This window comes from Streptomyces sp. NPDC048171, assembly GCF_043202655.1.
Lineage (GTDB): Bacteria > Actinomycetota > Actinomycetes > Streptomycetales > Streptomycetaceae > Streptomyces.
The window spans coordinates 55919-112833 of record NZ_JBIDAU010000012.1; the positions used below are offsets into that span (position 1 = coordinate 55919).

A 56915-nucleotide genomic window follows, 5' to 3' on the forward strand; every position below is an offset into this window, starting at 1 on the left:
CCCCGAGCGTTCCATCGACATGGCGGGCCGGATCGCCCCGGTCGAGTCCGCAACCGGCACCGGGAAGGTGACGGCGTATGTCTATCGCAACGACCACATCCCGGCCGCAGAGACCGGCAGCATCAACGTCAAGGCCGCCCGCCTCGATCTCCTGGACACCGTCGGCGGCTCTCTCGCCCGCGGCAACTGGCTCAACGCCGCCACTGCCAAGTACCCGGCCGTCGTACTCGGCAGCGGCGCAGCCGACCGCCTGGGAATCGGGGAAGTAGGCCCGGACACCCCGGTCTGGCTCGGCGGTCAGTGGTTCAGTGTGGTCGGCATCCTCAACGAGGCGCTCCTGGCACCCGAGCTGAACGACAGCGCGCTCGTCGGCTGGGACGCCGCCAAGCGGTACCTGGGCTTCGACGGACACCCCACGACAATTTACGTCCGGACGGCAGACAGCGCGGTCACGTCCGTACGCGAGGTCCTCGCCGCCACCGTCAACCCCGAGGCTCCCACCGAAGTGACCATCAGTCGCCCCTCGGACGCCCTCGCCGCCAAGGGCGCCACCGACAAAGCCTTCACAGGCCTGATGCTCGGCCTCGGCGGCGTTGCGCTCCTTGTCGGCGGGGTCGGCGTGGCCAACACCATGGTCATCTCCGTCCTGGAACGCCGCGCCGAGATCGGCCTGCGCCGTGCCCTCGGCGCACGGCGAGGCCACATCCGCACCCAATTCCTCGCGGAATCCCAGTTGTTGGCAGGACTCGGCGGGATCGCCGGAGTCGTCATCGGGGTGGGCGTCACCACCGCGTACGCCGTCGCGCAGGGCTGGCCGGCAGTCGTCCCGGCCTGGGCAATGGCGGGCGGCCTGCTCGCCACCCTCGCCATCGGGGCCCTGGCCGGCCTGTACCCCGCCGTACGGGCATCTCGGCTGCCCCCGACGGAGGCGCTGTCCGGGGCCTGATCCCAGGTGGGCGCCTCCAAGGTCTGGATGCCCGATCGCCTCGTGCCCGTCCCACTGCGGAGTTGCTCGTTGATCCTGCTCGAGACGACTGAGGGCCGCGTGCCGCGGCACGAGCTGCGGCACCCGGGTGGGGTCATGATCGTGCACCCGAAAGCGCCCCTCACCCCGGAAGGGCGTCACCGGTTGTGTCTATGCGTCGACGCCGGACGCCCCATCCGCGCACATTGCGGCGGAAGCCGGGATCTCGCGTCGCTGCCTGGCGAAGTGGTATGCCCGATGGCGGACACAGGGCGAGGACGGTCTGCTCGGCCACTCCTCCCGACCGTCTGCCAGCCCTACGGGCACCAGCGAGGGCATCGCCGACCTGGTGGAAGCGCTGCGGCGACAGATCACGTACGGGCCTGCCCGGCTCGCCGCAGAACGTGAGCGGCTGCACGAGGTCACCGTGGCGCCGGCCACCCCATCCTCGTGTGTCGCGGCCTGAACGGGCTGCGCGACCTCGACCTGCGGGGCACACCCCTTCTCGTCGAGGGCGTAGAGGGCGGGGAGCGCGGCAGTCGGGATCGCTGTAGCACAAGGTGCCACTGTAATGAGGACAGCCGTGAATGCACCCAACTCCGCACCTCTCGCGGCGCCGTCGCCGCCCCCTAGGGCCCGGCTCGCACAGCGCCTCACCGCTCTCGCTTCGCACTGCGACGACCTGACACTCGACACTGCGGCTCCGGCTCGCTGGTCGACCTCGTCGCGATCACGGGCGACCCGGCGTGTGTCGCGACGGTCGCCGACCAAGCAGGCGGGTTGTGCCTGGGCACCCTCGACTGCCTTTCGCCGACGCCTCTGCGAGGTCGGCACGGGGTGTGTCGGTGGAGGGCGGGAGGGCGCGGCCGCCAGCGGCGAGGGCGCTCTCCTCGGCGATTCGCTCCGTGCTGGTGGTCGTCTTGAGCGGCTTCTCCTTCCGGGCATGGTGTCCCCGACGTGATGCCCCTGCCCGCCCCCTTGCGCGCGCTCGTGGAGAACGCCTACGGCATCGCCACTGCAGAACTCTTCTTCTGGGCCACCCCGTTCGCCCTGCTGGCGCTGATCGCCGTGCAGTTCATCAGGGTACCGAGCGCCACCTGACAGGAATGCTTCGAGGGATCGGGAACGGGCGGTACCAGACCCGGCGCCGGTGGATCGACCTGCCCCGGGCCTGAGTCACACACGGCGAACAGCGCGGGCAGCTCGCTCGGGGCGCATGCCGAACGGGACACCCAATGCCGGTGTTTGTGTGACCTGACGGGGGCGTCGCGTACGGGTCTCAGGTCTTAGTCGCGTCCTCCACGGCGCCTCCCGTGGCAGGGCGGATCGCCTGGGCCAGGAGCTGGTGAGCATGTGCGAACTGGCGCACGTCGGCATCGCCGAGCAGGGCATTGCCGATCTCTTCGTTGACGACTCGTAGGGCGCCCGAGGCGGCCGCCGCGTGTACCTGCACCCTGATGTCGTCGCTCGGCAGGTCAAGTCGGTCGGCGATACTCCCTGACAGCTCGCGTTCTACCTGGTCACAGGCCATCAGCCAGACCGTGCGGAGCGCGGGCTCCCTGCTGCTGAGCGCGATCATCTTCATCGCGAGCGCGTCGTCGGCGCGCTCCGTTCTGTCGGCGTCGCGGCCATGCCTGCTCATCTCATCGGCGAGATGGTCATAGAGGGAGAGTTCGGGTTTCCACCGGCGCAGGACGGCCATCACCCACGCGACGCGATGCAAGATGATCGGCTCAGCGCAGCTCTCCTTGCTCCGGAAGTGCCGCCAGATGGTACGCGTCGACAGGCCCACTGCTTCGCCGATCTGATCGCCGCTGGTCGCGGCAACGCCCTGCTTCCAGAAGAGATGCGACGCCTCTCGAGAGATCTCCAACCGGATTCGGTAGCGACGCTGCTCGCTCATCCCGGGTCCGACGCGATTGCTCACCTGCATGGGGTCACCTCGTCATTCAGCCGGGGGACAAAGGCGTTGTTCAGTTGTCGCGATGCCGGCGAAGGCCAGGAAGCACCCGGCGGCGGTGTGGAGGTCGGCAACCCCACAAGAGATGACGCCCAAATCGGCCGTGGCTGCTCCGCGGTGCGGACGCGTGTGCCGGACGGGCCGTGGAGGACCGTCCGGCACGAACGGGGAGCGGGGGAGGGCGTCGGTCAGCTGCGCTTGGCGGGCAACAGTCCTACGGCCTTCAGTCGATTGTCGGAAGCCCGGGCTGCCCAGGCGATGGCCAGGAAGCCGACGGCGAGCAGTGGGTAGCCCATGGCGATCTTGGCGAAGCCCAGCGAGCCGACCTCGTCGGCCTGGTAGAGGTACTGCTGGACGGCGAACCGGGCGCCGAAGATCGCGGCCAGCACCAGCGTGGCGATGTCGTAGTAGATCCGCGAGCGCTTGTCCGCCCGCCAGACGGTGCCCTTGCCGGTCGCCGAGTTCCAGATCAGACCGGCCAAGGGCCAGCGCAGCATGACGGAGAGGACGAAGGCGACGGCGCCGGCCAGGCTCAGCCAGATGCCGATGAGAAAGAAGTCCTTGGCGGATCCCGTGTACCAGGAGATGCCGGCGGCGATCGCCACGCCGAACACGCCGCCGAGCGCGGGCTGTATCGATTCCTTGCGCATCAGCCGCTGCGCCGCGATGCCCAAGGCGACGAGTAGAGCGGCGAGGATGCCCACCTTGAGTCCACTGGCGTTGTTGGCGACGACGAACACCAGGGCGGGTAGCGCTGAGTAGATGACCCCCTTCGTGCCGCCTGCCTGTTCGAGCGCCGACTTCTTCTTCCGTTGGTCTGCCGCCTGCATGTCGATCGCCGCCTCCTGGGGGCTGGTGGTCTGCATGGTGATCAGCTCTTCCGGATTCGTCGTGGGGGCGAAATCTTGTGTCGTCACTAAGTGACATCTTGACGTCAAGTGACGAATGAAACCACTTCGTGGTACGTGATCTGAGTCACACCCCAGCGAGACCGCTGCTCAGCGAGTCGCCCATCATCATGTGGCGATCGGACTCCTTACGACGATGGAGCGATCGCCGCCACGCGGCTGGCGGAGAAGGGCACGGGCACAACTGCTCCGCGCCCGCCTCTCGCTCAGTCCGTTGCCCGGACGCCTTGGACGGCTGGGGTGAAGACGCGCCGACGTAAGGGGGCACGAGGTCTTGGCGGATGTCCTCGCTTGCGTCAGCGGGCAGTTCGCCGAACTCCCGGTTGATCGGGTGGGCAGGCAGATTGCGCACCAGTGCCCCGTAGGCTTGCAGCTGCTCCCGGCTCATCAGCCGGGTCATGACCAGCAGCAGCGAGCGGTCGGTCTCGGACAGCACCGTTGCTTCGCCGGGCGTGAGTTCCGCAGGCAGGTCGGCCGGGGCGCGCAGGTCGATCATTGCCGCGAGCTCAAGGCGGGCCCGCTGCAGCCGCTCGATGGTCGCGGCCAGCTCCGCGTCGAGCGTGCGCAGTGCCCGCCCGGGATGCTCACCCTCGTCCACCGTCTCCGCGATCTGATTCAGCGAGAACCCGAGATCAACCAGACGCTTGAGAGGAGCGTGGCGACCGCTTCGGTGCGCAGGCCGGCCTGCTTCTCGCTGATGGTCCGTGTGAAGAGGCGGCGCGGCGCTCGCGCGGCAGGTCGGCGAGAGCAGCGCCGGGGGCGACCTCCGCGAATCGTCAACTCGCCACGCTCGTAGATCTATCCCCACTGAGGAGGGTGCATAGCCGGCGAGCTACGTCGGTGGTGCTGTGCCCGTCCCACAAGCGCACCGTCTCCACCTCCCGTCGCAGACGCTGTCGGGGACGGTCACAACTGGCTCCAGACAGCCTGCAGCGCGCGGCTTCCCCGCTAACACGCGGTGGGTCTTGTCCACTTTGCCGGGCAGCCCGACAGCCTGGCCGGGCTGAAATGGTCAGCCCGAAAACAGTGAAAGTGTCCGCAGCGATGACGGGCGCAGCCCCTCATCCGAGGACCCAACAGCGCTCTGTCCCGCCTCAGGGCCTGTTGGTTCGCGCGCCGCACTCCATGCCGCTGAGCAAGGGCAACTGTGCCCGGCCCGAACATGTCGCGCTGCACGTAGAATCGACCTTTCCCGGGTCGAGCAGGAACGTGTCGCCGCTCTCGGCGCGACGACCCGCCGAGCCCGCGTGACGACGGCGAGGCTCGACGAAGCCGCCAACCGCAGCCCCCGACGATCGAGGTGGTGGACCGGCGCAAGACATGAAGGATGTGTTGGTGATGAACAACAGCAAACCTCGTCGGCCGGACGTCACGACGGTCGAGATCATCGGTGGTCCGGAAGCGCTCGAGATCGGCCTGAGCAGCTATGACGCCCGGTGGGCGGAGGTCTACCTGTATCACCGGCGTCGGATCCTTGACGCGTTGGCGGCAGTGGATGTCGATGTCGAGCACATTGGATCGACTTCGGTTCCAGGCCTTGCCGCCAAGCCGATCGTTGACATCGTCGTCGCGGTGGCCGACATCACAGCAGAGGAGGACTACCTCGACGGGCTGTTGGCCGCAGGTTACGAACTGCGGGTTCGCGAGCCAGGACATCGGCTCGTGCGTACGCCGACGCGCGACGTTCACGTACACGTATATGAACGAGGGGACGTGGCGGTTCACGAGTACCTTCTCTTCCGTGACCACTTGCGCACCCATGCAGACGATCGCGCCCTGTACGAGAGTGTTAAACGAGATCTGCTCAGCCAGCAGTGGAACGACATGAACGACTACGCCGACGCCAAGAACGACGTCATCCTCGCGATCAAGACCCGAGCCAGGTCAGCTCGCCCATGAGATGTTTTCCAACCTCCTGCTGATGCGTGGTGAGGGACGAGGACGGCCTCCCGGCGTCGCTGATCGTTGGGGTGCTGCGGCGGAGCGCCGTGGCCTTCGTGTTTCCCGGAGTAGAACGGGGTGTCGGCGGTGGTGGGGTCGATCGGCAGCGGGGTGCCGCCGAGGATGACGAACGCCTTCGCTCGAATCGCTCTCATCGCCTCACCCAGGGACGAGGCGGGGGCGGACAGAGATGGCGCGCGTCAGCCGCAGCCCACTGACGGCGTCAATTCGGCATAGCAGGAAGGCGGACAGGTCCACGCCGGCCTGCCCTGTAGTCGGACACTCTTCTGCCTCCGGTCAGCCCAACTTTCATTGCGTGCCCGCGTCTGGTGCTGCGCCCAGAACTCGGCATCGGCTGACCTCGCTAACCATGAGCTTGAGTGTGCCGTCGCGGCACAGTGTTGACTCAGACCCTCGCTGATCAACATCGCTACGCGGTGTCTGAGGCGGTCGTGACCGACCGAGACTTGCGCGAGGTCGTGGCCGGGACGCCGATGGCCCGAGGTGTCGTGACGTTGGACGTGGCTCGGACCGGGCCCCTTATCGCCTAATGGGAGCACTCGTATGGGTATCACTTGGGATGAGTACCGGGAGCACGACGCTGTCGGCCTGGCCGAGCTGGTGAAGTCCGGGGCGGTGAGCCCGGTTGAACTGCTGGAGGCGGCGATTGCGCGTGCCGACGCCGTCGAACCGACGATCAACGCGATCCGCCACCGACTTGACGACGATGCCCGTGCCCGCGCTCGCAGCCCGCTGCCCGGGCCGTTCGGCGGCGTCCCATTCCTGATCAAAGACCTGGGTCAGCACCTCGCCGGGGTTCCGACGGGCAGTGGAAATCGATCGCTGGCACGCTTCCAGCGCCCGGAGACGTCCACAGTGGTACAGCGTTGGCTCGATGCCGGTCTGGTCGTGTTCGGCCGGACAACGACCCCCGAATTCGGCGCCCGCGCGATAACCGAGCCGGTCGCGGGGGGCCCGACCCGCAACCCCTGGGACCCGTCGCGGACGCCCGGTGGCAGCTCCGGCGGGTCCGCGGCGGCCATTGCGGCCGGAGTCGTCCCGGTCGCAGGCGGGAACGACGGCGGGGGCTCCATCCGGATCCCGGCTGCAGCCTGCGGGCTGTTCGGACTCAAGCCGGGGCGGGGCGTCGTACCGTCCGGGCCGGAGGTCGACGAGGTCTTCCACGGCGCCGCCGTGCAGGGCGTGCTGTCGCGGACGGTCCGTGACTCCGCCGCGATGCTCGACGTGCTGGCCGGCTCCGCACCGGAGGACCCGTACCGGGTGGAACTGCCTGAGCGTCCTTACGCCGAGGCCGTCGTCGTCGACCCGCGCCCGCTGCGGATCGGGCTGAGCACGGTGTCCCCGCTTGGCGGACCGGTTGATCCGCAGGCCGCCGCCGCGGTTCGGGACGCGGGGGAGCTGCTCACCGGACTCGGACACGTCGTGGAGGAATCAGCCCCGGCCATCGACGGCGGGCGCCTGGCCACCGACTTCCTCACGGCCTGGTTCGCGATGGTCGCCGCCGAGGTCACGGCCGCACGGGAGTTCACCGGCTGTGCCGAGAGCGACTTCGAGATCGAGACCCGGATGATGGCTGCGATCGGCCGGAGCCTTCCGGCGCCAAAGTATCTGGCCACGCAGTCTCGCTGGCACCAGCACACCCGGGCACTGGCCGCGTTCCACGAGCGCTACGACATGCTGCTCACCCCGACCACCGCCCGGCCGGCGGGGCCGATCGGCGAGTTCGATCTCGCCTTGCCGGTCCGGCTCGCCGCACGGGGGCTGCTGGCTGCCCGGATCGGCGGTGTGCTGGGCCGGATGAACCTCGTCGAGAAACTGGCCGTCGCGAACCTCGAGCCCGCGCCCTTCACTCAGCTGGCGAACGTGACCGGGCGCCCGGCGTCGTCGGTGCCGCTCTCTCGGACGTCGGGTGGGCTGCCGCTGGGCATCCAGTTCGTCGGGCGCCCGGGTTCGGAACCCGACCTGCTGGCACTGGCCGCGCAGTTGGAGCGGGCGCGGCCGTGGGCGCATCTCTGGCCGTCGTTGCCCGATTCATCGTCCGCGGCCTGACGTCTCTGAGGACAATGTCACGTATGACTACTGTATTCTCACGCATTATCTCCGGCGAGCTGCCCGGACACTTCGTCTGGCAGGATCCGGAAATCGTCGCTTTTCTGTCCATCGCTCCGTTGCGGCCTGGTCACACTCTTGTCGTGCCGCGGCGTGAGGTCGACCGGTGGACGGACGCTGACGGGACCCTTCTGGCGCGTTGCTTCGAGGTGGCCCAGGCCGTGGGGCAAGGGGTGCAGCGCGCGTGGAACGCTCCGCGTGCCGGCCTCGTCATCGCAGGCTTTGAGGTGCCGCACTTGCATATACATGTCGCGCCGGTCTGGGACATGGGCGACTTTGATTTCAGCAAGGCCAAGCAGGAGGAGAATCAGTCAGCTTTGGCTGAAGCAGCAGAAAAGCTCCGTGCCGCCCTGCTGGAACTCGGTTATGAACAGGCACGGGACTCTGCCCCGGAGCGGAGTTGACTGTGCCGTAGCGGCACAGTGTTGGCTGAGAGTCATGAGCTGGAGTACCCGGGAGATCGCCGAGCTTGCCGGCACCAGCCTGCGGGCGGTACGGCACTACCACGAGGTCGGGCTGCTGACGGAGCCCGAGCGGCGCGCCAACGGCTACAAGCAGTACGGCGTGCTGCACCTGGTCCGCCTGCTGCGGGTCAAGCGTTTGGCTGATCTCGGGTTCTCGCTGAATCAGATCGCGGAGACGGTGGACGAGGGCGAGCATCCCGGGCGGGCACTGCGCACGCTCGACGCGGAGCTGGCCGCGACCATCGAGCGGCTGCAGCGGGCCCGCCTTGAGCTCGCGGCAATGATCGACCTGCGCGCCCCGGCCGACCTGCCTGCGGAACTCACGCCCGGCGAAGCAACGGTGCTGTCCGAGACCGACCGCTCGCTGCTGCTGGTCATGACCCGGCTGATGAGCGGGGAGCAGTTGCAAGCCTACGGGGCACTGGTGCGCAATCTGCCTGCTCACCCGATCAACCGGGAGTTCGGCGAACTGCCCGCTGACGCAGGCGAGCACCTCCGCCAAGACCTCGTGGAGCGGATGGTGCCCTACCTGCGCCGGCTGCGGCATGACCACCCGGACCTGCCGGACCTGTACACGGACTCCCCAAGGGGGGAGAAGTTCGCTCGAGAGACGATGGAGACGGTCCTGCGTGAGCTGTACAACCCGGCGCAGCTCGACGTCTTGCACCGGACCCACATGATCGTGGACGAGTCCACCCAGCCTTGACCGGGGCGGAACACTACCGAACTTCGCTGACCGCGCCGGTCTCCGGCTCCATTCCGCCGCCGGCGACGGCCGCACCGCACCCGTGAGCAACAGGCAGGAGTGACAATGCAGTCCCATGCCCATGCAGATGCCCGCCACGCAGTCAACACTGCCTTGCTGGCTGAGCTGCGGTCCAGAATCCCTGCGGGCCGTGTGCTCACCAACGGACCGGAGTACGCGAAAGCAATAGCGTTGTTCAACGCAGCCGTCGACGTCCGTCCGTCTGTCGTCGTGCGGTGCGCGACCACCACTGACGTGCAGGCCGCGATACGCGCGTCGCGCAGCCACGGGTTGCCACTCTCGGTGCGCGGCGGAGGGCATGACTTCTGGGGGCGGGCGTTCCGTCCCGGCGGACTGGTCATCGATCTGACTGACATGCGGGGCGTTCAGGTCGACGTCGGCCGCCGTTTCGCCACGGTAGGCGGCGGGGCGCTCTCGTCCGACGTCGTATCCGCTGCCGAGCGGGCGGGCCCGACGGCGGTCACCGGTACGGCGGGTGCCGTCGGCATGGTCGGCCTCACGCTCGGCGGCGGATACGGCCCCCTGATCGGGAAATTCGGGCTCGCGGCCGACAACCTGCTCGGCGCCGAAGTCGTCCTGGCCGATGGTTCACGAGTGGTCACCGATGCCGAACATCATCCGGACCTCTTCTGGGCACTACGGGGCGGCGGCGGCAACTTCGGTGTCGTGACCTCGGCGCGGATCCGTCTGCACCCAATGCCGACAGTGGTGTCGGGCACCATCCTGTACCCGATCGTCCAGAGCGCCGACATTCTCGCCGACCTCGGCGGGATCCTTCAGGACTGTCCGGATGAGCTGACGGTGGACGTGGGGTTCCTTCCCGGCCCGGACGGGAAGCCGACGGTGTACGTTGCGCCGACCTGGTCGGGGGACATCGAGGTAGGGAACGCGGAGAACGGGCCGGTGCGTGCCCTGGCCAGACTAGGTACAAACCGTGCTGGCTGAGGTTGGACCGGTCGCCCGTTCCGCGGCGTTGGCCGCGACGGACGTCATGTTCCCACCCGGGCGGATGGGCGCGATTCGCACGCGCCCTGTCCAGAGCATCTCCGGCTCCATCGCGACCGTCCTGGACCGGGTTGCCCGGGAGTTCACCTCCGTTCTCCGCGATCGTGTGGCATCCGTTTCAGGGTGCCGCCGCCCGTATTCCCCTCGGCTCGACGGCTTTCGGCCGACGCGAACCGCACCTGATGATCGAGCTGATCTCAATGTGGGAGGGCGAAAGCAACGGCAACGCAGGACCCGGCGATGGTAGGTCCCCGCACCTGCGCTGGCTGGAAGCCGTGCACGGGGCGCTCGAGCCCTTCTCGTTGCCGGGTGGCTACGTGAACTCCCTGGGGCCGGAGACTCCCGACCAGGTCGCGGAGTCCTACGTGCCGAACACCGAACGTTTGCTCGCCGTGAAGTCCGCAGTCGACCCGGACTCCGTCTTCGCCGCCACGCCGCTCCCCAGCGGCAGTGCCAACGCCGGTTCCAGGCCCGTGTCAGGCGTGGAACCAGAGAACCCGGGGGTGCCGGCGATCCCGCCAGAGAACGGCATCGGGTCGTCGGACATTGGCCACGTTGGCCTCGGGCCTTCACCAAAGGGGCCGTCCGACGGGTGATCAAACAGCGGGGGAGCGCCTCTGAACTGGGACGGTAGGGCCGTCGAAGGTCCTGTCCGACGCCCAGGGAGAAGCGCTCCCCCGGGCCAGGGCCACGGGCAGGGGAAGGCGCCACCGGCTGCTTTGTCCGGGATGGAGCCGGGAGGCTTGGCCTTGTCGTGCCCTGGGAGCGGCGGTTGAGCGGCGTACACAGTACGTGCAGCAGCGGCCATGTCCCCTCCTGCCTCCGTGGGTGAGCCCATCGGAGTGTGCCGCGCAGGAGGACCGCTTACGCCTGTTGACCGGCGGTGCCCCCGTCCGGCGCCTTGTCGACCTGGACCGGGTCGCCCACGGCGCCCCCGGTGGCCGTGCGGACAGCGTCCGCAATGAAAGCGAAATTCTCGTCGCCGAGCTCCCGCGGATCGGTGCCGTCCAGAAGGCCAGCTCCGACGTACTCGTTGATGACTCGCAGTGCGGCAGAGGCGGCCGCAGCGTGCAGACGTACCTCTAGGTCGTCGGGCTTGAGTCCGAGGCGAGTCGCGATGACCGCTGCCAGTTCGTGTTCCACCTGGTCGCAGGCCATCAGCCAGGCCGTCCGCAGGGCCGGTTCGGTCTCGGCCAATCGAATCATCTTGACGCCCAGCCCGGCATCGGCCTGCTCCGAAGGGCTGATCTCGCTGACCAACCGCCTCGCCTCCGTGGCGAAGTGCTCCTCCAAAGAGCGGTGCAGCGGCCAACTGCGCAGAGTGGCCAGTTCCCACTCCACGCTCTGCGCAACGATCGGCTCCGCGCAGCTCTCTTTGCTTCGGAAATGACGCCAGATGGTGCGGGTCGACAGGCCCACCGCTTCGGCGATCTGGTCACCGCTCGTTCCGTCGACGCCCTGCGCCCAGAACAGGCGTGCCGCCTCCCGCGAGATCTCCAGACGCACACGGCGGCGGCGCTGTTCACTCATCCCGCCGCGGCTGCGTTCGGTCGATACCACGTCGTCGGCCATCTTTTTTCGCACCCTTTCACCATCCTGCTCACTCAGTGCCATATTGACATTAAGTGACGCTGTGCGCCAGCTCGCGCGCACCTGGGTCCGGACCCGGCGCACCCGCTTGCAATACCTGTCACTTAGTGTCAATGTCACTAAGTGACAGATGGTTCAGCCGTGCGATGGCCTTGCCGCTCGCTGTGCGAGGCCGCCTGCGCAGCGACTGATCCCCTTCCGAGTCCACCCCTACCCGAGCTCCGGAGTACCGCATGAGGAAACGACCAGCCTCCACCACCGCAGCTCTGCTCACGGCCTGTGCTCTGACATGCGGCCTCATAGGGGCAGCGGTCGCCGCGCCAGACCAGGCAGCCGACGGCGGCCGAGCCGGGGAGACCACCGTCGCCACTGCTACTGATTCGGTCACGCACGAGGAGAACGAGCGAGTGCCGGAGGGGGCGCGCTGGACCCAGCACTACTTCCCGTCCTCGGACGCCTCCAAGACCGAGCTGCACGCCGACGTTCTGCTTCCTGAGAAGCTCCCCGAGGGCGCGAAGGTGCCCGTCATCATGTCGGCCGGTACGTACTTCGGTCACTCGGGCGAGATGGAGGTCGAGGAGGAGCACGCCGGCCCCTCAGAGCGCTTTCAGGACCTCCTGGAGGGGGCCGACCTGTTCGACAAGGGGTACGCCTTCGTCATGGTGGACACACGAGGCTTCGGCGGCTCCACCGGATGTCTCGACCTCGGCGGGCCCGGAGACCAGGCCGACGTCAGGGCCGCGATCGACTGGAGCGCTGAACAGCCCTGGTCCACAGGCGCGGTGGGAATGTACGGGAAATCCTTCGACGCTTACACGGGTCTCCTCGGCAACAACGTCAAACACGATGCGCTGAAAGCCGTCGTCGCCCAGGAACCCATCTGGGATCTGTATCAGCAGCTCCACTCCAACGGTGTGCCCCGCCCGAACAGTGTCCAGTTGCCCACCAGCTACAACCGCATTGCCGGCCTGGCCCAGTTGCCGGACGAGGACAAGCGGTACCGTGCCAACGCCGCGTACGAGAAGAAGCACCCCGAGTGCCTGATGCTCAACTCCTTCGGCCCCTCCATCGGCGACCCGGACGACCCGTACTGGAAGGATCGCAGCCCGGCCAGGAAGGCGAAGGACACCACTACCCCCCTTCTCTTCACCCAGGGCACCGCCGAGCCCAACACCCTGCCCGTGGGGATGGAGGAGTTCCTCGCCAACCACCGCGGCCCTCAGCGGGCCTGGATCGGCCCCTGGGACCACGTGCGCGGCAATGAGCGCACACAGGACGGGAGGCTCGCCATGGGCCGCGCGACCTGGTTCGAGGAGACCTTGTCCTTCTTCGACGAACACCTCAAGGGCATCGACCCGAAGACCCAGTACCCGAACTATGCCGTCCAGGACAACCTGGGCAACTGGCGCGCGGAGAAGTCCTGGCCCGCAGCGAACCGCTCCGCGAACCTCCGTCTCGCCAACGGCTCGTACGTGGACAGCGGAGCAGGTTCGCAGCCTACGTCCCCAGAAGGAGAATCCGGTCGTGACGCTGGAAGCTTCCTCGTCTGGTCAGGGCCTCTCGAGGCGGCCACCCGGGTCACCGGCACACCCCGAATCACCATGACGGCCAAAGGTGAGGGGAACGTCATGGTCAAGCTGTACGACGTGGACGAGGACGGCAACGCTGTCGCATTCGATGAGCGAGTGTCCCGGCTGGACCGGGACCGGCTGGACATCGGCCTGAAGTCGACCGACTGGACTCTGCGGGCCGGCCACCGCCTCGCCGTGGAGATCGGCTCGGTGCGGACCGGCGACTGGCTCGACACCCCCTCCAAGCAAGAGATCCGGATCAGCAACGCCCGTCTCCAGCTGCCCTTGGACAACCCGGCTGAAGACATTGCGACTGGTGGCGACCAGGCGCCGTGGCTCGACACCTTCATGCAGATCAACGCGGCGCAGCTGAAGCCCGGCCCGGCCACGTTCACGGTGCCCCCGGCCCGCGCGCGGAGCTGAGGAACGCCACACGCCAGACATCCTCGGCGCGTTGGCCCACGGGGCGGAGCACCGCCACTGACAGCCCACCGACCAGAGCGAACGACAGACGCCTCGAGGCAACCGTCGCAGGGCAGACACGCTTCGTGTACTTGGATGATCTGCCCCACGGGCCGGCCACCGAGCTGATCGAAACCACCGGCGAAGACACCTGACCGCGACATGGTTCCGGACGGACGCGACAACGCAGCGGGATCTCACATCCTGCGGGTCGCGTCCGCCAACGTTCACGAACGTCGCCATCTTCTCCGCTCGGGCGTGCGGACAACGGTCCGTGCGCCAAACCGTGACTGACGACCGGCGGACATCCCGGAAAGCCCGCCGTGCTCCGAAGCGCCTGCGTGTCCACGCCAAGGAGTGCTGCCTGACGTCCGAGTCCGAGCCCAGCCCGTGCCCAGATCCCCAGCCGTCAGGGGGTGGGCGCGATGCCGACGCGGAGGATGTCGAGGTAGTTGTCGATCGCCTCCCCCTGCCGCTCCGCCGGGTGCTCACTGACGGCGTGAATCAAGCCACACAGGAGCTTGAGCAGGTTTTCGCCGGTGAGGGCAGAGGTGGGGCGGATGCGTGCGAGCAGGTGGGAGGTGACTTCGACCAGCTCTCCCTTGGCCCGGTGCAGGGAGTCCGTCTCGTCGGACCCGGTGATCAGGATGTCGGTGAGGCCCGGCTGCGCCAGGGCCGTCAGGAGCGCCGTGCGGAGGAAGTCGATGAGCGCCTTGGCAGGATCGGGGTGTCCGCATGCCGCGGCCGCCGCGTCGGCAAGCTCTCGGACAGCCTCCTCCAGGACGGACTCCAGCATGGCCCGCTGCGTAGGGAAGACCCGGTAGACCGTCCCGACCCCCACGCCCGCCCTGCGCGCAAGCTCGTTGAGGGTGAGCACTGTCTCCCCGCCGATGACGGCCCTGCGGGCCTCATCGAAGATCCTCTGCCTGTTGCGTACGGCGTCCGACCTCATGAACCCTCCTTCACATACCTATATGGATAACCTATCAGGTTGGTGTTACGGTTAAGTCGATAAGCAATCCACTTCACTTTGCCGGGAGCGGTCATGACCGTTGTGTTCATCCATGGAGTACCGGAGACGCCCTCTGTCTGGAACGACCTCCGAGGCCGGATCGACCGCCCCACCACGGCCCTGCGGCTGCCCGGATTCGGCAGCCCTCGTCCGGCTCACCTGGAGGGCAAGGAGGCGTACGCCGACTGGCTGGCGAACGAACTGCGCGCCTTCGGTGAGCCTGTCGACCTCGTGGGCCACGACTGGGGTGCACACCTGGTGATGCGGATCGTCTCCGCCTACGACGTTCCGGTACGCAGCTGGGTGTCCGACGTCGCACATGGCTGGCACCCCGACTATCAGTGGCACGAGGCGGCCACCCTCTTCCAGAAGATCCCGGAGGGCGAGGAGATGCTCGCGTCCTTGCGCGCACAGACCCCCGGCAGCCCGACCTTCGGGGACTTCCTCCGCCCCCGGGGGATGACCGCCGAACTGGCCGCGGAAGTCGACACCGTGCACGACGAGGAGATGAGCACGGCCATCCTGGCGCTTTACCGCTCGGCCTGGCCCAACTTCTACACCGACTGGGGGAAGGACTTCGACCGCCCCGCTCAGGTTCCGGGGCTCATCCTGATCCCGACCGGCGATCCCATGGCGCAGCCCGCGATGGACCTGGATATGTCCACGCGAATCGGGGCACAGGCAGTGGAAATGGACAACCTCACCCACTACTGGATGCTCCAGGATCCTGATCGAGGCGCGGAGGTACTCAACCGATTCTGGGACTCCCGGCCCGCATGACATCCGCTACCGGCGGGCGACGTCCTCGCGGGTGATGAGGGCCGCTTGCACGTGAGCGCTCCGTAGCCATCGTTGACAGTTATTCTTGTCACGCAAGATATCGACAGGTAAACTTGTCGCATGAACGATGTGATCCCGACCCCTGGCAGGAACGACGAGAACTTCTGGACCACCGTGATGACTCTGGTGGAGCCCGCCTGGTGTGAGCCCACCGAGGGCGACTCCTTCGCCATGGACGACAAGGTGCTGGAAGCGGTCCGAGTGCTGGCCGAGGGGATCTCGACCCGTGCTCTCGCCTATCGCGCCGCCGACAAGCCCTTCGATACCGCGCTCATGGCCGCTCCCGATGTGCAGCTGGCCATGCTGAGGTCGCTGTACGAAGCCAAGCTGTCCGTCGACCGACTGGCCGAGAGTGCCGCCACCGTCGCCGGCCGCAGTGGAGCCAACTACGCGCAGCTGGGCGCGGCCTGGGGCGGCATCAAGCGCCAGTCGGCCCGCCTCAAGTGGCCGCACGCAGTGACCAAGAAGGCTGCCGGCGAGTCCGTCCCGCTTCAGTACGCGGGGGGCGGCGCCGTCATCCACCATGACCCGGATGCCGACGCCTGGTGGTTCACCGCCACCGCCGCGGATCAGCAGGAGAAGGAGTCCGAGGCCGTCCACGCCTCCTCCGCCGAGGCCATCGCCGGAGCGACCGAGTTCCTCTTGTCGCACGCCCTTCCCGCCCGGCAGACGCAGGCCTGACCTCGCTGCCGCAGCTACGCGAAGCGTGGGAGCCGACTCCCTGAGCCGGCGAGCGGACCATGATCGTTTTCACTGGGATTTCTTGTACGCCACTACGCACACCCACTATCAGGCGGCCCCTCACGTGTGGCGCCCGGCCGCAGATCAGCGCCCCGAGGGTGGGGAATCAAGGTGAGCCGGTCCGGGGAACTGGTGAGCACAGGGTGGGGAAGTTCAACGAGCCTCATCCTCCCCGCGGGTGCAGGGAGGTGAACGTATCCATCGACGTGCCGACCGGCTCCGTGGACCATCCCCGCGGGTGCGGGGAGCAGGCCGGACGTCCCCCCCGGCACGCCTGGCTATATTCACCAGTAGTGCCGTCAGTTGTTCACGGGTTTGGGAGGCACCCAGATCCACGGTCGGGTGATGTTCACGAGCTTCGACAGCACTGGGGGCTTGCCAGGGCAGCATCGCGATGTTCTCTGGGAAAGTTCTGATCATGCCCAGAGCCGAAGGTCGCGCCCCCGCGAGCCAGCTCGGGCGCCCCCGCGCTGCTCGCCTCTGTTGCAGCCGTCCGCGGCCTTGGCGCCGCGGCACGGCGGCGCTTGCGTGACCCTCTGAGCGCGCCCGAGCCCGGCCTCCACAAGCGCCGCTCGTCCGGAGCGTTCAGCTGCCGACGCGCGTGTACGTGAGGAACACCGCGCCGCTCTTGAGGGCGGTGTGGTCTGCGAGTGTCCAGGTGCGCGGGTCGAAGGCAGCCTTGCGGGAGAACAGCGGGATCCCGTCGCCGATGGTCAGCGGGCCGAGTTTGAGGATGAGCGTGTCGATCTCGGCGTACAGGGAGCCCGCGAGTTCGGCGCCGCCCAGGAGCCAGATGTCCTTGCCGTCCTGCTGCTTGAGTTCGCGCACGGTCGCCACCGGGTCGTCGGCGACCAATTCGACGGCCGGGTCCGGGCTCTCGGTCAGGGTCCGGGAAAACACCAGGTGACGCAGGTGGGGGTAGGCGTCGGTGATGCCGGCCGCAAGACCGATCTCGTAGCTGCGCCGCCCCTCCAGCACGGTGTCGAAGTGCGTGCCCTCCGTCGTGACGGACAAAGCCTGCCGGGCCTGGACGGGCAGCGTCTCCGGGTACTCAGCCACGAGGTGCTGTATGTAGTCCTCCGGTATGGGCCAGAAGCCGTTGGGACCGGTGGGGTCCCCGCCGTCCGGGCCCGCGATGAAGCCATCGAGGGTGGTGGCGATGTAGTGGACGAGTCTGCGCATGCCGGGTCCCTTCCGTTGGTCACGCTCTCGCACTACGACCCGGCACTGCCGGATGGCATCCCGAGGTGCGAGGCCGCTAAGCGATCATGGCATCCGTCCACCTGGCGCGGGCACCGTGCCGTCAAGTCTCGTGAACATTCGCCCGCGCGCCAGGGTTCAACTGCTGCCCGAGTCAGCCGAAGAACGCTGTCACTTGAAGTGGACAAAGCCACACGCCTGACAGCCGGGACCATCCCCGTGGGTGCGGGGAGCAGGCCCGCGACCACGCCGATCGGCTCCTGCCCAAGGGATCATCCCCACGGTTGCGGGGAGTAGCTGGCATCGCCCCGCGACGACGCCGCCCGGCAGGGATCATCCCCGCGGGTGCGGGTCGCAGCCCTGACACTTGCCGCATAACGACACGAACAGGCGTCCACCCTCCGGGGGCAAGGCCCGACAGTAGATGACGACAACCCAGCAAGGCTGCTCGACTCTGAGTGAACAGGCCGATGACACGGATGCCATCGCGGCACCGGCCGCTGCGGCCATGGCCGAAACGGTCGGCCGCGTGCTTGCGATGGCCGCCGCGGCGGCGGGTCCGTCGCGCCCGGCGATACCGCCGAGATTGGGCGATCACCGACGCGATGATCCGTCTGCTGGTGGGCACTCCGCTGCGCTCGGACGGCCAGCTGACGATCAAATCCCTCGCCCAAGAGGCGGGCCTCAAAAGCAACAAGCTCACCCACAAGCACACTGGCCTCAAAGACCTGTTCCAGGCCCTCGTGCGGATGCAGGACACCCGGCCGAAGGTCGTCGACGGCCTGCAGCGGGCCAACGACGAGCTGCAGCAGAAGATCACCCGCCTGCGTGCCGAGCGCGACCGGCTGCTCACGGACGTCCAGCAGCTGGTGCGAGTCATCCACGTCCTGGAGGTCGAGAACCAGCACCTGCGCGAAGCAGCCGACAGCGACGGCGTCGTTCGAGTGCTGCCCGTCCAGCACCGGCCCTCAACCTGCTGACCGTGATCACAACAGGGGCGCCCAACGCACCCAACCGGGCCTGGCTGTCGGCAGGGTGAGGGGTCGGCAGCAGGAGTGCTCGCTTAGGTGCTGCCAACGCGCAATGGTGACCGCTCTGGGCAGAAGCCCCCCTGATCGCAGGAGTTGGAGCAGTGATGCTTGTGCGCACCGACGCAGAGCACAGAGGGCCGTCGGACCGCCGCCGAAGATGGAGCCAGTGTTGCGCACGGCATCGCACCCGTCGAGGTGCCGGACGCCGACGATTTGGAGTTCTTCCTGGCGGCGGGACTGGAGATCCTGGCGAGCGGCGAACTGCCGCTGACCACCACCGACCGCACACTCGACGGCAGCCGTACCGAACTGCCCACGCGGTGGCTGGACATGGGCCGCGCGGGGTGAGGTAGTCAGCTCACCGGCGGAGTACGGAATCCACTGGCGTTCCCTGGCAACTGCCAGAGCGACTGTTCACGCGATTGCTGGTTCCCGTGACGGGGCGGCGACGGGCGCCGTACCGTGGCGGGAAGGGGGTGGAGATGCCCGAACGATTGGCGTTTGCTCTGGCCAGGGTCTGTGGCGACGTGGCCTACTACCGAGCGCTGCTGGTCGACGACGGCAGCGACGATTCCACGCCACTGGCCAGGCTCATGGCTGCTGCTGCCGCTGCCGCTGCCGTCAGCGCGCCTGACGAGTCCGCGGACACCGAACAGACGCTACTGGCGCTGCTCGACGCGGTCCATACCGCCGTACAGTCCCAGGGCGACGCGCAGGGCATCTACGGCCCCTTCGCCCATCGCTCCGAGTCCGTCGGGATGGAGTCGGTGGAGGCCGTCTACCGGTGCCCCTGGCAGAGGTGCCTCGGCCGGGCCGAGAGCGACGTCACGGAACCCCGGCCACGCTGTTCCGTGACCGGGCTGGAGCTCCTGCGCGAGCGGCTCGACTAGTGGGCGGTGTGCTCAACGAACTGGGCAAGAAGCTGGCGGAGCGCTGGGTCTCGTTGCTTGTGCTGCCCGGCGTGCTGTACCTGTCACTGTTCTACGTCGCGACAGCGCTCGGCCATACGAACGCGCTGAACCTGGACCGGCTGATCCAGGACGTCACAGCCCGGGCGAAGGAGCCCATCGCGACCACAGGCGCGGGCCAGGCCATCCTGCTGGCCGCCACCCTGATCGGCGCGGCCTTCGTCGGGGTCGCCGCACAGAGCCTGGGGTCCCTGATCGAGCGGGTCATGCTCGCCGCGGGGTGGCGGCAGTGGCGGCGTCCGTTGAGTACGGTCGTCGGCCTCGTCGTCGGGTGGCGCCGACACCGTTGGGACAACGCGCACTCGATCTGGCAGACCCAGCTCTCAGCGGCCAGAGCACCACGCCCCGCCGACCGGCCCAACCCGAACGTCCGCCATCGGGCCACCCGTAAACGCAACGGCATCTCCGTCGAGCGGCCGGCTAGGCCCACCTGGAGCGGCGACCGGCTTCACGCGGTGACACTCCGCATGGATCGCGACTACCAGCTGGACGTTGCCACGGTCTGGCCGTCCCTCTGGCTGGTGCTGCCTGAACAGGTGCGCGCCGACGTCACCTCCGCGCGCAGCGCTCTCTCCCGGGCCACCACACTGGCAGCCTGGTCGCTGCTGTGCGCCCTCCTGATCTGGTGGTGGTGGCCGGGCGCGGTGATCTCCGGTGTTCTGGCGATCACCGCACGCCACCGTGTGCGGGTCACCTCCGATGCGTACGCACGGCTTGTGGAAGCCGCCCTGCGCGTGCACGCCGGTGACCTTGCTCGGCAACTCGGCAGCGGCCACGCGGGCCTGCTCGACGAAACACTCGGATTCGGCCTCACACGTCATCTGCGAGGCCGACCAGGACTCTGACGTCCCAGCAGGCAGGACGGAGACAGCGGATGAGCGAGAACGTGATGGCGGCGGCGCAGGAGCGGCTGACGTGGATCAACATGACCGGAGACGGGTCCGCGGCCCTGGGGGACCAGGCTCTCCAGGAGCTCAGGGACTTGGCCGACATGTTGCGTGCCGATCCGGAGAACCTGCACGCCCGTCGCCTCTTCGGGTGCCTGCTCTGGCTCCACGCCGAGGCGCGGGGGGACGACGTTTTGCGCGCCCAGTGGGGCCGTGTCGTCGACATCCTCACCCCGTGTTTCATCGCCGGGCTGCCGGACCTTCCGGCTCCGATCCAGCCCGAGCTGGCCGACGCCGCCGTGCCGACGGCACGCCGCATGCTGGAGCGGGTCTTCGCCTCGACCGATGCGGATCTGCTCATGAACACCGTCGATCTCTGGCAGCGCATCGTGGTGTCGCTGCCCGAAGGGTGGCCCGGACTTGCCAGTTGTCTGTCCGATCTGGGAGGTGCGCTCCTCGCCAGATTCGACCGGCTGAGCGACGATCGTGACCTGGAGGAGGCGGTGAGGGTCGGAAGGGAGTCGGTCGCGGCCGGTGGCCCAGACCAGGCCCATCTGCTGGGCAACCTGTGCAATTCATTGACCACTCGATTCGAGCGGTTCGGTAGTGCGGCTGACCTCGACGAGGCCATCACGCTGAGTCGGGCTTCCCTGCGGGCTCGAACCGAGTGGGACGACGGGCGGGTGACCAGTCAGTGCGGGCTGGCCCATGCCCTACAGCGCAGGCACGGACTCACCGCTGAGCGAGGCGACCTCGACGAGGCGATCAGCCTGCTCCAGGACGCGGTCACCTGCACACCGTCTGAGGACCCCCGCTGGATCATCATCGCATCCAACCTTGGTGTCGCTCTGAGAGGGAGATACGAGATCACGGCCGCGCTGGAAGACCTCAACCGGGCGGTCGACACCGCCCGTGAGGCGGTGCGCCTGACGCCCCCAGGGCATCCCATGCTGCTGATGACCCTGGCGGGGCTGAGCGCCAATCTGCAATTGAGGTTCGACCGGACGGGAGACATGGCGGACCTCGACTCGGCCATCTCCATCGGACGCGCCACGGCCGAGACGGTGGGCCAGCGGCACGTCCAGCGGGCCACGTACCTGTCCGACCTGGCAGCGGCGTTGCAGGAACGCTTCAAGCAGGCGGGGTCCCAGCAGGACCTGGACGAGTCGGTCGCACTGTTGGAAGAGGCCGTGGCCGTGACGCCCGACGGCGAGGTCGAGTGGGCCGGTCGACGGTCGAACCTCGCGGGGGCCCTCCAACTCCGGTACGAGAGCGAGGGATCGTTCGCGGACCTCAACCAGGCCGTCACCCTGCTGAGCGAAGCGGTGCGGGCGAGCCCGGCGACGCCGGCCTATCTGACCAACCTGGCGGCGGCGCTGACGAGGAGGGCCCGGCACACGAACGCGTTGGAGGACCTCGATCGGGCCCTACAGGTGGCCCGGGAAGCACTGCTGAGCGCACCCGTCGAGCACGCGGACAGAGCCGTGATGGAATCCACGCTGGTCGCGGCTCTTATGAGAAGGTTCCAGCGGACGGGGTCCGACACCGACCTGGACGAAGCGCTGGAGAGCGCGCGTCGGTCACTTCGGGACACACCCGCGGACCATCCCGGACGTGCCGGCCGACTGGACGATGTGTCCACGGTGCTCGGAGAGTTGTTCGAGGCCGGTGGGGACCCGCTCGTCCTGGACGAGGCGATCAGACTGCGCCGAGAGGCCATCGCGGCCACCCCGGCCGGGCACACCGACTGGGCCGGACGGCTTTCCGGGCTGGGCGTGCTCCTCCGTCGGCAGTCCAGAGTGTCGTCCTCGTCGGCGTTGCTCGACGAGGCGATCGGCCTCGGCCGCCAGGCGGTCGACATCGTTCCCGACCATCATCCGGAGCAGGCCGTTCACCTCTCCAACCTGGCGGCCACGCTCACCGAACGCTATACCCGCACCGGCAGCTCGAAGGACCTGAACGAGGCGGTCGACATGGTGCGAAAGGCCATAGCGGCCACCCCGGTCGACCATTATGAACGTCTTCCGATGCAGATGAACTTGTCCTTCGCGTTAGGCGAGCGGTACCTGCGCGCGGGAGCCGTGGAAGACCTGGAGGAAGGGCTCGCGGCAGCGCGCCAGGCGGCCGAGGCGACTCCCGACGACGACGGTGAGCTGGCCTCACGCCTCTCCAACCTGGGGGCGGCGCTGACGAGCCGGTTCAAACGGATGGGCCGTCGAGTAGACCTGGACCAAGCGGTGTACGCCTTCCGTAGGGCCCTGCGAGCCGCCTCTCACTCTGGCGACCACGCCATCGGCCTGGCCAACCTCGGCAGCGTCCTGGTGGCCGGTTATAAGGCTACGGGCGGCGCGGAGTACCTGGCCGAGGCCCTGGACGTGGCGAAGAGGGCCGTCGAAGCCACGGCGGAAGGGGACCCCGCTCGGCCGATGCGACAGTCCAACCTCACGGCCGTCCTGTCCGACATGTACGACCTGGAGGGCGCGGCGGGTTATCTGGACGAGGCCGTCGAGGTCGGCCGGGAGGCGGTCAGGGGAGCCGTGGCGGGCCAACCGGAGCACGCGTTCTATCTGCACAATCTCGCGCAGTCTCTGCGCATCCGGGGGACCCGCAACGACGACGCCGCCGACCTGGAGTTGGCCGCGTCCACGTTTGTACAGGCGGCGGAGACCTTGTCGGCCGCGCCGGCGGTCCGCATCCAGGCGGCGCGCAACGCGGCCCACATCCTGGGAACGAACCGGGCCGAGCAGGCCGCGGACCTCCTCGCGACAGCGGTGAACCTGCTGGTGGAGACCGTGCCCCAGCAACTGCGCCAGGGAGATCAGCAACACGCGATCGCGAGGTTCGCGGGGCTGGCCGGAGAAGCCGCCGCGTTCGCACTGGCCGACGGCCGGGGCAGCGACGAGGAGCGGACTTTGCGCGCGATTCAGCTGCTGGACCAGGGCAGGGCCGTGCTGATGAGCCAGTCGATCTCCACCCGTGACGACTTGACGGTCCTGCGTCTGAAGCGGTCCGACCTGGCCACCCGCTTCGTGGAACTGACGGATCTTCTGGACCGGTCGTCGGGTGTCTCGCCATTCGAGTCGCCGACCAGTGCAACGAGCGGGAGCCTTACGGACAGGGGACGGCAGGCAGACGTGGACCGCACGTCGACCGCCCAGGAACTGGCCGAGGTCGTCTCCGAGATCCGCGACGTCGAGGGGTGCGAATTGTTCGGGCTGCCCCCGACGGTCGCGATGCTCCGGCAGGAGGCGTCGCACGGCCCTGTGATCGCGTTCAACGTCACTCCACAGCGCAGCGACGCCCTTCTGCTCACGTCCGGGGGCGCCTGTTCGTGTGAGCTGCCGCAGCTCACGATGGAGGCTCTGACCGAGCAGATAAACTCCTTCTACCGGGCCCTGCATGACTCCTGGACGAACCCCGACGGTCTGCGGCGGGTGCAGGCACAGGCCGAGCTGGTAGGCGTGCTGGCGTGGCTTTGGGACACCGCGGTCGGCCCGGTGTTCGATGCTCTGGCGGCCCAGGAGGTCCGGGTCGGGACCACGTCACGGACCGAACCCGGCGCCGACACTGACGACGAACCGCCCCGGATCTGGTGGATGCCCGGCGGGCTCTTGGGTCTACTGCCGTTGCACGCGGCCGGGCGCCACAGCGGAAGTCCCGGGGGCCAGGCTCCGCGGTCCGCCATGGACCTCGTCGTCGCGTCGTACACCCCCACGGTTCGAGCACTGCGCTATTCGCGTCAACACGTCAGGCGGAACGACGAGGAGGCCGTGCGGAAGGAGGCGGACGCCCTGATCGTCGCCATGCCGACCACCCCCGGGGTTCCCGGCGGCGGTCGGCTCGCCTTCGTCGACGCGGAGGCCTTCGCCGTGCGGGACTCCCTGCCGAGGGCCGTTCTCCTGCGTAAGCCTGATCCGGACGGAGGATCGCAAGACGACACCACGTCCGTCGTTCCGACCAAGGACGCCGTGCTGTCGCGTCTCCCGTCCTCGTTCCTGGTGCACTTCGCGTGCCACGGCTCGGTTCACCCGACCGACCCCTCGCAAAGTCGCCTGCTCCTCCACGACCACGAGAGCAGCCCCCTCACCGTCAGCAGCCTCTCCACCCTCCGGCTGCGGAAGGCCCAACTCGCCTTCCTTTCCGCCTGTGACACCGCCGGAGCGAGGACCGTCGAACTGATCGACGAGGCGATTCATCTGGCCTCAGCGCTCCAGCTCTGCGGATTTCCGCGAGTAATCGGCACGATGTGGTACGTGGACGACGGCATGGCGGTGCGTATCGCCGACGCGTTCTACTCCCAGCTGGACACGAGCGGAACAGACGCCGGGCGATGTGTCGATACCAGCCAGTCCGCGTACGCCCTGCACCGGGTCATTTGCTCGATTCGCGACGAATTCCCGAGAACGCCCTCCCTGTGGGCCGGCTATCTACACGCGGGTGTCTGACGAACGCGGACCCGTCCTCGCGCGGGCTGACGCATCCCGGCACCCGCGGTGCGAGGGGTGAAGGGGGCGGCCTGAACCTCCCTGTTTGCGCGGCGAGTTGCTGCAGCTTCGGTAGCTCGAAGAGGGCGACGCGGATGTCCTGGGCCCGGATATGCGGGAAGCTCTTGGCGATCTCACCACGACCTGGGGTGGGATCCCGGGGCGAGCCCAGTGTCCCGCAGGGCGTGTCGCGCCCGGTAGGCACCAGTCTCCAGGTGTCCGCGATCAAGGGGAAGGTTCACCCGATCTGAGGAGAAGAGGACAGCGGTTCGGGCGAGCCGGAGTGGTTGGGAGGGGCTTCGGTGGGAGCATCAAGGCGGGCCGGCGTGGTGCACCTGCGGGTGGGGCCTTCGTCGTCCTGGTAGTGGATGGTTTCACTGTTGGAGCGGGGCGCTGCGTGAGCGGCCGACCGGGGCTCAAGGATGAGCGCGCGGGAATCTGCAATTACCTCTAGTCCGCGGGTGCGCGTCGGCTGACTAGGGCAAGGCGGCCGATGAGCTGGCGGGGGAGAGCCGTGCCGATACCTCAGGTGCTCGATGAGTTGTTACGTCAGCTGAGGCCTCGTGGCGGTCAGGACGTCATTCTTGATCCGCAGGGATTGATCGACTGGGTGGGGCGGCACATCCGCGCGGAGATAGCCTTGGTCGACCGCGCGGGCGAGGTGGAGGTGGCCACTGCCCGGTTTGCGCCGGAGGTGCTCTCAGGTCTCCAGCCGGTGCTGACGCAGTTGTCCAGCGGACAGTTGGCCGCTGCGGCCTCGCAGCCGGGTGGATTCCACGTGCGGTGCGAAGCGCTGGGGCGGCACGTGCCTCGTCCGGTGCTGGTGGTGGGCAGTCTCCTGCCGGTGACACGTGAGGCGCTGGCGCTGGCGTCTCATGTAGGCGCCCTGGTCGAGGTGTTGCGACAAGCCAGGCAGGCCGACGACCTCGCCCTGCGCTACCAGCAGGTGGCATCACGGCTGCGCCTGGCGGTTTTCATGGCCCTGATGGCCGGAAATCCGACGCTGGCTCGCCGGATGACGGCCGGCGCCCTTCCGCCGCTACTGGACGCAGAGCGTCTGTGCATCCACCTGCTGCGCTGCCCGCCCGCAGACCGCGGCAGGCTCATCGCCGCCTACGAGGATGCGTCCGGCTATCACGGCCGCGGCTTGATGGTGCGCTGTCCGGTCTACGACCATCACCTCATCTGTCTCCTGCCCGTGGAGCACGACGACGACAACGACAACGTGGGCGGCGGCCTGGCCGTGTCCTTGCGGGCGCTGGTACGAGACGATCCGCGCTACGCGCTGGGCATCGGCGCCCCCGTGCCCCTACCGGCCACTGCGCGCGCCTACGATCAAGCCCGCCATGCCCTGGCCGTCGCCCGCCACACGCCCGAACGTATCGCCCACTACCACGACCAGCCACAGCTAGCAGGACTGCTCCCCCGTCAACAAGCCCTTGCCTGGGCCCACGCCTTCCTCGATCCGATCAGCACAGCCCCCCAGCTCACCCTCGACATCACCAGCCTTGCCCTGAACTTTCCCCGCGCCGGTGTCGCTCGGCTGCTCGACATCAGCCGCAACACCGTCACCGCCCACCTGAGGCGTGTCCAAGACGCCCTCGGCCTCAACCTGCTGGACCCGCGCAGCCGCGCCGAGCTCGCCCTGGCCCTGGCGGTCAACGACCTCCCGCCACCCGACGTCAACGCCGCAGCCGAGCAGGCGCCCACGCCGTCGGTGGACAGTCTGCTGTCCACGGAAGCGGCCATCACCTGGGCCCACGCCTTCCTCCAACCACTGCAGACCGGCGCAGACCGCGCCGTGCAACGGACCCTGCAGGCCTGGATTCAAGCCGACACCGATGCCCAGCGAACCGCCCACAACCTCGGCATCAGCCGCACCACCGTCCGCGCCCACCTGCGCGCCGCCGAACAGCTCCTGAAGCGCAGCCTCCAGACACCTGGCCCAGGCACCCTTGAACTCGTCCACGCACTCCGCATCGCTGACCGTGCACCGTGAACAGCCGCCACCCCGCGACTGCGCACCGTGCGCATTGTCCGCCAGCGACAGCCCTCCCTACAGTCTGTTTCACCCGGCCCGCCAGTGCGTCTGGGGTGATCTCCAGAGGGCGTGTCATGGGTCGCTTCATCACTGCTCGTAAGGGGAATCGCTGTGCGTAACTTCAAGAACAAGACTGTGTCCGTTGTGCTCGGTGGCGTCATGGCCGGGGGGCTCCTCCTCGCGGCAGGGTCACCGGCTGCCGCAGCCTCCTGCAGCGTTAGGGCCGGCAACGTGCAGAAGACCGGAGCTTCCACCGGAGATTCCTGGGTCACCGGCTACGGTGCCTGGACCGGCAGCGGCTGCGGTTACATGAAGATCAAGATTCAGCGCAAGGTCCTGGGGATCTGGGTCACCTCGAACAGCGACGGCTGGAACGCCAGCGGCGACAGCTCCGGCAACGTCTCGGTGAGAAACAAGTGCAGTGGTACTGACACCTGGCGAGTGTGGATCGACGGGGAGAACACCGACAGCAGGACAGGTCCCACGAAGTCGATCACCTGCTAGGTGTATTGACCCGCAGGGTTGTTCACGCGGCTGATCGGTGGGTGGCCGCCGAGTGCGGTGTGGCAGTGGTGGTGGTTGTAGGTGTGCAGGAAGTCTGCCAGTGCTGCCGTTCGTTCGTTGTTGTTGGTGTAGGGCCGCAGGTAGGCCCATTCGTCGAGCAGGGTGCGGTTGAAGCGTTCGACCTTGCCGTTGGTCTGGGGCCGGTAGGCGCGGGTGAGCTTGCCGGTCGAGCTGAGGTCGGCCAGGGCGTCGCGCCAGGCGAAGCTCTTGCGGTAGGGCCAGGCGTTGTCGGTCAGGACCCGCTCGATGCGGTCGATGCCGTGTGCGGTGAAGAAGGCGGCGGCCCGGCGCAGGAAGTCTGCGCAGGTGGCAGCCTTCTCGTCGCCGTGGATCTCGCTGTAGGCGAGACGGGTGTGGTCGTCGACGGCGGAGTGGATGTAGTCGAAGCCCACGTTGCTGCGGGTGACGCGGCCGGCTTGGCGGCCCAGGACTTTGTGGCCGCCGTCGGGGATCCGGCCGAGCTTCTTGACGTCGACGTGGACGAGTTCGCCGGGCCGGTCGCGTTCGTAGCGGCGGATGATCTCCCCGGTGGGCCTGTCCAGGAATGCCAGACGGTTCAGGCCGTGGCGGACCAGGATCCGGTGAGTCGTTGAGGCGGGCAGGCCCAGGATCGGGGCGATGCGGGCCGGGCCGAGCTTGCGGTCCTGCCGAAGGCGGCATGCCTGGGCCTCGGTCGCCGCCGGCGTGCGGTGCGGTGTCGTGCGAGGGCGGCTGGAGCGGTCGTGCAGCCCTTGCTCGCCTTCGGCTCGCCATCGCCGGAACCACTTGTGGGCCGTGACGCGCGAGATGCCCATCTCGGCTGCGACATGTGCGACAGGGCGGCCGGTGCGGACACGCTCGACCAACAGCCGCCTGCCGTGAACGGTCAGCCGGGCATTACGGTGGAACACGAAGGCCTCCGTGCGGTGAAGATTCGACACCTCCACCACACACGGGGCCTTCGCCATGATCAAGCCCGGCCACCGTTGACAACGCTCATGATCAATACACCTAGGGCGTGTCCGGCGGATCATTGCCTGCGGCAGGCGAGCCCGGGCAATGATCCTTCGGACGCGACTGGAAACGGGGCGTCAGGCCATGGAGAACTTGGCGACGTACTCGTCGAGGGGCTCGATACCGACTTCCCCACGGAGTTCGTCCATGCGCTCGGGCTCTTCACAGGGCCACGGAACCGGTGTCCCGGCCTTCACGCCGGCGATTTGAGTGCCGTAGACCTGCTTGCGGCCCTCGTTGACCAGCGTGCGGTCACGCAGGAAGGCCAGCTCGCGCGGGCTGGCCGAGCCTGCCGACACCGCCTGCTGCATCAAGTGGAGGGCGCGACGCTGAACGTCGAGCTGCCGGTCGGCGTGCTGAGCAATGAGCCATGCCGCGCGTGCGGCTTCCTCGCCGACCAATTCCGCCGTCGGCCAGCCGTACTCGTCCATGATCTCGTTGAGCCGGTCACCGTGCCGGGCAGTCAGTCGCCGCCAGGCCAGCTGCTCGGCGGGGTCGTCGTTGTTCGCGCGGACTGCCAACTGGTGATCGGCCGCAGCCATATCCGTGAGTTCCGCTGTCAGTGCGGCAACGTCGTGCGCCACTCTCAACTCCCAAGTGAGATCCGTGCTTTGTGTCCGCCCGCAAGCCTAGAGGTGCAAATCGGGTGTAAAGATCATTCCGGAGAACGGTGACAGGCGCCTCGCCGCACCGGGATAATGGATCTACCCCCGGAGCCAGAGCCGGATCGCTGCGACGGTCACAGTGCCCTGGAAGACGTAGACAGGCTTGTCGAACCTCTTGGCAACGGCCCGGAGTGATCGTGCGCTCGACTTCGTTTCTGCGCTTGTAGACCGTCTTGTCGAAGCCGTCGGGCCACCCTTGCTGCCGCGGCGTTGGCAGTTCGCCCGCTGGTTCTTCGGCTCGGGGATGGTGTGCTTGATCTGCCGTCTGCCCAGGTATCGGCGGTTACGCCGGAAGGGAATAGGCCTTGTCGCCGCCGAGGTGGCCAGGCCGGGTGCGGGGGCGTCCGCCGCCGAGCCGGCCGACACGGATGCGTTCCATGACAGGGATGAGGCTGCGGCGCGTCGCCCCACTGGCCCGGAGTGATCAGCAAGGTCAGAGGGCGGTGCCCGCCTTCTCCGGCGATCCATCGGATCGACCGACTCACGTTGCAAGGTGTGGCGAGACGATCAGAGCAGGTCCTCTGGCTCTGAGGTCCCATCAGGGCAATTAGGGAGCGTCCTTGTTGACTCGGTGCGGCGGATCTCGATGTGCCGCTGCGGCGGCACGCCGAGGGCCTGGCTGTGCTGGGCAGCCAGCCAGCCAGCCGTGCCGATGCCGCGGGTCGGCCAGCGTGGCCAGCCGCTGCGGCAGTCCCGCAAGGGTGCGGTGCTGACGCGGGCGACTTGATCAGACAGACGTTGGCAGACTGACGACACATCGAAGCTCCGGTCGGCAGGGCGTCTTGAGAGATCACCCGCTCCAACCGGAGCTTCGTTGCGTACGAGACGGGACGGCCGGCAGGCGTCACACCACCGTGACCCGCAACTTCCCACTGCTACTGGGACTTTGAAACAGGCCTGACCCGCCTACTTACCAGGCTGCACGACTGTGTCAAAGGGTGTGGTGGAGAGGGTCACACCGCGAGGGCCGAGCAGGCAGTCCTGGCGACCCAACGGTGCGAACCTATGGCGTTGTTGACGGAGCCGAAGGTTCTGTCTCCGAGCCAGTAGTCGTCGGTGAGATCGCGGACGAATCCTTCGGCACGGGTGAGGCAGATGTGGAAATTGCTGTTGCCTCCCGTCCCCAGGTAGAACTTCACCTCGGAGTAGTTGCCCTTGTTGACTACGGAGCTGGCGCTGTAGGCGTCGTTGCCCCGAAAAGAGCCGGAGCTGTCGCCCCAGTTCAGGTCGTTGCCCTCAGCCATGCCGAGGTAGCCGTCACAGTTGACCTGCGAGTAGGCGGACATGTAACCGCTGACGGCGTTCTCGTAGTTGTCCCAGCAGGTCCCGGGGGTTTCGGCTGAAGCACTGGGAGCGAGGCCGAGGACCGCGACCCCCGTCAGGGCCGCCACGGCGGCAGCCGAGCCAAATGTGGACATGCGCATGCTGATCTCCTCTGTTGCAGGTGTGTTTGCTTGCCGGCAGTCGAATGTCTGCCGGAGTCATGGTCAGGACAGGACGTCCTGGGCCTGCCGCAGGGCGTGCAGGCGCATTTTCCGGTAGGTGGACCACTGTTCGCTGTACGGCTCCAGCGTCGAGGCCCGGTAGTCGTCCTCCAGGCCGCGGAGCACCCTGCCCAGGGAGGACTCGACAGTGCAGGTCGCCTCGGTGACGGCGAGCTTCCTGTCGAAGGCGTCGGCTTCGGTATCCGGCATCTCCTCGACGGCCTCCGCCCTCTTCTGCCGGAGATCGTCGGGGCTGTCGAAGGACCGTCCGGCTCTCGTCATGCAGTCGGCCCACCGACGGAGCGCTTTCGTGAAGCGTTCGTCCTGTTTCAGGGGCTGCACGTAGAGGGGGAGGGCGCTCTCCACGGTCCGGCGTGCGGTGTACCAGATCGCGGCATCGCCGTAGAGTTCGGCGCGTGCTTCGTTGGTACATCCCCCGCGTGGGGTTTCCACCTTGCCAAGGTTTCCGGGGAGTTTGACTGTCATCCTGTCCCTGTAGTCGCCGTCGAGAGCCCGGGTATAACTGACACGCCCTTCCTTGGTCAGTTTGTTTTGGTATATGACGGTCCGGTGGGAGATTCGAATCTTTTCGCCACGTTCTTCGAACCCTCGACCGTATCCGTACTTCTTGGCCCACCGCACGGACTCGATGACGTAATTTCCCGACTTTCGCTCGTCAACGCTGGGCACTGGGAACTCCCAGTAGGGCAAACCCTCATCCCTCATGCATGTCTTGATGAGCTTCTGTTCGGCCCGCTCGATCTTGACGACTTCCTCGTTGGTCAGATCCCGGACCTTGGAGTCTGAGATTTCCTCCCACGGTCGCGGTTCATCAGCGCAACCTGCGAGCAGGAAGAGAGCCGTAAGTGTGAACGTGGCCGAATACTTCCGCCTCACCGATGTGCACCCTTCCATGTTCCGGTCAGAGGTTTATCTCTCCCGTGAACTGCTCAGAACTACGTGATCAAAAGACGGCAACGGCACACCGAACCTGCCGGATGTGACGCCACTGGTTCCGCGCCCGTCATCTGCCGCTGGGCCGGCGTGGAAGCCGCCATGGGCGTACCCATGGCGGCCAGGGTGCCAACGGCGACCCCGACCGCGGCGGTGACGCTGACAAGTGCCTTCGTAAGAGCGCCCCTGCTGCCCCCTCCGATGGGTGCGATGAGCGGAACCGACCACACCGGCCGACCTGCAACGAGGCTGCGGCTCTGGCGCGATGCTCGGCCACAGTTGACCCAGAAGTGGCCTCATCCCGGGACGTCCCAGGCGCTGACCTGCTGAAACACAGTCTGCCGAGTCTCCACGGCGGGACGACCGCGAGCCTGCCATGGCCGTGCACGAGGGCGGGACCCCCACTCGCCATGACGGCTGATGAAGAACGAGGCCGGGACACGGGGGTCAGGGCAGAACCTGCAGCCTGAGCAAGATGACGCGCAAGCGATCCCCCTTCTCTGGACTCGCCGCTCGCGCCACTGGCACCAAGGGGACGAGGGTGGCACCTCGGGCAGGTCCTCGAAGGGCAGAGCCTCCTGTGGCACCGGCAGGCGAACCGGTACCGCGCCGGGGCGGCGAAAGGGTCAGGGGACCAACCGGCGACGAGAAAGAGGAGTGCCGTCGGTGGCTGGGTGCTACGACCAGTGGGTGGCCCGCTTCTTCTCCCACCACTGGGGTGGGCTGCCCGGACGTCCATGGGCCGGGGTCGCAGCGGTGGGCCGCTGGCCTGCTGCTGGTGGGAACGGGCGGGCGGCGATCGCCGCGAGCCGGATGCCGTGCCCCCGATCACGCAGCCCGGCCGCACCGGCTCGGCCCGTCGCCCCACGATCCGCTGTGCGCGCCGTGACCGGATCTCGGACGGTGACCCGTGCGCCCTCGCCGCCCGGGGGCGCATCCTGGGAGGTGAGCCGTGACGGTTCCGTCTGCCCGAACCGAGCAGCAGGTCATGCCAACCCCGCACGTCCACATGGACTCCCATGAGAGGGGCAGCACCGGGGTCAAGGTCACCGAGGGCAGCGACAAGTCCTGGGAGAACGCGGGCTACGAGTGGGCTCCGTCGCACAACCGGGTCACGGTCACCACACCCGTGCCGTGCCCAGTGCCCCGGCTCCAGGGCGGCCAGAACCGGCGCGGGGGCCGCTCACCCGACAGGACGCGCTCGGGCGGCCGCGACGTGCGGACTGTGAATCGGGGCAGGCCCGGGACGGTGGGCGCGGTCAACGTCGTCGCAGCCAGCCGGTCAGCTTGGTGAAGTACTCCGGTGGAGGCTCGTCGCCCTCCGGCAGTCGCATGCGGTGGTCCGCTCCCGGGAGGACCTCGACCGTCAGTGTGGCGCGACGGTGGCGTGACGGGTGGGCGACGGTTGTACCCAGCACGCGGAGGCTCTCGGCGACCGGGATCAGCGGGTCCGCGCCACCGAAGAGCGCCAGGTGAGGGCAGCGCAGGCGGAGGAGGTCGCCGGTCGGCTCGTGGTCCTGTTTGCGTTTGAGGAAGGTCCAGAGACTGTCGTCGACATCGCCCCAGTAGAACTCCAGCCCGGGGGGCCTGCCCGCGTGGTCCACGAGTCGCATGGCCGTCGCGAAGTCCGCGTCGCGTCGGCCCGCTTCGATCAGACGGTCGTAGAGGTCCAGAGTGCGTTCGACGTCGTTCTGGGAGTGGGGGCGAGTCTCATGGAGGTGGTTGGCCAGGGCGTGACGCTCCTGCACAGCCGGGCTCGTTCCGGGGCAGCTGTTGGTGACGACCCAGGGGAGGTCGTCCCGGGCGGCGGCCGCTCGGAGGACCACCCAGCCTCCCTCGCTGTGGCCGAAGAGGCCCGCGGTCTCGGAGCGTACCCCTGGCTGGGACCGGAGGAAGTCGAGCGCGGCCCTCGCGTCGGCGGCCAGGTCGCTCAGGGTGGCGGCGCGCCAGTCGCCGGACGATCCGCCGACGCCCCGCTTGTCGTAGGAGAGCACGGCGATGCCGGCGTTCAGCAGATGCCGGCGCAGGGGCGCGAAGAACGTGCCGTTGTGCCGGTCGGTCGGCCCGGAGCCGCCGACCAGCACGACACCCGCGCGGGCCGGCGTTCGCCGCGGTACCGACAGGGAACCGGCCAGCCCCACCGGTCCGTTGCGAAACTCGACGTCCCGCACGTCCACGCCTTCCATCGGACCAGTCTCCACGATCGGCGCCGCCAGGCCGGGTCACATGCTCCGAGGTTCCGGCACCCCGCACGCCTCGGTCCTCCCCGGCAGCCGTGAGCGGTTGTCGGCCACCAGGCGGTACAGGACGTGGGCCGCGCTCCGGGCCACCGGCACCAGCAGGGCCGCCCCGAGCAGGCTCCACGCGCCGCCCGCGCTCAGCAGCAGTTTCGCGACCGCGTCGGAGCCGCCGTAGACCGTACCGGCCGGTGTCACCCACAACACCTCGTGCCGGGCACGGTCCCCGCTCACGCCCAGGGCCCCGAGGTCGGCGCGCTGCCGGGCGACGCTGACGCAGCGGGGGCGCACCCGGCGCTCCAGCACCCGCACCGCGGTGGTGCAGAAGCCGCAGTCGCCGTCGAAGACGAGCACAGGCAAGGTCCGCATGTGTTCATGGTGCCCCCTGTCCGCCCAGGGGGCACCACCCGCGTCGGCCCAGTCCCGTCCGCAGACCATCACGCGCCTGCCCGTCCTCAAGGCACTGCAGGGTCCTGGAGCCGCGTTCCGGTGCCGCTCAGAGCGAGCGCCGCCTTCGTGGACGCCCGGACGGTTCCCGGCGTGCTACTTCCGCCAGAACAGGTGGTGCACCACCCCGCTCGAGCTGGGGACCACGTCGAGGTGGAAGCGGTCGGTCAGCTCGTCCGGGGACTCCCACAGGCGGGCACCGCAGCCGAGCGTGATCGACGGGTTCACCACCACGTGCAAGGTGTCCACCAGGTCCGCCTCCAGGAAGGCGCGGATGGTCGTGGCGCCGCCACCGACGCGGACGTCCTTGCCCTGGGCCGCCTCCTTCGCCCTCTCCAGGACCTTGGCGGGGTCCTCGTCGACGAAATGGAAGGTCGTGTCCGACAGGGAGAAGGACGGGCGGGTGTGGTGGGTCATGACGAAGACCGGGGTGTGGAAGGGCGGTTCGTCGCCCCACCAGCCCTGCCACTCCTCGTTCTCCCAAGGACCGCGCTTCGGGCCGAACTTGTTGCGGCCCATGATCTCGGCGCCGATGTCGCGGTCGTAGTCGCGGATGAAGTAGTCGTCCAGTCCGCGGCTGCCGCCCGGCTCCGTCCGCATCTTCCAGCTGGCCGTGGCACCTGCCCAGCTCAGCAAGCTCATCGGATCGGCGTGGCCGAAGGGCCGCTCCAGGCACTGCCCCTCGCCCGCGCCGAACCCGTCGTTCGAGACGGTGAAGTTCTGGACCCGCAGCAACTGCGCCATGTGCTACCTGCTCCCGTTCGGTGATCTCTGGTCATTGCTGTTGGACGGGTAGACCCGCGGGCCCGGGAAAAGTCATCGCAGCCGTGCCCGCGGCGCCTCCGCGACGGTACTGCTCGGCCAGGGTTTCCGCTCAACCGCCGTACCGAAGTCCTCCGAGGCTGAGGTCGTAGCCGGTGAAGTCGGCGTACGGCAGGTAGCCAATGCGCCGGTACAGCGCGTTGCTCGTGAGGTTGGCGGGGTCGGTGAACAGGACGACATCGGTCGCGCCGGCGTTCAGCGCGGCCCGGGTCACCGCGACGGTCACGGCGCCCGCGTAGCCCCGGCCGCGGAGCCGGGCCGGGGTGTAGACGGGATCGATGCGGACCTGGCCGCCGACCAGCGGGTTGGCGCCCGCCATGGAGACGGGGGTGCCGTCCGCGTCCTCCCAGTAGGTGTAGCGCTTCTCGGCGAAGCGGGTGCCGGCCCAGGTGCCGGCGTCTATGGAGACGCTCTCCCCGACGTCCGCCGCGAAGTCGCGGCACCAGCCCATGAGGTGCTCGTGTTCCCGCACCTCCACCGACCTTCCCCGGCCCGCCGGAACCGGCTCCGGCGGGGTCAGCGTGCCGAGACGGTGCAACCGGCCGCGCCAACCGGCCACGGCCGCGGCGCCGGTGTGCCGCTGCCAGGCCTCGGCGAACCCGGTGGCGGTGTCGTGGTCGGCGAGCACGCCGGTGACGGTCAGGCCGAGGCCCGTGAGGCGGCCGGCGAGGACGTCGGCCTGCTCGGGGGAGAGGGCGGTGAGGGTGACGCGGCGGGACGGCAGGCGGTAGAGGGCCGCGTGAACCTTGCCCGCCGCCTCCAGCAGCCCGAACACGACTGGGCCGGCACCGAACGCGGCCCTGCCCCGGGTGCGCATCTTCTCCAGCGTCGTCAATTGCGTGGTGTGCAGGGCGGGTCGTGAGCGCAGGAAGTCTCCGGCGCGGGCGAGGAACGTGTCGAGGTCTTCGGTGAAGTGCCAGTCGTCCGGTCGCATACTTCATGATCTACGACGCGGGCGGGTCCGGGGGAGTGCTGTGCCCGAAGTGCGTTCGACCGACGCCCCGGCCGCCAGGTGCGGCAGCGGGCGAAAGAGGAGGGCGCATACCAGGAGGGCGCTCAGCGGCCGCGCCGCCGCCATCGGACGATCGCGACCCCCGCGAGGAGCCCGAGCGCGGCTCCCGCCGCGCGGCGCCCACGGGTGCGGGGTCGCGTGCGGTGGTGCGGCGGGGCCGACGGCGGCTGCGGGTGACGGCCCGTGTCCACGGGCGCCGGTGCGGCGGGCTCGTCCGACTCGGACAGGCCCTGTGTGATGCGCTGCCACACACGAGCCGGAGGGGCGCTCGGGAGGTCCGGCTCCTCGACTCCGCGGGCCGCCATGACGACGCGGGTCATGAGGTGCAGATCCTCCCGGCAGCGCCCGCACGCGGCGAGGTGCCGGAGGGCGTCGGTGTCGTCGTGCGCGACGTCGTTTCCGAGTGCCAGTTCCACCAGCCGCGCGGGGTCGACATGTGGCACCGCTGCCCTCCTGCCGGTGTGCCGGGGCCGGTTCACCCACGGTGCTCCGCGGCCCGGCGGATCACCAGGACGCCGGTCAGGGTGACCATGCCCGTCACGGCCGCCCAGGCCAGCCACTGCTTCGAGGAGTTCGGGGCGAGGCCGGCGGCGTTGGCGCCCGAGGAGCCGGCGCTCGGCGAGGCCTGTGTGGTGTCGAGCGTCTGGGTCGCCAGTGCCAGGTCCTTGTCGGCCGCGCTGCCCCAGGCGTAGGCGACGTTGCTCGTGCCGTTCCTGAGGTTCAGGTCGGCCGGGCCGATCGCCACGGTGTCGGTGCCGGCGAGCACCACGTCGGCGGAGACCGTGCCGGCGTCGACCACCGCGGTGTCCTGCTTCGGGTTCTCCAGCCCCTTGAACACGGGCTGACCGTCCGCGCGGACGTCCACGGCGGGTGCGGCGGCGACGTGGCGTACCGTCAGCCGCGACTGGCCGTCGCCGACGGCGGAGACGTCGTTGGTGAAGGCCGTCAGCTGGGGTGTGCCGTCGGCGGACAGGTGCGCGGCGATGGTGGCGTTTCCTCCGGCGGGTACCTTGACCTGCTTCTCGATGGCCGGGGTGCCGTCGGGGCCCTGGCCCGCCTCGAAGACCTGGATGTCGTAGGTGCCTGCCTTCAGGGACTGCGGGTCGGTCACCGTGCCGGGCTTGAAGTCGCTCAGCAGCTCGTCACCGTTGGCGTAGACGTCGACGGTGAGTCCGGGTACGCCGTGGAAGACGGACACCACGGCCGAGTCGTCACCGCCGCCCGCGGGTGCGGACAAGGCGGGTGCGGCGGCGGTGAGGGCCAGGGCGCAGGCTCCGGCCGACGCGCCGAGGATGAGCGGGATTCGGGAAGCCATGAGGATCATCCCTTCTTCGAGTGGCGCCCGTCGGGGCGGTCTCGTTGGTGGCTCGTCTCTGGTTCGGGCACGGGCGTCACGACGGATGCGCCGTGCGCAGCGGTTTCTCCTCGCGGTCCGCCGCCTGCTCGTCGGCGCGGCCCTGCTCGATCCCCTCGCGCAGCCGGTGCAGACCGCGGCGGGTGTGGCTCTTGACCGTGCCCAGCGGCGTGCCGGTGCGCTCCGCGATCTGGACCTGGGTGAGGTCCTCGTAGAAGGCCATGCACAGGACCTCACGCTGGTTGCGGGGCAGCCGCGACAACGCGTCGACCAGCAGCACCCGGTCCAGGACCTCGTCCACGCCCGCGTCGTGCCGGTGCCCGTCGGCGTCGTACGCCACCGATTCGACCAGGGCGAGGCGGCGCGTCCTGGCCGCCAGGGCGTCGACGATCTTGCGGCGCGTGATGCCGACCAGCCAGCCGCCGAGCGGCCCCCGCTCGGGGCGGTAGCCCGCCCGTCCGCGCCAGGCGCCGATGAACACCTGCTGCGTCACGTCCTCGGCCTCGTGGGGATCTCCGAGCGAGCGGCTGGCCAGGGTGTGGACGAGTGAGCCCCAGCGCCGGTAGACGGCCGCGAAGGCGATCTCGTCGGACGCGCACAGACCACGGGCCAGCTCCTCCTCGTCCGGCGGGCTCGCCGGCGGACCGGCGGGGACGTCGGAGTGTCGCGCTTTCGTGCTCATGATCTGTTCCTCCTGCCGTCTGCGCTGTCCGAGGCGGAGAGCCAGCCGCGCGGCGGGTTCCGGACGGTGCGGGATGCGTTGGCAGCAGCCCTTGGAAAACAGTCTTGTGAGAGCGAACGACGCAGCACAACATGCGTCGGTTGTGCGTCGTAAGATGGGAGTGTGCGTCTGGACAGGGATGATGAGAGCGACGCCGAGGCCGAGGCGGATGCCCGGCACGGTGGCGGCCTGACCACCGGCGAGGTGGCACGGCGTCTCGGGGTGGCGCCGACCACCGTCCGGTCGTGGGACCGCCGCTACGGGCTCGGCCCGGCCGCGCACACCGGCGGCCGGCACCGCCGCTGGACCGCCGCCGACGTCGCCCGGCTGGAACGGATGTGCGCGCTGACCGCGACCGGGCTGCCGCCCGCCGAAGCCGCCCGCCTGGCCCTCGGCGAAGCCGCCCCCGACACGCCCCCGCGCCGGACCGCGCCCCGGTCGCCGGCGCCGGAACGCAGCCGTGCCGGCACCGGCATGCGGCTCGGCGACGTACGTCAGGAGTGCAAGGGCATCGCCCGCTCGGCCCTGCGACTCGACGCCGCCGCCGTTGACAAACTGCTGGAGGACGCGATCGAGGAGCACGGTCTGGTCGCCGCCTGGACGGAGGTGATCGTGCCGACGCTCCAGGCCGTCGGACGCAAGTGGGAGACCGCGGGCGAGCGGTACGTCGAGGTCGAGCACTTCCTGTCCTGGCACGTCTCCGGCGCCCTGCGCCGCCACGCACCGCCCGTGGTCGCCGACCGGCCCGGCGCGACCACGGTGCTCGCCTGCGTGCCCGCGGAGAACCACACGCTGCCCCTGGAGGTCCTGGCCGCCGCGCTGGCCGAACGGGGCCTGCCGGTCCGCATGTTCGGCGGTGCCCTGCCCGTCGAGTCGCTCGTGGCCGCCGTCCGCAGGACCGGTCCGGCCGCGGTGGGGCTGTGGGCGCAGTCCCGCACCACGGCCAGCCGGCCGCTCGCCCAGCACGTCTCGGCGATCGAGTGGGGCGTGCGCGGCGCCCGCAGGAAGCCCGTGGTGCTGACGCTCGGCCCCGGCTGGGCCGGGCAGACCTCACCGGGGCTGCCGCACCCGCCGGGCCTGTCGGAGGCCGTCGCGGTGGTGGAGTCGGTCGTACACAGGTGACGTCGCTCGTCCTCTCGGGTACCCGACGGCGGTGCCGCCTGGCCTCACCGGGCGGAACGTGCTCGGGTGGATCAGGTCTCCCGGCGGGCGGAGGCCGTTGTCGAAGGAGGGGCGCGCATGACGGCTCACCAGCACGGGACCCCGGACACGGTCGTCGTCGGAGCAGGGCTCGCCGGTCTGGCCTGCGCACTGGACCTGTGCCGGGCCGGACGGCGGGTGGCGCTGCTGGAGGCGTCCGACGGGGTGGGCGGACGGATGCGTACGGACCGGCGGGACGGGTTCGTGCTGGACCGCGGGTTCCAGGTGTTCAACACCTCCTACCCCCAGGTCAAGCGGCGCCTCGACCTGCGCGCCCTGCGCCTCCGGCCCTTCACCCCGGGCATCGTCGCGTACACCCCGGCAGGTGCGGTCCGCCTCGCCGATCCGACCCGGCGTCCCAGGGCGGCGGGAACGCTGCTGCCCGGGAGGGTGCTGGACGCCCGTGACCTGGCCGCCCTCGCCGCGCTCACCGCCCGGGACACCCTGCTCCCCGCCGGCCTGCTCAAACGGGGCCCCGACCGGTCCACCGCAGACGCCCTGTCCCGCGCCGGAGTCTCCGACGCGGTGGTCACCGACATCCTGCGGCCCTTCCTGTCCGGGGTGTTCCTGGAGGACCGGCTGGAGACCTCCGCACGCTTCTTCCACCTGGTCTGGCGCAGCATGGTCAGGGGGACCCTCTGTCTGCCCGCCGATGGGATCGGCGCCGTCCCCGCACAGCTGGCCGACGGTCTGCCCGAAGGAGTGCTCCGGCTGGAGACGCCCGTCGACGCGGTCACCGCCGCCGGAGTACTCCTGACGGACGGCCGGGAACTGCCGGTCCCGTCCGTGGTGGTGGCGACGGACGCCGCCGACGCGGCACGTCTGCTGCCGGGCCATCAGGTCCCGGAGACCCGTACCGTCACCACCTACTACCACGCCGCGCCCCGCACACCCCTGGCCGAACCCACGCTAGTCGTGGACGGCACCGGCGCGGTACTGAACACCTGCGTCCTGACCGAGGTCGCGCCCGCCTACGCGCCCCCGGGCACCTCGCTGGTCTCCACCTCCGTGCTCGGCCCCGACCGCCCCGGAGCGGACGGGATCGTCCTGCGCCGCCTGGCCGAGCTGTACGGCACCGACACCGGCGACTGGACACCCGTCGCCACGTACACGGTCCGGGGAGCACTGCCCGCGATGACGCCGCCGTGGCCGACGAGCCGCACGACGCGTGTCTCCGACGGCCGCTACGTCTGCGGCGACCACCGCGCGACCGGCAGCGTGCAGGGCGCCCTCGCCTCGGGCACCCGGGCCGCCCGGGAACTGCTCGCCGACCGGGCCGGCGGCTGACCGCCGACCGGACGGCATCCACCGCATCCATCACGGGCCGGGACACGGAATACCCGGACGACACCGACGACGGGCGAGACCGCCGCCCTGACCCTGCGATCGGGAGTGGACAGTGAACCTCGACGGCGCGCGTGTGCTGGTGGCCGGTGCCACCGGCGTCCTCGGCGGTGCCCTCACCGCCGAACTCGGGGCCCGGGGAGCGCGGCCGGCACTGGCGGGACGCGACCCCGCGCGGCTCGCGTCGGCCGCACGGGCCCATCCGGGCGCCCCGACCGTCACGTTCGACGCCTACGACCCCGCGTCCTGCGCCCGCGCCGTCGACGGCGCGGCGAGGGAACTGGGCGGGCTGGACGCCGTCGTCACCGCCTTCGGGTCGGTGGCGTTCGGTCCGGCGGCGGAGGTCGGCGACGAGATCGCGGAGCACCTGACGGCCGTCAACGTCCTCGCGCCCACCGCCTTCTTCCGCGCCGCGTTCACCGTCCTGGGCCCCGGCTCGGCGATCGCCGCCTTCACCGGTGTCGTCGCGCGGCGTCCCCAGGCCGGCATGGCCGACTACAGCGCCTCCAAGGCGGCGCTGAGCGCCTGGCTCGACGCGGCCCGCCGCGAGGTACGGACCGGCGGCATCCGGGTCCTGGAGGTCCGGCCGGGACACCTCGACACGGGCTTCGCCGACCGTCCCGTCGCGGGCACGGCCCCGCCGATGCCGGCCGGAGGCGACCCGCACCGGGTCGTGGCGGCCGTCGCCGACGCGCTGGAGGCGGACGCCGAACTGGTCCGCACCGACCCGGACGGAACACCCGTCGTCGAACGGCGCACCAGGTGAACCGGCCCGCCCCCGCGCCCGACGTGACGTCGGACGTCGTCATCGTCGGCGGCGGTGCGGCCGGACTCAGCCTCGCGCTCCGGCTGGCGGCCTCCGCCTCCCCGACCGTCACCCTCGTGGACGCCCCGGACGGCCCACTGCGACCCCCCGAACGGACCTGGTGCTACTGGGATCAGGACACCGATGACCCTCATGCCCCCCACGGTGCCGACGACTTCGGTGCGGCGGTCGGCGCCTCCTGGTCCCGCCTGCGCGTCCACGGCGGCGACGGCCGCGCCGTCACCGTCGACCCGGCACCCCTGCGCTACCGCATGCTCCGGTCCACGGACTTCGAACGGCTGGTGCACGCGCGGCTGGCGCGAGCCCCCGGCGTACGCGTCCTGCGCGCCACGGCGGACACGGTGCGCAGCACCGCCGACGGCACGGCGGAGGTACGCTGCACCACCCCCGACGGCGCATCCCGGCTGCTCCGCGCACGCCATGTGTTCGACTCCCGCCCCCGGCCCGCCCTGCCCCCGGCCCGGACCCGGCTGGCACAGCACTTCCGGGGCTGGTTCGTGCGCACCGACGCACACCGGTTCGCCCCCGGCGTGGCCGACCTCATGGACTTCCGCGTCCCGCAACCGCGGCACGGCCTGGCCTTCGGCTACGTACTGCCCCTGGCACCGGACCGCGCGCTCGTCGAGTACACCGAGTTCTCCCGGACCCCGCTGACCACCGAGGCGTACGAGGCGGCGCTGGCCCACTACACCCACGACGTCCTGGAACTCGGGGCGTTCACCGTGGAGTCGGCGGAGCAGGGGGTCATCCCGATGACCGACGCGCGCTTCGCCCGCCGGGTGGGCCCCGCCGTGTTCCGGATCGGCACCGCGGGCGGCGCCACCCGGCCCGCGACCGGATACACCTTCGCCGCCGTGCAACGGCAGAGCCGCGCGATCGCCGCGGCCCTGCGCCAGGGCCGCGCGCTGGTGCCGCCTCCGCACGGGCGGCGGGCCCTCGCCATGGACGCGGTGCTGCTGCGGGCCCTGGACACCGGCCGGATCGACGGCCCCGACTTCTTCACCGGCCTCTTCCGGCGGATCCCGCCGCACCGGCTGCTGCGCTTCCTCGACGGCGACACCACCCCGTGGGAGGAATGGGGCATCGGCCTGCGCACCCCCGTGGGGCCGATGCTGCGCACCGCCCTCGAACTCCCCTTCCTGCCCCGGCGCCCGCACCGCCCCCCACGAACCGGAGACGACCACCGATGACACTGCTGCGCGACCACGACCTGGCACGCGCCTTCGACCACGCCTCGCACACCTACGACCGGCTCACGGCCCTCAACCCCGGATACCGCACCGACCTCCTGCGCTCCGCGCGGCGGCTCCGGCTGCCCCGCGCCGGCGCCGGCCTGCACGTCCTGGACCTCGGCTGCGGCACCGGCACCTCCACCCGGGCCCTGCTGCGGGCCGCGCCCCGCGCCCGGATCACCGCCGTCGACGCCTCGGCGGGGATGCTGCGGCGCGCCCTCGCCAAACCCTGGCCGGCCCGGGTCCGTTTCCGGCACCTGACCGCGGAGGAAGTCGTCACGACCGGCGAGGGACCGTACGACGCGGTCTTCGCCGCCTACCTGTTCCGCAACGTCACCGACCCGGACGGCGTCCTCGCCGCGGTCCGCACCCTGTTGCGGCCGGGCGGCCGGCTCGCCGTGCACGAGTACAGCCTCAGCGGCTCGGCCGCCCACCACGCCCTGTGGAACGCCGTCTGCCGGGGCCTCATCATTCCCGCGGGAACCCTGAGCGGCGACCGCGCCCTGTACCGGCACCTGTGGCACAGCGTCGTCCACTTCGACACCGCCCCCGCCTTCACGGCGCGCCTCACCGACGCCGGGTTCACCGGCGTACGCGCGGCCCCCGTCGCCGGGTGGCAGACCGGCATCGTGCACACCTTCCTGGCCCGCAACGGCAACGCCGCCGCGCCGGTGGAGGTGGCCCGTTGAGCGCCGGGCGGACGGCGGCCCGGCGCGGACGAGACCGCAAGGCCGAGATCATGATGCCCGGGCCGGGCCGGGACCGCCTCGACCCCGGGGACGCCCCGGCGGTCGCCGTGGTCGGCGGGGGCATCGCCGGACTGGCTGCGGCCACCCTGCTGGCCGAACGCGGCGCCCACGTGACCCTGTACGAACGCGAGGACGCACTCGGCGGACGGCTGGCGGGCCGGCCCACCCGCCTCGCCGACGGATCCGGGGCCACCATGAGCCGCGGCTTCCACGCCTTCTTCCGCCAGTACTACAACCTGCGCGGCCTGCTGCGGCGGACCGACCCCGGACTCGACCGGCTGCGCCCCCTGCCCGACTACCCGCTGCGGCACAGCGGCGGGCTGACCGACAGCTTCGCCCGGGTCCCGCGCACCCCGCCGCTCAGCGCGCTCGGCTTCGTCGCCCTGAGCCCGACCTTCGGCTGGCGCGACCTCGCCGCCATGGACGCCGGGGCCGCCCTGCCGCTCCTCGACGTCCGGGTGCCCGAGGTCTACGACCGCTTCGACTCCACGAGCGCCACGGAGTTCCTCGAACGCGTCCGCTTCCCCGAGGCCGCACACCATCTCGCCTTCGAGGTGTTCTCCCGCAGCTTCTTCGCGGACCCGCGCGAACTGTCCGCCGCGGAACTGCTGCTGATGTTCCACATCTACTTCCTCGGCTCGGCCGAGGGCCTGCTCTTCGACGTGCCGGACGAGCCGTTCCCCCAGGCCCTGTGGGACCCGCTCGGCGACTACCTCCAGCGCCTCGGGACCGACCTCCGCACCGGCACCCCCGTGCGCGGCGTCCACCCGGACGACGACGGGGGAGTGGAGGTGCGCACCGACGACGCCCTGGACCGGTACGACGCCGCCGTGCTCGCCCTCGACCCCGGAGCCCTGCGCGGACTGACCGCCGCGTCACCCGGGCTCGGCACCCCGGCCTGGCGCGAGGACATCGCCTCGCTCGGCACCGCGCCGCCCTTCCTGGTCTCCCGGCTCTGGCTGGACCGGCCGGTCCACGCCGACCGCGCCGGGTTCCTCGGCACCAGCGGCTACGACGGACTGGACAACATCAGCGTGCTGGAGCGCTACGAGGGCGAGGCCGCCCGCTGGGCCGCCCGGACCGGCGGGTCGGTGGTGGAACTGCACGCCTACGCGGTCCCCGCCCACGCCCGCCCCGAGACCGTGCAGAACCGCCTCCTCGACAGCCTCCGCCGGGTCTACCCCGAGACACGCCGGGCCCGGATCGTCGACGCCCGGCACGAATGGCGCGCGGACTGCCCTCTCTTCCCGGTCGGCTCCCACGCCCGGCGGCCCACCGTCGTGACCCCCCACCCGAACGTGACGCTGGCCGGCGACGCCATCCGCTGCGACCTGCCCGTCGCCCTGATGGAACGGGCGGCCACCACGGGCTTCCTGGCGGCCGGAGCCCTCCTCGCCGGCTGGGGAGTCCGGGGCCAGGTGCTGTGGACGGTGCCCCGGGCCGGCCGGTCACCCGTACTGCGGGCCCTCGGCCGGGCCGGGAACCGCCGCGCTCAGCCCGGGAACCGGCCCGTGCTGCGCAGCGCCCACCGCCGCTCCGCGTAGGCGAGGTCGTCGCGCCACAGCCGCCCGGCCGTCCGGCGCATCAAGGGCCGCAGCACCGGCGCGGCGGCCCGCGCCAGTGCGAAGCCCCGCCGGCCGGAGGCCGCGACGACCGCTTCGACGACGGCGGTCCGCGGACGCGCGGCCCCCTCGGCGGTCAGCGGCGTGGCATGGGTCTCCACGACGGACGTGGACCCCTCACCCTCCGTGATCCGCATGACGACCGTACGCGGCTCCGGCGCGGTGAACTCCGCCCGGACCGGCACGACCAGACGGCCCGTCACCCGGAACGACACGTCTACCACGAAGGCGTCGTCCTCGTCGCCCAGCGGCGGCCGGGCCACCGTCAGATCCACGAACGAGTACGGGTGGAACCACGAGCCGTGCCACGGATCGAGCCGGTTGGCGACCACGTCCTGCGGCTCGCACCGCCCGACGGCCGTGAAGACGGCGTCCACACCGCCGCCCGGCGCGGGACGCTCCGGGACCACGGGACGCTCCGACGGCTCCTCACCGCCGACCGCGTCCAGCCGGACCCACACCAGGACACCGTCGTCGTGGACCGGGAACGGCTCCCACCCCGCGAACGGCCCGCCGTCCAGGGCCAGTCCGTGCCAGTGGCACACCAGGGTCCCGCACACCACCCGGCTCTCCCGCAGGGGCGCGCCCAGATGCGGACACGCCCCCGGGCCCGCGCGCAGCTCACCGGTCTCCGACCGCCACAGCACCACCTCGGTGCCGCCCACGGTTCTGCCACAGGGGTGGCCACCGGTGCGCACGTCCCGGGAGGCACCGACGACGAACCAGTTGCCCGAGGGGCGCGCGCAGGCTCGTTTGAGGGCGTCGTCGATCAGTGCCGGGCGCGCCTGACGCCACGTCGGGGTCTGGGTCGCCCAGTCCGACCGGCCGCGCCGCCGCAGCGGCGGGGTCCAGCCCGCCCGGTCCGCTCGGTCACTCACTGCACGGGTCCTTTCGTCCGGGGCGCCGCGTCGCCCGTCCGCGGCGCCGGGTGCGTGCCGCGGGCACGCCGGCGGGCGCGTACGACGCCCACCACTCCGGCGGCGGCCGTGGCCGCGCGACGCCCGCGCGAGACCACGGCACGGCGGTGCACCACGGTGTAGTCCTGCTCCGCGATCGCGTCGAGAATCCCGCCGTAGAGCGTGAACGCGGTGCGGATGCAGGGACGCACCCGTGGATCGAGCATGGCGATGCCCGGCTCCGCCGCCCGGTACACCTCCCGCGTCATGGCCTCGGCGGCGACGAGCGCCGCGCGGATCCGAGGGTCCCGGCGTCCCGTACGCCGGCTCCACTCCAGCAGCGGCCGGTCCACACCGTGCGCGGCGAGCAGGTCGGCCGGCAGGTACACGCGGCCCCGGTCCAGGTCCTCGCCGACGTCCCGCAGGAAGTTGGTGAGCTGGAAGGCGACCCCGAGGTCGGCCGCGTGCGGGGCGGCCTCCTCGCGGGGGACGACCGTGCCCAGCACCGGCAGCATCTGGAGGCCGATCACCGCGGCCGAGCCGTGCATGTAGGCCCGCAGGTCGGCGTAGGTCGGGTAGTCCGTGACGTGCAGATCGCCGCGCATCGACACGAGGAAGTCGGCGAACAGCGAGTGCTCGATGCCGTGCCGTGCGGCGGTGTCGGCGACCGCCCGGACCACGGGCTCGGTCCCCTCACCGGTCCGCAGCCCGTGCGCGAGGTCGCTCTCCAGAACCCGCAGCAGCCGGTCGCGTTCCGCCGGTGTGCGGTGCCGGTCCAGGTCGTCGACGATGTCGTCGGCCCAGCGGGCGAAGCCGTACAGCGCGTGCACGCGGGCGCGGCGCTCCAGCGGGAGCAGCCGGGTGGCCAGGAAGTAGGTCTTGCCGTGACGGGCGTTGAGCCGTCTGCACAGCGTGTAGTCGGCGCGCAGGCCGGGATCGGTGATGTGCGCGGCATCCAGTTCACGACGGGCCATGGGAGCCTTCCGCGGTCGGGGTGACATCGGCACGCTCGGCTCGTGGCGCCGGACGGGGGTGCACGGTACGGGCGGCGGCACGGACCCCGCCGGTGATCCGTGCGGCGGCGAGCTTGCCGCTGATCAGCACGGTCGGCACGCCGACGCCCGGGGTGGTGCCGCAGCCCGCCAGTACGACGTTGTCCACGCCGCGCACCAGGTTGCGGGGGCGGAACGGGCCGGTCTGGGCGAAGGTGTGCGAGACCGAGAAGGGGCTGCCCGCCGCGTGCCCCTGCGCCGCCCAGTCCAGCGGGGTGACCAGCAGCTCTTCCTGGACGCCGGCCGCGAACCCGTCCAGTCCCCGCCGCTCCAGCTCGGCGACCAGGTGGTCCCGGTAGCGGGGCCCCAGGTCCCGCCACGCGGCGGCCGAGGGGCCCACGTCGGTGTTCGGGCACGGTGCGAGGACGTAGTGGAGGTGCCGGCCCGGCGGTGCGAGGCCGGGGTCGTGCGTCGTCGGCCGGGTGATCAGCAGGGACGGGTCGCTCATCAGCCGCCCCGTGCGGGTCAGTTCGTCGAAGGTGGCTTCCCAGGCGCCGCCGAAGGACAGCGTGTGGTGGGCGAGACCGGGCCACGTCCGGTCCGTTCCGGCGTGCAGGACGACCGCCGAGGGCGAGTGCCGCAGCTGCACCGGACGCCTCGGCGTGCGCCCCAGAAGCCGGTGCGCGGCGGGCAGTTCGGAGGTCAGCACCACGGCGTCGCACGGGATCCGCTCCCCGGAGGCCAGCCGCACGGCCCGTACCCGGCCCGCCGACCGCTCCAGCGACGTCACCTCGGACGACCAGCGGAACCCGGCCCCCGCCGCGCCCGCCGCGTCCGCCATCCCGCGGGGCAGCGCGTGCATGCCGCCCTTGGGGAACCAGACGCCGGCCACGGTGTCCATGTAGGCGATCACCGCGTACGCCGCGAGGGCCCGGGCCGGGGCGACACCCGCGTACAGCGCCTGGAAGGAGAAGACACGGCGCAGCCGCGGGTCGGCGATGAAGCGGCCGATCCGCCGGTCCAGCCGCCCGAAGCCGCCCAGCGCCGCCAGCCGGGCCAGGTCGGGGTGGAGCAGTTGGAAGGGCGAGTCGAAGTTCGTGTCGATGAAGCGCCGCATCTGTGCCCGGTACAGCCGCTCCAGCCAGTTCCGCAGCCCGCGGTAGCCCACCGCCTCGGCCGGACCCGCGAACCGCCTCACCTCCGCCTCCATCGCGTCGCCATCGGTGTGGACGTCGAGGGCGGTCCCGTCGGCGAAACTCGCCCGGTACGCCGGATGCAGGGCCGTCAGCTCGACGTGGCGGTCGAGGCGGTCGCCCACGGCGGCGAACGCCTCGTCGGCCAGGTGCGGCATGGTCAGCACCGTGGGCCCGGTGTCGATCTCGTAGCCGCCCAGGCTCACCCGGCCCGCCCGCCCGCCCGGCCCGTCGTCCCGCTCGACGACCGTCACCCGGCGGCCCGCGCCCAGCAGGTGCAGCGCGCAGGCCAGCCCGGAGAGGCCTGCGCCCACCACGACCACGTGATCCGTCGGGCCCGTCACCGTCCTCACGCGGCCTCCCCGGTGGTGCGCCCCGCGACGACACCGGACGCCCGCTCCACCAGGGCGGTGAACTCCAGGCTCACGGCGGGCTCGGCGCCGGTCCGGGCGAAGTGCCGCAGACTCTTCGCGGCCAGCTCCGCGATGGTCGCCTCGACGACGGCCCGCGCCCCGGTGCGTTCCAGCGCGTCGCGCATCCGGCCCACCTCGTCGTCCGCGCCGGCCCCCGCCCCCGGGGCGAGCGCGTCGGCGGCGTCCGCGTCGCCGCCGGACTCGGCCGCCCTGAGGCCGACCGCGAGCAGACACGTCAGCTTGCGCGTGCGCAGGTCGTCGTCGGCCGGTTTACCCGTCACCGCCGGGTCGCCGAAGGCGCCGAGCAGGTCGTCGCGGAGCTGGAAGGCGAGCCCGGCACACCGTCCGGCGGCCCGCAGCGCGTCCAGGGCGGGCCCGTCGGCACCGCCCAGCACCGCGCCCAGCGCCAGCGGTCGTTCGACCGTGTACAGGGCGCTCTTGAGGGTGGCGACGCTCAGCGCCTCGTCGACGCCCGACGCCCCGGTGGCCTGCGCGTGCAGGTCACGGTACTGGCCGGCGACCATCTCGCCGCGCATGTCCTGCCACTCCTGGTGCAGCCGTGCACCGTACGGCGACCGGAGCGCCGTCTCGGTCAGCAGGTCGTCCGCCCACGCCAGCGCCAGATCGCCGACGAGTACGGCGGCGGACGCGCCGAAGGCGTCGGCGGAGCCGCTCATCCCCGCGGCGAGGTGCGCGCGGGCGAGGTCGACGTGGACGGCGGGCGCGCCGCGGCGCAGCGGTGATCCGTCCATCACGTCGTCGTGGACGAGTGCGCACGCCTGGACGAGTTCCAGGGCCGCGCCCGTGCGCAGGACAGCCGTGACGTCCCCGGCTCCGCCGGCGGCCCGCCATCCGCACCAGGCGAACGCCGTGCGCAGCCGCTTGCCGCCGCGCCGTACGAAGGCGGCGACACGCTCGGCGACGTCGCGGGCGTACACGGGATCGACCTCGCGGGCCTGCCGCAGCCTGGCGTCGAGGACGGCGTCGAGTTCCGCCTCGGCCGCCCGGACGGCGTCGCGGGCCGTGAGCGGGCCGTCGGCCGGTCTGACCGGCTCGGTCACCGTGGACGGCGGTCCCAGCATGCACAACCCCTTCTCGCTCCCGGTCATTTGCACACCCGTGCTTCCGCCGGGCGGACCCGAACGGATGCGCCGGATTCCCGTCCGTCGCTCGAGGCCGCCGCTCAAGGAGGCGCGTCGCCGCGGGCCCGTTCCTGGCGGCGCACGTCGGCCAGGTCGGTGAGCCGGTCCAGCTGCCGCACCGGACGGGCGGTGCGGTGGTTGTGGCCGAGCCGCTCCCGGTGCCGGTCGAGGAAGGTCCAGTAGCCCGCGGTGTAGGGGCAGGCGTGCTCGCCGGTCCGGTCGCCCGGCCGGTAGTGGCACGGTCCGCACAGGTCGCTCATCCGGTGCACGTAGGCGCCGCCCGACGTGTAGGGCTTGGTCGTCATCCGGCCGCCGTCGGCGTACTGGGACATGCCGACGACGTTGGGCACCATGACCCAGTCGTAGCCGTCCACGAAGCAGCGGTGGAACCAGTCCGTCACCGCGGCGGGGTCCCAGCCGCGCTGGAGGGCGTGGCTGCCGAGGACCATCAGCCGGGGGATGTGGTGGGTCCACCCCGTGTCCCGCACCTGGGCCAGCACCGTGTGCAGGCAGCGCGCCCGCACCGCGTCCGCGTCCAGCTCGCTCCACCAGTCCGGGAGCGGGGCGGTGTGGCGCAGCTCGTTGGACCGCCGGTACTCCTCACCGAAGTACCAGTACAGCTGCCACACGTACTCGCGCCAGCCGGCGATCTGCCGGACGAACCCCTCCACGCTGCCCATCGGCGCCCGGCCGGCGCGCCACTCCGCCTCCGCGCGCTCCGCGCACTCCACGGGGTCGAGCAGACCGAGGTTGAGCGAGGACGACAGCAGGCTGTGGCTCATCACGGGGTCGGCGGCGAGCATGGCGTCCTCGTACGGCCCGAAGCTGCCCAGCCGACGTGCCAGGAAGCGTTTGAGCGCGGCCCGCGCCTCGGTGCGGGTGGCCGGGAACAGCCGCGGCCCGTCGCGTCCGACGAAGGAGACCCCGCCGTCCTTCTCCCATCGGTCGAGGTCGCGGCGGACCTCCTGGTCGATCTCGTCCTCGCGCGGCCGGTAGGGCGCGGGAACCGGCAGGGTGTCGGCCTCGCGCGGGGGCGGCCGCCGGTTGTCGTGGTCGAAGTTCCAGCGACCGCCCGCGGGGCTGTCGGCGTCCATCAGCAGCTCGTGCCGCCGGCGCACCCAGCGGTAGAAGTCCTCCTGCCGCAGCCGCTTGCCGCCGTGCCCGTCCGCCCACGCCGCGAAGTCGTCCGTCGGGACCATGAACCCCCGCGCCGGGCCGACGGTGACCCGGGGGAGGGAGCGGACCAGCCGGAGGGCGGCGTACGAGGTCGGGTGGTGGACGGTGACCTCCCGGCCGCGGGCGGCCCGGTCCAGACCCTCCCGGTAGGTGTCCGCCCGTACATAGGTCACCCGGTCGCCCAGTTCGGCGGCCCGGTGCCGCATGGCGGAGAGCACCAGGTGCGCCTTGGCCCGGTGGAAGCGGCGGCGCCGGAACACCGACCGGGCCTCCACCATGAGCAGCGGTGTGTCCCGGCCGGGGCCGTGTTCGCCCGGCGCGAGGAAGTGCGGCCCGAGCTGGTCCCCGAAGAGCCAGTGCACGGTGCTTCCCATGACCGCTTCCTTCCGGCGCTCACTCCGATTCGTCCCTGATACGAGATCATGAGGGCAACGGCGCGACCGCGCCCGTCGCGCAGGGCGCACGCGGCGAGCCCTCTGCTCCATCCGGGTGAACGGCGTGCCGGCGCATCCGATCCGGGCGCGGCCGGCGAAACAGGTGCATGAAGCTTCGAGACGAACTGCCCGTCGATCACCACCTCGCGAGCGTCTACCGCTACGGTGCCGGATTCTGTGGTCTCGTCCTGCTGGCCTTCGCCGCCCTCGGCTTCGCCGACGCGCTCAGCCCGTTCCGCACGGGGGGCGGCACGGTCGCCGGGATGACCACGAACGTCGCCCTCAGCGTCATCTCCACCGTGGTGGGACTGGCGCTGCTCGGCGGGGCGGTGATCGGCGGCAATGTCGCCTCCACCCTCAACATCGTGGTGGGCGCGCTCTTCTTCCTGAGCGGCTTCGCGCACATCTTCGTGCTGGACCGTCCGGCCAACATCCTGGGCTTCGGCATGAGCAACGTGATCTTCAGTTTCGTCATGGGACTGTTCATCGCCACGTTCGGCATGTACGGCCGGGTCTCCAGCAAGCTCTCGCACGACAACCCCTACTGGGCGGCGAGACACCCCGAGCAGGCGGCGAGGGAGGAATCGGCCGTCCGGAGCGGGCTGCCGGGCGCGTCGGACGGCGTCCGGGCGCTGCCCGCGGCGGCGAAGGCCCCCCGTCGCGGGAGGCGGTGACCCGGGCGAAGGCGGGCGGACCGCGGCCCGCCCGCCTTCGCCCGGTCACCCCGTCACCGGCAGCGAGCGGTGAATCCGTTCGCCGCCAGGCCCTGGCAGAACGAGGTCTTCGCCGCGCCGTACCGGGAGAGCCTCCCGTCGACGAACCAGGTGGTGTCCGGCGGGAAGTCGAAACTCCCGTCGTCGATGCCGTCCCAGCCGTAGCGGAAGTCCAGGTTGATGTAGGCGATCGAGCGGATCACCCCGGTCAGGTCGTGCGTCCCGGGCAGGTTGGGAATCGGCCCCCGGTAGTTCATGAGGGAGAACAGGCGCTTCACCCACAGGTCACCGGTCTGCTGCTCCAGGCCGTCGGTGGAGGTGCCGTCGGCCGTGAAGTTCATCAGGCCCGCCTCCGAGACCACGACCGGTTTGCCGTGGTCCCTGGCGAACTTCAGCAGCTTCAGCACGTTGGCGTCGTGGTCGAAGTTCCGCCACACGGCGGCCGGGTTGCCGTGCGCGTCGGTGCCGATGTACGCGTTGCGGCACTGCTGGGCGGCCACGTCGTAGTTCTGCGGCGGCGTCCCGTTGTACAGGGGCCCCCGGTCGTAGATGGGCAGGCACAGTTCGTGGGCGAAGACCGAGACGCCCATCCAGTCGACCGCGGCGTCACCCGGGTACATCGTCTCGAACTCGCCGCGCACCGGGTGGAAGACGTACTCCAGGTTGTGCGCGGTGGACCGGCTGTCGAGATGGGCCGCGAGGCGGTTGAAGGCGTTCTTGTACGAGGAGCAGCTCGCGTCGGTGCAGTGGTAGAAGCTGCTCACCTCGTAGTCCAGCCGCAGCTTGAAGCGGGCCCGGGGGTGGGCCTCGGTGAAGGCCAGCAGCCGGTCGAGGGAGGCGGTGTGGCCGCCGGCGGCCAGCTCGGCGGTGACCGCCCGGGACCGTGCCGCCTTGGCGTTCTCGTCGCCGCCCTCGAAGCCGGGCGGGTTGTCCTTCCAGCTGATGCCGACCTGGACGGTCTTCCCCTGCTCGGCGAGGAGGGTGGCGTACGCGCGGTGGGCGGGGTTCACCCAGTCGCCGCCGCGCAGCTCGTAGTAGACGGAGCCGCCGTCGGCGTTCTGCCCGAAGGTGTGGAAGTCGTCCCAGGCACCCCTGGTGGACTGGCCGAGGAGCAGTTCGGGCGGCGCGGCCGCGGTGGTCGTGGCCTCCGCCGCCCGGGCGGATCCGGTGCCCACGGGCAGGAACAGAAGAACCGCGAGCGTGGCGGCGGTCAGGGACCGCAGGACGGTTCTCACTCGTTGTGCGTCCATGTCGGCTTCCTGATCTCGTCGAGGAATCGGGCGAGCACGGTGGGGTCGGCCTGCACGCGGGAGTCGCCCCAGTTGCCGTTGACGCAGCCGGGACCGCCGGCCTGCGCGCCGCTCGCGCACTGCCACTGGGTCTGGGCGTCCCAGTCCGTGTTGATGTAGGCCGCGGCGCGGATGACGTCCTTGTTGCGCTCCACCCAGTCGAAGTACCCGGCGTGCCAGCCGTCCCAGATCGCCTGGCCGCTGGAAGGCGCCGGGCTGTTGCGGAAGATGCAGCTCGTGGTCCCGGCGCCGGTGCGGGCGCCCTGCGGCGCGGCCTCCGACACCATGGCGGGCTTGCCGTGCGCGCGGGCGAAGTCGAGGAGCCGGTCCTGGAGGCCGACCGGATCGGTGTCGTACGTCCCGCAGCCCCACTGGGTGCGCACCGAACGGGAGTTGTAGAACGAGGACAGCCCGACCCAGTCGACGTACTGGTCACCGGGATACCAGTCGTCCAGGTGGCCGGGGTCGGTCACGACGTAGTTCCACTCGGGATGGTCCGGGTGGGTGTTCACCGGCCATGCGGCGCTCTGCCACACGGTGGCGACCCGGGTGGCGCCGAGGGCGTCGACGCGCCCCTTGATGTAGCGGAAGGCGTCCTTGTAGAACTCGGAGTTGTAGCAGTTCCAGGGGCCGTCGAACTCGTAGCCGATGCGCAGCAGGATGTCCCGGTCGTAGCTCTTGAACCGGTTGATCATCTCGTCGACCTTGGCGCGGTACCGCGTGACGAGGTTCGGGTTCCCGGCGGTGACGTCCGCGTCGTCGCGGCCGATGATGGCGCGCAGCGGCTGGTTGGTGCAGCCGGAGGTGGCGTCGGAGAGGTACAGGCCGACGGCGACGGTCGCGTTCGGGTACTCGCGCATCGTCCGGGCGAAGTCGACCGTCCCGGCGCCCCAGTCGGCCGGTCCGGTCATCCCGGCCAGGGCTTCGGGGGAGCCGCCCAGGACCAGGTTGGTGTACAGCGTCACGCCACCGGGATCCGGTGCCCCGAGCGCCGGATCGTCCAGCACGTCCCTGCGGTAGTCGCTGAGCGTGTCGCTGTCCTGGCCCATCACCAGCATGACCTTGCCGTCGGCGGGGGCCGGCGGGGCCGGATCCGCCGCGGCGGCCGAGGGCAGCCCGGTCAGGGCGAGCAGGACGGCGGCGGCGACGCCCGCGCCGAACGCCCGTCTCTTGTGCGTCATGTCTGTCTCCGCTTCGTAGGGTCACGGCGCTCGCATGGTGCGGTGGGCGGAGGGCCGGGTCAACCAGCTGCGAAATTTTCGTAGAACCGGGCAGCTCGCGAGCCTGACGCTACGAAACTTTGCAGAACACCGCGCCAGTCGGGGTGAATACGCAGGTAGACCACCCCACTACTAAAGTTTTCGCGAAACTCTTGACTTTGTTTTCGGGGGCGGCGACCTTGTTGCCACTCATCCACGCCCCCTGCTCCGGAGGACCACCATGGGCCGTACGCGTGCCCGCAGAACCGCCGCCGCGCTCTGTGCCGCCACCGCTCTCCTCGCCCTGTCCGCCTGCGGCTCGGGCTCCGACACGGCCGACGGCAGACTCACCCTGACCGTCGCCACGTTCAGCGACTTCGGCTACAAGCCCCTCATCGAGGAGTACGAGCGCACCCACCCCGACGTCGACGTCAAGGAACGCATCTCCCAGTTCGACCAGCACCACAACCAGCTCTCGACCCAGATCGCCTCCGGAAGCGGTGCCGCCGACGTGGTCGCCATCGAGGAGGGCTACCTGCCCAAGTTCCGTGCGGTGAAGGACAAGTTCACCAACCTCGCCGACTTCGGCGCCCTGGACCGCGAGGACGAGTACCTGGACTGGAAGTGGGAGCAGGGCACGCTCGGCACGCCCGGCTTCGTCATGGGATACGGCACGGACGTCGGCAGCCTCGCCATCTGCTACCGAAAGGACCTGTTCGAGAAGGCCGGGCTGCCCACGGACCGTACCGAGGTCGGGAAGCTCTGGCCCACCTGGGACGCCTACTTCGCCACCGGGGAGAAGTTCCAGGACCGGGTGAAGGACAAGGCATGGTTCGACAGTTCGGGCAACGTCTTCACGGCGATGATGAATCAGACCGAGTTCGGTTTCTTCGACGCCCGGGACCAGTACGTGGGGGAGACGAACCCCAAGGTCCGTGAGTTCTTCATGGCGAGCGCCGAGGCGACGGCGGACGAGCAGTCGGCCAACCTCCAGCCCTTCAGCCAGCAGTGGAACGCCGGCATCAAGCAGGGCCGGATGGCCACCATGACCTGCCCCGCCTGGATGACCGGACAGATCGCGACCGCCGCCGGCGAGGCAGGCACCGGGAAGTGGGACATCGCCGCGGTGCCGGGCGGCGGCGGCAACTGGGGAGGCTCCTTCCTGACCGTGCCGAAGCAGAGCAAGCACGCCGAGGAGGCGGCCGAACTGGCCCGCTTCCTCACCTCGGCCGCCGCACAGAAGAAGATCTTCACCGGCCCGGTCGGCGCGCTGCCCTCACTCGTCCCCGTCCTGGAGGACCCCGAGGTGCGGGGCACGAAGTCCGAGTACTTCAACGACGCCCCGACGGGCGAGATCTTCGCCTCCTCCGCCAAGAGCCTCAAGCCCAACTACCGCGGCACCAAGGACCAGCAGGCCCGCATCCCCTTCGGCAACGCACTGCAGCTCGTCGAACAGGGCAAGGCGGACCCGGAGGAGGCATGGGACAAGGCGCTCGACGAAGCCGCCAAGAACATCCGCTGACGCCGGACGGGCGGCGCGGCCCCCGCGCGCGCCGCCACCCTCCCTCCCCAGCCCTCCAGCCCCTCCCCGTTTCGGAGACCAGCATGGCGCTCCAGGCCGCCACCACCACGGACCCGCCCGCCGGGGCGAAGCCCTCTCGTCGCATCCGCCCGGAGCGCCATCTGCTCCCCTACCTGTTCATCGCCCCCTTCTTCCTCGTCTTCGGTGTCTTCGGGCTCTATCCGCTGCTCCAGACGTTCTGGGTGTCCCTGCACGACTGGGACCGCCTCGCCGGCGCGGGGGAGTGGGTCGGTCTCGCGAACTTCAGCCGGCTGCTGGAGGACTCGGACTTCTACACCGCCACCTTCAACACGCTCAGCATCTTCGTGCTCTCCACGGCCCCGCAGCTGCTCGCGGCCCTGGGCGTCGCCTGGCTCCTCGACCGCCACCTGCGCGCCCAGAGCGTGTGGCGGGCCCTGGTCCTGGTGCCCCAGTACGTCTCCGTGGTGGCCGTCGCCCTGGTGTTCTCGCAGCTCTTCGGGCGGGACTTCGGCATCGTCAACTGGGTCCTGGAGGGCACGGGACTGATCAGCGACCCGATCGACTGGACCGCGGACACCTGGAGTTCGCACCTCGCCATCAGTTTCATGGTCATGTGGCGCTGGACGGGCTACAACGCACTGATCTACCTCGCGGCCATGCAGGCCGTACCGCGCGACCTGTACGAGTCCGCGCAGATCGACGGCGCGGGCCGCCTGCTCACCTTCCGGAAGGTC

52 protein-coding genes and 1 pseudogene (2 of these 53 running past the window's edge) are annotated in these 56915 nt (G+C 70.2%); 28 read left to right on the forward strand and 25 right to left on the reverse strand.

The genetic code is table 11. The features are described 5' to 3' along the window. The 3 genes from ACGF3J_RS30620 to ACGF3J_RS30630 form a co-directional block, all read left to right on the forward strand. Nucleotides 1–946, forward strand: the 3' portion of a protein-coding gene (locus ACGF3J_RS30620) for an ABC transporter permease (RefSeq protein WP_161330742.1). It extends 227 nt beyond the left edge of the window; 946 of the gene's 1173 nt are visible here — the last part of the coding sequence; its start codon lies off the left edge, out of view; its stop codon occupies nt 944–946. 223 nt (nt 947–1169) lie between these two features. After that, a complete protein-coding gene (locus tag ACGF3J_RS30625; RefSeq protein WP_161330753.1) occupies nt 1170–1430 on the forward strand; it encodes a leucine zipper domain-containing protein in 261 nt (86 codons plus the stop codon). 494 nt (nt 1431–1924) lie between these two features. Then, a complete protein-coding gene (locus ACGF3J_RS30630; RefSeq protein ID WP_202558608.1) occupies nt 1925–2065 on the forward strand; it encodes a hypothetical protein in 141 nt (46 codons plus the stop codon). 178 nt (nt 2066–2243) lie between these two features. Here the strand turns inward: ACGF3J_RS30630 and ACGF3J_RS30635 are convergent, their stop codons facing one another. The 3 genes from ACGF3J_RS30635 to ACGF3J_RS30645 all read right to left on the reverse strand — a co-directional run bounded on the left by ACGF3J_RS30635 (nt 2244) and on the right by ACGF3J_RS30645 (nt 4430). Further along, the gene (locus ACGF3J_RS30635) at nt 2244–2897 is read right to left on the reverse strand and encodes a TetR/AcrR family transcriptional regulator (RefSeq protein WP_237552700.1); all 654 of its coding nucleotides are present in this window, start codon (nt 2895–2897) and stop codon (nt 2244–2246) included. Between the two features lie 215 nt (nt 2898–3112). After that, nucleotides 3113–3790, reverse strand: a complete 678-nt coding sequence (locus tag ACGF3J_RS30640; protein WP_161330751.1) for a DUF3159 domain-containing protein — start codon at nt 3788–3790, stop codon at nt 3113–3115. Between the two features lie 109 nt (nt 3791–3899). Beyond that, entirely contained in the window at nt 3900–4430 is a 531-nt protein-coding gene (locus tag ACGF3J_RS30645; protein ID WP_161330741.1) for a hypothetical protein, read from the reverse strand. Nucleotides 4431–5170: 740 nt separating this feature from the next. On the opposite strand from ACGF3J_RS30645, the gene ACGF3J_RS30650 reads away from it, so the two are divergent. The 6 genes from ACGF3J_RS30650 (at nt 5171) to ACGF3J_RS30675 (ending at nt 10734) form a co-directional block, all read left to right on the forward strand. After that, nucleotides 5171–5731, forward strand: a complete 561-nt coding sequence (locus tag ACGF3J_RS30650) for a GrpB family protein (protein WP_393855233.1) — start codon at nt 5171–5173, stop codon at nt 5729–5731. 663 nt (nt 5732–6394) lie between these two features. Next, the gene (locus ACGF3J_RS30655) at nt 6395–7843 is read left to right on the forward strand and encodes an amidase (RefSeq protein WP_393855234.1); all 1449 of its coding nucleotides are present in this window, start codon (nt 6395–6397) and stop codon (nt 7841–7843) included. A gap of 23 nt (nt 7844–7866) precedes the next feature. Next, on the forward strand, nt 7867–8307 hold the full coding sequence (locus tag ACGF3J_RS30660; RefSeq protein WP_161330739.1) for an HIT family protein: 441 nt from the start codon (nt 7867–7869) through the stop codon (nt 8305–8307). 34 nt (nt 8308–8341) lie between these two features. Beyond that, a complete protein-coding gene (locus tag ACGF3J_RS30665) occupies nt 8342–9073 on the forward strand; it encodes a MerR family transcriptional regulator (protein ID WP_161330738.1) in 732 nt (243 codons plus the stop codon). A gap of 192 nt (nt 9074–9265) precedes the next feature. Continuing rightward, nucleotides 9266–10078 carry an FAD-binding oxidoreductase gene (locus ACGF3J_RS30670; RefSeq protein WP_346346214.1) on the forward strand — a complete coding sequence of 271 codons (813 nt, stop codon included), beginning with the start codon at nt 9266–9268 and terminating at the stop codon, nt 10076–10078. A 242-nt stretch (nt 10079–10320) separates the two neighbouring features. Beyond that, nucleotides 10321–10734, forward strand: a complete 414-nt coding sequence (locus ACGF3J_RS30675) for a BBE domain-containing protein (protein ID WP_237552698.1) — start codon at nt 10321–10323, stop codon at nt 10732–10734. A 268-nt stretch (nt 10735–11002) separates the two neighbouring features. Here ACGF3J_RS30675 and ACGF3J_RS30680 read toward each other — a convergent pair whose 3' ends face one another. Then, nucleotides 11003–11710, reverse strand: a complete 708-nt coding sequence (locus ACGF3J_RS30680; RefSeq protein WP_161330737.1) for a TetR/AcrR family transcriptional regulator — start codon at nt 11708–11710, stop codon at nt 11003–11005. A 251-nt stretch (nt 11711–11961) separates the two neighbouring features. Between ACGF3J_RS30680 and ACGF3J_RS30685 the strand changes: the two genes are divergently transcribed. After that, nucleotides 11962–13722, forward strand: a complete 1761-nt coding sequence (locus tag ACGF3J_RS30685) for a CocE/NonD family hydrolase (RefSeq protein ID WP_161330736.1) — start codon at nt 11962–11964, stop codon at nt 13720–13722. A gap of 448 nt (nt 13723–14170) precedes the next feature. On the opposite strand, the gene ACGF3J_RS30690 is transcribed toward ACGF3J_RS30685, so the two are convergent. After that, entirely contained in the window at nt 14171–14713 is a 543-nt protein-coding gene (locus tag ACGF3J_RS30690) for a TetR/AcrR family transcriptional regulator (protein WP_161330735.1), read from the reverse strand. A gap of 93 nt (nt 14714–14806) precedes the next feature. On the opposite strand from ACGF3J_RS30690, the gene ACGF3J_RS30695 reads away from it, so the two are divergent. Then, complete coding sequence (locus tag ACGF3J_RS30695; RefSeq protein WP_161330734.1) at nt 14807–15553, forward strand: alpha/beta fold hydrolase; 747 nt, start codon at nt 14807–14809, stop codon at nt 15551–15553. A 120-nt stretch (nt 15554–15673) separates the two neighbouring features. Further along, entirely contained in the window at nt 15674–16294 is a 621-nt protein-coding gene (locus ACGF3J_RS30700) for a hypothetical protein (RefSeq protein WP_161330733.1), read from the forward strand. A gap of 645 nt (nt 16295–16939) precedes the next feature. Here ACGF3J_RS30700 and ACGF3J_RS30705 read toward each other — a convergent pair. Then, nucleotides 16940–17536 (reverse strand): dihydrofolate reductase family protein, encoded by a 597-nt coding sequence (locus ACGF3J_RS30705; protein ID WP_161331730.1) that lies wholly within the window; start codon nt 17534–17536, stop codon nt 16940–16942. A gap of 623 nt (nt 17537–18159) precedes the next feature. Here ACGF3J_RS30705 and ACGF3J_RS30710 point away from each other — a divergent pair. From ACGF3J_RS30710 to ACGF3J_RS30740, 7 genes are all read left to right on the forward strand, one after another. Further along, nucleotides 18160–18534, forward strand: coding sequence for a hypothetical protein (locus ACGF3J_RS30710; protein ID WP_202558860.1), 375 nt, complete (start codon nt 18160–18162; stop codon nt 18532–18534). Nucleotides 18535–18693: 159 nt separating this feature from the next. Next, nucleotides 18694–18933 (forward strand): hypothetical protein, encoded by a 240-nt coding sequence (locus tag ACGF3J_RS30715; RefSeq protein WP_161331728.1) that lies wholly within the window; start codon nt 18694–18696, stop codon nt 18931–18933. 179 nt (nt 18934–19112) lie between these two features. Then, nucleotides 19113–19475, forward strand: coding sequence for a hypothetical protein (locus tag ACGF3J_RS30720; RefSeq protein ID WP_393855235.1), 363 nt, complete (start codon nt 19113–19115; stop codon nt 19473–19475). Between the two features lie 8 nt (nt 19476–19483). Further along, nucleotides 19484–20398, forward strand: coding sequence for a hypothetical protein (locus ACGF3J_RS30725; RefSeq protein ID WP_161331725.1), 915 nt, complete (start codon nt 19484–19486; stop codon nt 20396–20398). A 29-nt stretch (nt 20399–20427) separates the two neighbouring features. After that, nucleotides 20428–24885 carry a CHAT domain-containing protein gene (locus ACGF3J_RS30730; RefSeq protein WP_393855236.1) on the forward strand — a complete coding sequence of 1486 codons (4458 nt, stop codon included), beginning with the start codon at nt 20428–20430 and terminating at the stop codon, nt 24883–24885. Nucleotides 24886–25438: 553 nt separating this feature from the next. After that, on the forward strand, nt 25439–26923 hold the full coding sequence (locus tag ACGF3J_RS30735) for a helix-turn-helix domain-containing protein (protein ID WP_346346291.1): 1485 nt from the start codon (nt 25439–25441) through the stop codon (nt 26921–26923). Between the two features lie 153 nt (nt 26924–27076). Beyond that, nucleotides 27077–27469 carry a hypothetical protein gene (locus tag ACGF3J_RS30740; protein WP_161331720.1) on the forward strand — a complete coding sequence of 131 codons (393 nt, stop codon included), beginning with the start codon at nt 27077–27079 and terminating at the stop codon, nt 27467–27469. On the opposite strand, the gene ACGF3J_RS30745 is transcribed toward ACGF3J_RS30740, so the two are convergent. From ACGF3J_RS30745 to ACGF3J_RS30800, 12 genes and pseudogenes are all read right to left on the reverse strand, one after another. Beyond that, nucleotides 27466–28419 carry an IS481 family transposase gene (locus ACGF3J_RS30745; RefSeq protein ID WP_161331718.1) on the reverse strand — a complete coding sequence of 318 codons (954 nt, stop codon included), beginning with the start codon at nt 28417–28419 and terminating at the stop codon, nt 27466–27468. The two genes, ACGF3J_RS30740 and ACGF3J_RS30745, sit on opposite strands and share 4 nt — an antisense overlap. Nucleotides 28420–28599: 180 nt before the next feature. Beyond that, entirely contained in the window at nt 28600–29106 is a 507-nt protein-coding gene (locus ACGF3J_RS30750; RefSeq protein WP_161331717.1) for a DUF6624 domain-containing protein, read from the reverse strand. A 120-nt stretch (nt 29107–29226) separates the two neighbouring features. Beyond that, nucleotides 29227–29651, reverse strand: a pseudogene (locus ACGF3J_RS30755) (IS5/IS1182 family transposase); the annotation flags it as partial. 489 nt (nt 29652–30140) lie between these two features. Then, complete coding sequence (locus ACGF3J_RS30760) at nt 30141–30605, reverse strand: hypothetical protein (RefSeq protein ID WP_161331715.1); 465 nt, start codon at nt 30603–30605, stop codon at nt 30141–30143. Between the two features lie 69 nt (nt 30606–30674). Beyond that, nucleotides 30675–31568 (reverse strand): hypothetical protein, encoded by an 894-nt coding sequence (locus ACGF3J_RS30765; RefSeq protein WP_161331713.1) that lies wholly within the window; start codon nt 31566–31568, stop codon nt 30675–30677. Between the two features lie 1316 nt (nt 31569–32884). Continuing rightward, a complete protein-coding gene (locus tag ACGF3J_RS30770; RefSeq protein ID WP_161331711.1) occupies nt 32885–33811 on the reverse strand; it encodes a S9 family peptidase in 927 nt (308 codons plus the stop codon). Between the two features lie 36 nt (nt 33812–33847). Then, complete coding sequence (locus ACGF3J_RS30775) at nt 33848–34231, reverse strand: thiol-disulfide oxidoreductase DCC family protein (protein WP_161331709.1); 384 nt, start codon at nt 34229–34231, stop codon at nt 33848–33850. A gap of 174 nt (nt 34232–34405) precedes the next feature. After that, a complete protein-coding gene (locus tag ACGF3J_RS30780) occupies nt 34406–35053 on the reverse strand; it encodes a dihydrofolate reductase family protein (RefSeq protein ID WP_161331708.1) in 648 nt (215 codons plus the stop codon). Between the two features lie 130 nt (nt 35054–35183). Further along, nucleotides 35184–36065, reverse strand: a complete 882-nt coding sequence (locus ACGF3J_RS30785; protein WP_161331706.1) for a GNAT family N-acetyltransferase — start codon at nt 36063–36065, stop codon at nt 35184–35186. A 122-nt stretch (nt 36066–36187) separates the two neighbouring features. After that, nucleotides 36188–36586 carry a hypothetical protein gene (locus ACGF3J_RS30790; protein ID WP_393855237.1) on the reverse strand — a complete coding sequence of 133 codons (399 nt, stop codon included), beginning with the start codon at nt 36584–36586 and terminating at the stop codon, nt 36188–36190. A 32-nt stretch (nt 36587–36618) separates the two neighbouring features. Then, the gene (locus tag ACGF3J_RS30795) at nt 36619–37458 is read right to left on the reverse strand and encodes a DUF4397 domain-containing protein (RefSeq protein ID WP_393855238.1); all 840 of its coding nucleotides are present in this window, start codon (nt 37456–37458) and stop codon (nt 36619–36621) included. A gap of 76 nt (nt 37459–37534) precedes the next feature. Further along, nucleotides 37535–38179 (reverse strand): sigma-70 family RNA polymerase sigma factor, encoded by a 645-nt coding sequence (locus ACGF3J_RS30800; RefSeq protein ID WP_161331702.1) that lies wholly within the window; start codon nt 38177–38179, stop codon nt 37535–37537. A 168-nt stretch (nt 38180–38347) separates the two neighbouring features. On the opposite strand from ACGF3J_RS30800, the gene ACGF3J_RS30805 reads away from it, so the two are divergent. From ACGF3J_RS30805 to ACGF3J_RS30830, 6 genes are all read left to right on the forward strand, one after another. After that, nucleotides 38348–39340 (forward strand): MerR family transcriptional regulator, encoded by a 993-nt coding sequence (locus ACGF3J_RS30805; protein ID WP_161331732.1) that lies wholly within the window; start codon nt 38348–38350, stop codon nt 39338–39340. Between the two features lie 117 nt (nt 39341–39457). Beyond that, the gene (locus tag ACGF3J_RS30810) at nt 39458–40705 is read left to right on the forward strand and encodes an NAD(P)/FAD-dependent oxidoreductase (protein WP_161331700.1); all 1248 of its coding nucleotides are present in this window, start codon (nt 39458–39460) and stop codon (nt 40703–40705) included. 112 nt (nt 40706–40817) lie between these two features. Then, entirely contained in the window at nt 40818–41528 is a 711-nt protein-coding gene (locus ACGF3J_RS30815) for an SDR family NAD(P)-dependent oxidoreductase (protein WP_393855239.1), read from the forward strand. Next, a complete protein-coding gene (locus ACGF3J_RS30820; RefSeq protein ID WP_346346046.1) occupies nt 41525–42778 on the forward strand; it encodes a lycopene cyclase family protein in 1254 nt (417 codons plus the stop codon). Before ACGF3J_RS30815 ends, ACGF3J_RS30820 begins: the two co-directional genes overlap by 4 nt. Beyond that, on the forward strand, nt 42775–43509 hold the full coding sequence (locus ACGF3J_RS30825) for a methyltransferase domain-containing protein (protein ID WP_161327999.1): 735 nt from the start codon (nt 42775–42777) through the stop codon (nt 43507–43509). The genes ACGF3J_RS30820 and ACGF3J_RS30825 overlap by 4 nt, the downstream gene beginning before the upstream one ends. 50 nt (nt 43510–43559) lie before the next feature. After that, on the forward strand, nt 43560–45113 hold the full coding sequence (locus ACGF3J_RS30830) for an FAD-dependent oxidoreductase (RefSeq protein ID WP_393855352.1): 1554 nt from the start codon (nt 43560–43562) through the stop codon (nt 45111–45113). Here the strand turns inward: ACGF3J_RS30830 and ACGF3J_RS30835 are convergent. The 5 genes from ACGF3J_RS30835 to ACGF3J_RS30855 form a co-directional block, all read right to left on the reverse strand. Then, nucleotides 45062–46069, reverse strand: a complete 1008-nt coding sequence (locus ACGF3J_RS30835) for a DUF5914 domain-containing protein (protein WP_393855240.1) — start codon at nt 46067–46069, stop codon at nt 45062–45064. The genes ACGF3J_RS30830 and ACGF3J_RS30835 overlap by 52 nt on opposite strands. Further along, nucleotides 46066–47061 (reverse strand): phytoene/squalene synthase family protein, encoded by a 996-nt coding sequence (locus tag ACGF3J_RS30840; RefSeq protein WP_384502480.1) that lies wholly within the window; start codon nt 47059–47061, stop codon nt 46066–46068. Before ACGF3J_RS30840 ends, ACGF3J_RS30835 begins: the two co-directional genes overlap by 4 nt. Then, the gene (gene crtI, locus ACGF3J_RS30845) at nt 47048–48625 is read right to left on the reverse strand and encodes a phytoene desaturase family protein (RefSeq protein ID WP_393855241.1); all 1578 of its coding nucleotides are present in this window, start codon (nt 48623–48625) and stop codon (nt 47048–47050) included. Before crtI ends, ACGF3J_RS30840 begins: the two co-directional genes overlap by 14 nt. Then, the gene (locus ACGF3J_RS30850) at nt 48622–49767 is read right to left on the reverse strand and encodes a polyprenyl synthetase family protein (RefSeq protein ID WP_393855242.1); all 1146 of its coding nucleotides are present in this window, start codon (nt 49765–49767) and stop codon (nt 48622–48624) included. The genes crtI and ACGF3J_RS30850 overlap by 4 nt, the downstream gene beginning before the upstream one ends. Before the next feature lie 101 nt (nt 49768–49868). Further along, nucleotides 49869–51377, reverse strand: coding sequence for a cryptochrome/photolyase family protein (locus ACGF3J_RS30855; RefSeq protein WP_202558162.1), 1509 nt, complete (start codon nt 51375–51377; stop codon nt 49869–49871). Between the two features lie 167 nt (nt 51378–51544). Here ACGF3J_RS30855 and ACGF3J_RS30860 point away from each other — a divergent pair, with 167 nt between their 5' ends. Next, nucleotides 51545–52111 carry a DUF4383 domain-containing protein gene (locus ACGF3J_RS30860; RefSeq protein ID WP_393855243.1) on the forward strand — a complete coding sequence of 189 codons (567 nt, stop codon included), beginning with the start codon at nt 51545–51547 and terminating at the stop codon, nt 52109–52111. A gap of 53 nt (nt 52112–52164) precedes the next feature. Here ACGF3J_RS30860 and ACGF3J_RS30865 read toward each other — a convergent pair whose 3' ends face one another. Both ACGF3J_RS30865 and ACGF3J_RS30870 read right to left on the reverse strand, forming a co-directional pair. Further along, on the reverse strand, nt 52165–53400 hold the full coding sequence (locus tag ACGF3J_RS30865; RefSeq protein ID WP_393855244.1) for a hypothetical protein: 1236 nt from the start codon (nt 53398–53400) through the stop codon (nt 52165–52167). Next, nucleotides 53382–54620 carry a glycoside hydrolase family 26 protein gene (locus ACGF3J_RS30870; RefSeq protein WP_237552541.1) on the reverse strand — a complete coding sequence of 413 codons (1239 nt, stop codon included), beginning with the start codon at nt 54618–54620 and terminating at the stop codon, nt 53382–53384. The genes ACGF3J_RS30865 and ACGF3J_RS30870 overlap by 19 nt, the downstream gene beginning before the upstream one ends. A gap of 259 nt (nt 54621–54879) precedes the next feature. Here ACGF3J_RS30870 and ACGF3J_RS30875 point away from each other — a divergent pair, with 259 nt between their 5' ends. Both ACGF3J_RS30875 and ACGF3J_RS30880 read left to right on the forward strand, forming a co-directional pair. After that, nucleotides 54880–56160, forward strand: a complete 1281-nt coding sequence (locus tag ACGF3J_RS30875; RefSeq protein ID WP_161329026.1) for an extracellular solute-binding protein — start codon at nt 54880–54882, stop codon at nt 56158–56160. Nucleotides 56161–56243: 83 nt separating this feature from the next. After that, nucleotides 56244–56915: the 5' portion of a carbohydrate ABC transporter permease gene (locus ACGF3J_RS30880; RefSeq protein ID WP_122617897.1), read on the forward strand. The gene runs 279 nt beyond the window's last position; 672 of the gene's 951 nt are visible here — the first part of the coding sequence; its start codon is at nt 56244–56246; its stop codon lies off the right edge, out of view.

Bases quoted from the DNA above. Each gene is read 5' to 3' on its own strand.
- ACGF3J_RS30630 (WP_202558608.1), top strand. From the start codon at position 1,925: ATGCCCCTGCCCGCCCCCTTGCGCGCGCTCGTGGAGAACGCCTACGGC.
- ACGF3J_RS30635 (WP_237552700.1), bottom strand. From the start codon at position 2,897: ATGCAGGTGAGCAATCGCGTCGGACCCGGGATGAGCGAGCAGCGTCGC.
- ACGF3J_RS30640 (WP_161330751.1), bottom strand. From the start codon at position 3,790: ATGCAGACCACCAGCCCCCAGGAGGCGGCGATCGACATGCAGGCGGCA.
- ACGF3J_RS30650 (WP_393855233.1), top strand. From the start codon at position 5,171: ATGAACAACAGCAAACCTCGTCGGCCGGACGTCACGACGGTCGAGATC.
- ACGF3J_RS30660 (WP_161330739.1), top strand. From the start codon at position 7,867: ATGACTACTGTATTCTCACGCATTATCTCCGGCGAGCTGCCCGGACAC.
- ACGF3J_RS30665 (WP_161330738.1), top strand. From the start codon at position 8,342: ATGAGCTGGAGTACCCGGGAGATCGCCGAGCTTGCCGGCACCAGCCTG.
- ACGF3J_RS30675 (WP_237552698.1), top strand. From the start codon at position 10,321: ATGATCGAGCTGATCTCAATGTGGGAGGGCGAAAGCAACGGCAACGCA.
- ACGF3J_RS30680 (WP_161330737.1), bottom strand. From the start codon at position 11,710: ATGGCCGACGACGTGGTATCGACCGAACGCAGCCGCGGCGGGATGAGT.
- ACGF3J_RS30685 (WP_161330736.1), top strand. From the start codon at position 11,962: ATGAGGAAACGACCAGCCTCCACCACCGCAGCTCTGCTCACGGCCTGT.
- ACGF3J_RS30690 (WP_161330735.1), bottom strand. From the start codon at position 14,713: ATGAGGTCGGACGCCGTACGCAACAGGCAGAGGATCTTCGATGAGGCC.
- ACGF3J_RS30695 (WP_161330734.1), top strand. From the start codon at position 14,807: ATGACCGTTGTGTTCATCCATGGAGTACCGGAGACGCCCTCTGTCTGG.
- ACGF3J_RS30700 (WP_161330733.1), top strand. From the start codon at position 15,674: ATGAACGATGTGATCCCGACCCCTGGCAGGAACGACGAGAACTTCTGG.
- ACGF3J_RS30705 (WP_161331730.1), bottom strand. From the start codon at position 17,536: ATGCGCAGACTCGTCCACTACATCGCCACCACCCTCGATGGCTTCATC.
- ACGF3J_RS30710 (WP_202558860.1), top strand. From the start codon at position 18,160: ATGATCCGTCTGCTGGTGGGCACTCCGCTGCGCTCGGACGGCCAGCTG.
- ACGF3J_RS30730 (WP_393855236.1), top strand. From the start codon at position 20,428: ATGAGCGAGAACGTGATGGCGGCGGCGCAGGAGCGGCTGACGTGGATC.
- ACGF3J_RS30760 (WP_161331715.1), bottom strand. From the start codon at position 30,605: ATGTCCACATTTGGCTCGGCTGCCGCCGTGGCGGCCCTGACGGGGGTC.
- ACGF3J_RS30770 (WP_161331711.1), bottom strand. From the start codon at position 33,811: ATGGAAGGCGTGGACGTGCGGGACGTCGAGTTTCGCAACGGACCGGTG.
- ACGF3J_RS30775 (WP_161331709.1), bottom strand. From the start codon at position 34,231: ATGCGGACCTTGCCTGTGCTCGTCTTCGACGGCGACTGCGGCTTCTGC.
- ACGF3J_RS30780 (WP_161331708.1), bottom strand. From the start codon at position 35,053: ATGGCGCAGTTGCTGCGGGTCCAGAACTTCACCGTCTCGAACGACGGG.
- ACGF3J_RS30785 (WP_161331706.1), bottom strand. From the start codon at position 36,065: ATGCGACCGGACGACTGGCACTTCACCGAAGACCTCGACACGTTCCTC.
- ACGF3J_RS30795 (WP_393855238.1), bottom strand. From the start codon at position 37,458: ATGGCTTCCCGAATCCCGCTCATCCTCGGCGCGTCGGCCGGAGCCTGC.
- ACGF3J_RS30800 (WP_161331702.1), bottom strand. From the start codon at position 38,179: ATGAGCACGAAAGCGCGACACTCCGACGTCCCCGCCGGTCCGCCGGCG.
- ACGF3J_RS30810 (WP_161331700.1), top strand. From the start codon at position 39,458: ATGACGGCTCACCAGCACGGGACCCCGGACACGGTCGTCGTCGGAGCA.
- ACGF3J_RS30825 (WP_161327999.1), top strand. From the start codon at position 42,775: ATGACACTGCTGCGCGACCACGACCTGGCACGCGCCTTCGACCACGCC.
- ACGF3J_RS30830 (WP_393855352.1), top strand. From the start codon at position 43,560: ATGATGCCCGGGCCGGGCCGGGACCGCCTCGACCCCGGGGACGCCCCG.
- ACGF3J_RS30840 (WP_384502480.1), bottom strand. From the start codon at position 47,061: ATGGCCCGTCGTGAACTGGATGCCGCGCACATCACCGATCCCGGCCTG.
- ACGF3J_RS30850 (WP_393855242.1), bottom strand. From the start codon at position 49,767: ATGCTGGGACCGCCGTCCACGGTGACCGAGCCGGTCAGACCGGCCGAC.
- ACGF3J_RS30855 (WP_202558162.1), bottom strand. From the start codon at position 51,377: ATGGGAAGCACCGTGCACTGGCTCTTCGGGGACCAGCTCGGGCCGCAC.
- ACGF3J_RS30860 (WP_393855243.1), top strand. From the start codon at position 51,545: ATGAAGCTTCGAGACGAACTGCCCGTCGATCACCACCTCGCGAGCGTC.
- ACGF3J_RS30865 (WP_393855244.1), bottom strand. From the start codon at position 53,400: ATGGACGCACAACGAGTGAGAACCGTCCTGCGGTCCCTGACCGCCGCC.
- ACGF3J_RS30870 (WP_237552541.1), bottom strand. From the start codon at position 54,620: ATGACGCACAAGAGACGGGCGTTCGGCGCGGGCGTCGCCGCCGCCGTC.
- ACGF3J_RS30875 (WP_161329026.1), top strand. From the start codon at position 54,880: ATGGGCCGTACGCGTGCCCGCAGAACCGCCGCCGCGCTCTGTGCCGCC.